We start from the raw sequence: 57671 nt of genomic DNA, 5'->3' as shown, positions 1-57671 counted from the left end.
CACCTATCCATAAATTAGTAAATTTATGGAAAATAGATGAGTTAGCCACTTGTACTACCCAACTTACCTCATCAGTATTACCCGTATGGATAGGTTGTGCCACAAAAGAGGTAATTTTATTGTTATCAATCAAATAAGTAATTGTTTGTGTAGGAACAGGTATGTTATCATTGTTGTTATAAACCAATCGTGGACTATGAACGGACTGCCCAGTACCCTCCAAGAATAAACTCATTTTTAATTCTTCGGAATCTCCTGCGTGGCAAGTTGGTTTTAGCACAGGATTGATGAAAAAACGATATCCTTCATCCAAATTTAAAGTAGGTGTACCTAACTTATTACTTAAATATTCTTTCAGATCAAATTCAAAGTTAGGATTATTTGTTATGGGAGTAGGAAGTACATATCGACCATTAACTCCTCCAAAACTTGATGTGCCTTGCCCTTCTAAAGTAAAGTAAATTTCTGTTAAAAGAAGTCCTTTTGGCACATTGAAAACCGCTTTTTTAGGTGTTAAAAACGTTCGATGTTCGTTAGGAAACAAGGTATTCGATATACGTTGTTCATTGACAAGTGCATCATAATAAAAATATACATTACCCGTAGTTTGGCATTCTGTAATACGACGATAGGACTCCACCGAATTTCCGCCAATATAGATAGCAAATCTTGTTAGAGCATAATAACTGTTAGCAAGCCCAGAAGGTCCGCAAACTCTATCATTTCCACCATATGTCAATTTAAAATTTGGTCTAAATATCTTCTGCCCTTTCACAATTACTTTACCTCCTGAATTGGTAACACCATAATTATTAGGGGTCATCTCAAAGGAAATGGTCAGTTTATCAGAGTTCTGAAAATCGGTAATTGTATTAGGAAATCCCTTTGTATGTAAGGTATTCATATCAAAATGGACAGTTATGGTAGCCGTAGCGGCATTATCCCCTCCCGTATAGCTCAGCCCCGTGGCGGTGTAGGTATTACCACCTCTTTCAAGTACCAATTTCAAGGTTTCATTATGAATAATGCTTTTCGGAGCAGTTCCCAAAGCATAAATATCAGGAATTTCCACCGAAAATTGCCCTTCCGTCCAAACTTCGGTAGCAATAGTTTTTTGCACTACACCACTTTGTTCAAAACGAATACGATCTCCTGCGTGATATGATGAAGTAGCTATATTAGAAAAATCATCTATCGGTGTTAAAGGATACAAAGGCTTCCCTGCATTGTCAGGATTAGTTGGTTTATTTCCATAAGTAAGTCTTTGTATTTTAGGAGTTTGACGAACTAAACCATCAGTACAACCAGAGGTGCATCCCAGAGGCTGTAGATCTACTTGAGTACAACGTGTTGACATTATATCGGAAGTACTACAAGAGATTTCTCGCTTCAACTCCATATTAACTTTATACCACGCAGGTGCTCCGCTCGTACCCGAACCACATTGATACCTAGCTTTAAATTCAAGTAGTGCTGAGAATGCTTGGAAAGTAGAAGTCCACTTAGCTGTACCAATAAAAATTTCATTAAATTTGAAACGAAAACGCCATTTATTGCCATCTTGAATAGGTGTAACGGTATATGGATTCCCCTCCGAATTTTTAATTTTTAGTGTATTTTCATCTTCAACTGTTAATGACGGCGAAAGTTCTAAAACTACATCAAAATAATCTCCTGCTTTCAATCCTGCTGGTGAAGCTAAAAGCCTGTGCAACGTAAAAATTCCGTCATATATCTCTCCGTTGGATACCGTGAGAGCTCCCATTACGTTTGATCCACTTGCCTCAATTTGCATCCCCTCACTAATAACGTGATTAGAAGTATATCTATCTGGATCAGGATTACAAACACTTGAATCGCTGTACTTTACTTTATCTACAATATAACCAAAAGCAATTTCGGTATCAGGGCGATTAGTACAATCCCCTACTGGAGCGTTATTACGCGATTTAAAACGTAGATACAAAGACTGCCCCGCAGGAATGTCACTCAAATTAAGTTCAACTAATTCCGTTTTTCCTGCTGTACCAAAACGTGCTCCATAAGTCGAATTTATGGGAGTAGAATGCTTTACTGTTGGTATCTGAACTGTGATAAAATTAGGATCAAAAGACATTTCATATTGTCCGTCCAATAAATGAGTAGAACCAAAGCGTTCACCACGAGAAGTTTCTAAAGTAATAATAGGATTTTTAGCCAACGCTCCTCCTTTATTATGTATTCTTATATGATGGGTAATATCCGTGTTCAAACACAACTCACCAGGAGTTACAATTGCGTCAAAAGTTCCGTCAGCCTTTACGTTTGTAACCTCCAAATTAGGTTTTTTCGTAGGGTCAAAATTAGCAGTAGGATTAGCAGTTGCTTCTTCTTTCTTTGGATAGTCACACGAGAGGGCACCTCCACATCCGTAACTTGCCGTATATGAACTCGTAAAATCAGAACATCCTTGTAAACTTACAGTTTGTTTGATTGTGACCGATTGTCCAGGATCCAGCGTAGAACCCGAAAATTCGTATTCTCCAGCCCCGTTATGATTCACAGTCCAACCTGTAGCTAGTGAAGTGTCGGAATTTACTATTTGCAAACCAGCTCCCATTGTGGTAGTTAGCTTGAAACTTTTTATAGCTCCATTACCTCCATTAGTAATAGTAATATTACGTACAACCTGTTCTCCTGATGCCATCGTTGAAGTGGGAGGTGTAACACTTGTTTTTAGTGCTGCATACAATACGTTAATATCCTTACCTTCTTTGAGTTGCTCAGCTCCTGCGCCAGTGAGCTTGTAACGCATTCGAGGTTTTGTTGCTCCCACTGCTGTTGTTGCAATACTACCACAAAGGGCTTTAGCCTTAAATGTTACGTGCATCTGTGGCTGAGTTGCTGTATGGGCAGGTATGTTCAAGTTGAGGGTTACTTTATTACCCGTTTGGGAAACAAAGTTTACGGCACCTACATTGGTCTGCTCTCCATTAACATACTCAAAATCATTAGGAATAGTAATTTCCAACTGTGCATTAGGATAAGCTGTAGTTCCCAAATTCAAAGTCACTGTAAAAGTGGCCGCATCACCACATGCACCAAGCTGTGGTGGATTGGATTGAGCGTCCAACACAGGAGTAGAATCTTGCGAAAAACCTAACATTGTAGTAAAAAACATTACTACAGCCATAAATATGCGAACCCTATGTCGCACTACAACACCATAATTCTTCATAATTGAATTCTTTATTTGCTCTATTGATATTTGGGAACAAAGGTACAAAGAAATTGAGAAAAATAAAGGATTTTGTTACATTTTTTCACGCAACTTAGATTCAACCCCAAGTACAATTTTACTACTTACGAAATTCTTATACCAATTCAACAAAAATTAAATTGAACGCATGAAATTTTTCAGGATTTAATTCGTTTATTTCAACCATTTTAAACTTAAAAGTAAGTGAAAGTATAAAGTTTCAGTAAATTAGAGTTTAAGCCATATTGAAACATAAAACATATCCTATATTTATGTATGGTTGGTAAAAATAACTTTTTTTTCGTAATTCATTAAAAATAAACTATATATCCACAAAGTCCCTATGTATTACAATAGCTCTAGAAATATGATTTCGTACGTCTAACCTCATAGAAAATGAACCTCTATTGAAAAAAACTTAACCTTAAAGCGTACTCCTAAAAATTAAAAAGTAGAAATTATAATTATTTATGTCGTTGTACTTTTCTACAAATTCATACCACCAAAACACGCCGCTTTGCTAACCAATTCGATTGACTCTGAAAAAACAAAATCATAATTTGCTTTTCGCTTTTGATTTTATATCTTTGCACGAAAACGCTTTCCATGCAAGATGTTATGATAAAATACCTCAGTTTTGTAAAAACACTTTGCCCAAAACTTACTGAGGAGGATTTATGTTATTTTGCAAAAGGGCTTTCAATAGAAACACTTCCTTTGAAAGATTTTTATATTAAAGCGGATGAAGAGCAAACCCAAATTGGTTTTGTAGCAGAAGGTTTGCTACGAGGTTTCTACATAGACGAACAAGGCAATGACATTACCGTAAGTTTCCATCAAGAGGAAATTTTCGTAGCCGATTACACCACCTTGGACTCTCCTCGAAGAAGTCGATTTTACTTCCAATGTCTCGAAAAAACGACTATTATCAACCATTCATACGAACATTTACGCAAATGCTCTGACAAAATTCCTTTTTTTGAACGCTATATGCGTCTGGTTGCTGAAAATGCTTTCAAAAGAGTGTACAGGCGCGTAGAAAGCTTTCTGTTTAATGATGCTGAAACACGCTACTTGGATTTGATGAAAGAGAATCCCGAATTGGTAAATCGCGTATCTGTTTCCCACCTGTGTTCATATTTAGGTATCAGTAGGCAGGCTTTAACACGAATCCGAAAAAACATCCTCAACAAGGAATGATTATGACACATTTGTGTCACATTAGCATTAAAAAAAAACTTACTTTTGCACCGAATTTTATTAGCCATTAAATCATATTTGATAATGAATGCAAAAAAATCATTTTTAATAATCGGAGCTACTCTTTTATCCATATGCTCAAAAGCACAGGTCATTGTTTCTCAATCTCTTGACCAAGCCATACGTTCAGGATTGAAAAAAAATGAAACTTTAAAACAAAAGGAAATTGAACAGGAAAAGTTAGCGTTAGAACGTAAGGATGTATTACAGAAATACATCCCCAGAGTGGAAGCTTCGGGAGCCTATCTGTATACCGATAGCAATACAAAGATGGAATTGGAAACTCAACATCTACCCTTATTGAAGCTACCTCTTTTTAATACGATTTTTAATACAACAAAACATTCCGAGTCATACGGAAATGTTATGATGGGGGGCGTTACAGCTAAAATGGTTCTTTTCAGTGGTTTGCAAATCCCATATGGAGCTAAAGCTTTGGAAAGCAAACGAATAGGAACTGAATATTTAGGAAAAATTGTAGCCGACGAATTAATACAAGAAATAGTAACGAGTTTTGACCAAATCAAAGTATTGGAAGCGATTCAAAAGCTCATTGACGACAGTACAAAACGATTAGAAAACGAAGCCAAACGAGTTGAAAAAGGTATTGAACAAGGATTAGCTATTCCTTTTGATAGAGATAAGATAAAATTGGCTCAGTTAGAATTAGCCTCGAAACAAGCTGAACTTGACGGAAACAAAAGCCTTATCTACAAAAAAATCAATTACTTAACAGGACTTGATTCGGCACAAATCGAATCTGTTGTAAATGATTTTGAGCCTTTTATTATGATTGACAATACAAATTTATCTATTGAAAACAAACACGAAATAAAAGCTTTACAATCTTTCATAGAAGCTCAAGAATGGTTGCTTAAAAAAGAAAAAGGTTCTTTCTTACCACAAATGATGGCTATGGGAGGAGTTCGTTATACATCTTTATTCGATGCTAATCTTGACTTAGGAATGTCACCCTTAACAAAAAAACACATACACATCGGCGTAAACGAAATCACTTTCTCACCAACATGGTTTGTTGGAGTTGGCGTGAAGTGGGAGTTATTCGGTGGAATGAGCCGAATTAATAAAATCAAGCAAACCAAGTTAGACATTGCAACCACAAAAAGTAAATTGACTGATGCTCATGACAAACTTTCGCTATTACTTGATAAAAACATGGTTAATTATCGTATCGCAAATGAAAAAATGCACATTAATCAACAGAAAGTAGTCGTTGCTAAGAACAGTTTGGACACTGCTATAAGGCAATATACGGAAGGTTTGATTGATATTTCAGACCGATTGGAAGTTGAAAATGAATATTACAAGGTAGTAATTGAACAAATACAAGGTATTCAGCAACAACGTCAAGCAGCCATGGAAATGTTAAAAACCACAGGTACTTTAAGCAACTATTCCGTACAATAAAACTCGTAAGGATAAATAGTCAAATATCCCATACAACCTAAAAAAATAGAGATTAAGAATTATAAAAAAAATAATTAAAATGAAAGGAAAAAGAATTTTTAAATTAATACCAATCATAGTCATTATCGTCATTGCTATTATTGCCATAAGTTCATTATTCCGAGCAGAAGAGCATTATTGGCAAGGTCAAGCAGAAGCAAAACAAATCAATGTAGCTCCAAAAATTCCAGGACGTGTTGATAAGATTGTAGTTCAAGAAGGACAATCCGTTAAAAAAGGAGATTTGCTTTTAAGCATTGAAACTCCTGAAATTAATGCAAAATTAGAACAAGCTAATGCTGCTCACAACGCTGCTCAAGCTCAACTTAACAAAGCTAACGCAGGAGCTAGAAGTCAGCAAATACAAGGTGCGTACAGTCTTTGGCAACAAGCCAAAGTTGCTGCTGATTTTGCAGAAACTTCATACAAAAGAGTTGAAAATATGTTCAAAGAACAATTGGTTTCTGCTCAAAAAAGAGATGAGGTCTACACCAAATACCAAGCAGCCATACAACAAGCCAATGCGGCAAAATCACAATACGACTTGGCTTTGGCAGGAGCTCAACAAGAAGATAAACAAGCAGCTAAAGCTTTGGTTGACAAAGCTCAAGGAGCCATAAACGAAGTTACTTCCTACAAAAACGAATCGAATCTGTACGCCCCTTTATCTGCTGAAATTCAAAAGATTATACCCAACGAAGGAGAATTGGTCAATACAGGCTATCCCATTATTACCTTGGTTGATTTATCAGATATTTGGGTAGTTTTGAACATTCGTGAAGATTTTATGGGTCGTTTCCAAAAAGGGACTAAATTCAACGCTTTTGTTCCTGCTTTGGACAATCGAGAAATCACCCTTGAGGTTAAACACATTGCCGTAATGGCTGATTTCGCTACATGGACAGCAACCAAATCACAAGGCGATTTCGACCGGAAAACCTTTGAAATCAAAGCATATCCAGTAGAAAAAGTAGAGGGATTGTTGCCTGGAATGTCTGTTTTAGTTAAACAATAACCAAAAGTAACAAAAAGTATCGGAATGAAGAGGTAACGACTTCTAAATTTTACAACAAAAGTTCATAGAGAGATGACAATGATGACTGTGGAAGAGTCGTAATGAAGAGGGAACGATAACTTTTTGTTTGCAAATATATTATACTATTTTATTTTCAAAAACTATTATGCAAAATAATGAAAATGTTTCAGTTGCATTCGTATTTTAATTACTTTTGAAACGTCTACGCATTTTCACAAAAACAATGAATCAAGAGGAAAAATTTGAAGAACTTGCCAAGCAATTGAAGAATCCTTTTGGAGAGAAAGGACTACAGGTGGCTCAAATGATGAGCGACACCAATACGGCAATGACACTCAATACAGTGGATTTGTTAAACCTTCGTCCTGATGATTTGCTTTTGGAATTAGGGCACGGCAATTGTCAGCATTTGAAAAATATTTTTGAAAGAGAAACGGATATAAAATACCATGGATTGGAGGTGTCTGATTTAATGCATATTGAAGCTAAAAGAATCAATCAGGAGTACATAAAATTAGGAAAAGCCTTTTTCCATAAGTATGGAGGGGGAGTTCTGCCTTTTGCTAAAGAATCTTTTGAAAAAATATTTAGTGTGAATACCATTTATTTTTGGAATGACACGCCACGGATGTTTGATGAACTTTTCCGAGTGTTATGTCGTTTTGGTATACTGAATGTCACTTTTGCCGAAAAAATATTTATGACAACGTTGCCCTTTTCAAGATTTGGTTTTACACTATATGACCAAGAAGAGGTCATTGAGTTTGCTCTAAAGTCAGGGTTTAAACACCTGAAAACTCAAATTCACACCGAAAGTATTCAAAGTAAATCAGGAGATATAGTGAACAGAAAGTATTTGATAACAAGTTTTTTAAAACCCGAGTGATATTTTCATAAAATCAACTTTTCTTCCGAAGGAATAAAATAAAAATCAATATGAGGAAGAAACTAAATGCTACAAAATGGGATTACGTACAATTTTTATAAAAGAAGCTAAACAATTATTGACATCGCCCAAACGGTTGATGATGGCTTTAGGGCTTCCGGTTTTGATTTTCGGCTTCTTTGGATACGCTTTTCAAGAAGACACGCCAAAAGATTTACCTATATTAGTAACTGATTATGACCAATCGGCAATGTCAAGGCAACTGATACGATGGCTTGACGCAACCAGTATTATGCAAATTTCAGAACAGGTAGAAAGTCCTAAAAACGCTGAAAATCAACTACGAAAAGGAGAGGTCTATGCCTACATAATAATTCCTTCAGGATTTGAAAAAGATATTTTGCAGAATAAAACCACTCAAGCTATTTGTTATACTAACGGAGCGTATTTACTTCCTTCGGGGTTCATACAGTCAGCTTTTATCAACACCGTATCGACGCTTTCTGCTGGGATTAATCTGAATAAACGAACTAAAAAAGGAACTTCCTACCAGCAAGCCTTTGCCGAAGTTCAATCCATAAAAAACGATGCCCACTCACTTTATAACCCTTACAAAAACTATAATTATTTTTTGAGCTTAGGGTTCATTCCCATGATGTTTCAAATGGTTGTAATGATTGTTTCCATTTTTGCTTTGGGGCAAATGTTTAAATATCGTACAGCTGAAATACATTTCGAAGAAGCAGGGCAAAATGCGTGGATTCTATTAATCGGCAAGTTACTCCCCTACACCATTGTTTTTATGGTTTTAGCGTTATGTATGGATATTTACCTATTTAAAGTAATTGGCATTCCTGCCAAGGCAAATTATGCAGGAGCTACGATTTTGCTTTCATTGCTTTTAGTTATTGTTAATCAGGTGTTAGCTGTATTTTTCGTATCCTTTTTTAAAGATTTACGAATGGCTCTAACCTTTGGTGGAGGCTTTACGGCGATTGCTTTTTCTTTTTCAGGATATACCTTCCCGTTAGAAGCGATGCCTGTTTTTATACAATATGTAGCTAAAATTTTTCCTTTCACACACTTTCTACAAAGTTACATAAATACCGCCATACGTGGTCTTTCGTTCTATTATTCTTGGGAAAACATTCTAGCCTTTTGCTTGTTTATCAGCACAATAACTATTTCTTTCCCTAAATTTGTAAAACTTATTAAACAAAACGGCTATGAGAAGAATTAGCAGAGTGACATATGCTTATATGCAGGAAATGAAGCGGATTATTTCAGATTCTGCCGTATGGGCGTCGTTTTTTATCATTTCAATAATCGTTGCTTGGGCATATACCTATGTGTACTCATACGAGGTGACCAATGACGTTCATATAGCTGTAGTAGACGAGTGTAGAACTAGCGAAAGCAGACAGCTAATACGAATGATAAATGCTACTGAGCAGGTTTCGGTAAGTGAAAGTCCATCGGATTTTGATGCAGCTCGAGAACTGTTCTACCAAGGGAAAGTTCACGGTATAGTTGTCATCCCACGTGATTTCTCTGAAAAGATTTATAAAAAAATGCGTCCCTCTGTTTCGGGGTATTACGATGTAGCCTATTTTATTTACTACAAACAAGTATATAAAGCTGTAGCTACCTCCATCGCTTATATGAATGCAGGTATTGAACTAAAGGGACTTACGGCACAAGGGATTTCAAACCACCAAGCGATGAATACAATTAAAGCAATCAATGCACAGACTGTAACGCTTTTTAACCCTAACGGAGGATATGCAACCTTTGCAATGCCGATGGTGTATCTACTTATTATTCAAACTCTTTTACTCACAGGAATTGGACTGCTCGGAGGAACACAACGCGAAAAGAAAGAGTTTTTGCAAAATCATTACACCGTCAGAACCATCCGTGGAGTCATTGCAACTTTACTCGGAAAAGCAGGAAGCTACTTAACTATAGCGTTACTGTACATTACCATCGTACTGGGAATTATTATGCCTTTTTTCGATATACCTCAACGAGCTAAGCTAATAGACGTATATTTGTTTATGCTACCGTTTTTCCTAAGTGTTGCCTTTATGGGCTTATTCTTAATTCGGTTTTTTAAACATCGTGAAGATGCCGTAATGACCATTTCGTTCACCTCTATCCCCTTTTTGATACTCAGCGGTATCTCTTGGCCTGTGGAATCATTGCCCAAATTATTACAATTTTTATCGCAATTTATCCCCAGCACAACCGCTATCAAAGGGTTTGTATCACTAACGCAAGGAGGCGTTGCGCTTACTGACATTCACGATATGTATTTAAAAATGTGGTTAATATGTCTTTTTTATTTCGTTTTATGCGTTTTTTTCTTTAATAGTTACCGCAAGAAAAATGAAAACGAACTTGTTTAAAAGTTAATTAAATTCGACGTGTTTAAAATAATAAAAGCGAAGCTACCCGAAAAATAAACTTCAAACAGAATCTTATAAAAAAACAGTGATTATCAATCATTTATTCTTTTTAGAATTTTATCAAAATTAAACTTTTCGGACAACTTCTAAAACTATCATCTTGAACATCGATTGTATTGATAACAAGTTGCTCCTCAGCAGAACTTGCTTCCTCTTCCAATCAACGCACTGAGTTTACAACTATTTAAGCAAATAAAAAAACACCATTTTTTAGCACATTGCCAAAAAAAGAAGCCGTCCTCTTCGGACAGCTTCTTTTCATTAACTGTTTTGTAGACAAGAAACTTCTTCTAATCAAGTCTCTGTGTTGGTAACCGATTGAAAAGTATGTTAAATCAACTTCAATTAGATTTACACACAGAGAAAAGTCTGGTTAGTCATCAATTCTAACAAATCTTCCTTTGCTATTGAACTCTAAATCCAAACCGTTTGAAAGCTCCACTTCGTACCCTCCAGACTTACGACGTTTGATTTCTCTAACAGTCGTATTTTGAAAATACTTGGTAATATGTTGGCTTATAGCTACAGGAATGATGTTTGCGGGAACATTTCCTGTTCTCGATTTCACCTCTTTCCAATCACCATTAGAACGGAATTCAATTTCTGAGCCATCGTTGAACGTCACATTGTATTCTTTTTGAGAAAAATATTCAGTTTCTTCCCAAATTACTGCGATGTCTAAACCTCCAAAATTTTCTTTAAGTAAAGTTTGTGCCTTAGCTGGTAGTTGCTCCAAAGTAAGGATTTTGTGCTGAGCTGTTGCTACAGAAGTCGCAAAAAGAACAACCATTAGTGTTCCAAGTTTTTTCAGTGTTTTCATGTTATATCTGTTTTAAATAAATTATGGGACAAATTTAGAAAATAATTTTGAAAAAACAAAAATGATTAAAAAAAAATAAGGAATTTTTTTTTGAAGATAAAAAAAAGACGTACTTTTGTAGGCAAATGAAAATGATTGGTTAGGTATGAAAATAGGCTTCGATGCTAAAAGAGCGTTTCACAACATGCGGGGATTAGGGAATTACAGTCGTGATTTGATTCGCATACTTCAAGAACAACAAATGTTTGAATTGGTTCTATTCAACCCGAAACCCAAAGTACACTCTGGTGTTAGGATTGATGGACACACGAAAGTTATCACTCCCAAATCGTTTTTTTGGAAAAAAATGAAAAGCCTTTGGCGTATGCTAAAAATAAGCCGATTGGCACAGACAGAGTCTTTAGATTTGTATCATGGACTTTCCGGAGAAATTCCGTTTGGAATCCAAAAACACACTCGAACAATCGTAACCATTCATGATTTGATTTTCGTTCGTTATCCGCAGTGGTATTCATTTTTTGACAGGAAGATGTATTTTTGGAAATTCCGTCAAGCAGCTCAAAAGTCGCATCACATCATCGCCATTAGTGAACAAACTAAACGCGATATCGTTGAGTTTCTTGGAGTACCCTCTGAAAAAATCTCTGTCGTATATCAGGGATGTCATGAAGCTTTTAAAAAAAAATACTCTCCTGAAATTAAAAAACATACGCGTAAAAAATTTGCTCTTCCCGAGCGTTTCGTACTTTATGTGGGAGCCATCGAACCTCGCAAAAATGCCTTAGAAATAGTCAAAGCCATCAAGGATTTAGACATCGCTTTGGTATTAGTTGGTAAAAAAACAAAATACTACGATCAGATTGAAGCTTATTGTCGTAAACACCAAATGAAAAATCGAGTGATAGCACTTAAAAATGTTTCTATGGAAGAATTAGCTGTAATTTATCAGCTATCCACCATCTTTTGCTATCCGTCTATTTTTGAAGGATTTGGAATACCAATTGTGGAGGCTTTGTTTTCAAAAGTGCCAGTGATTACTTCACAAGGAAGTTGCTTTTCAGAGGCTGGAGGAGAGGATAGTATTTACATCAATCTCAACAATGCTACTGAAGAAATCAAACGGGCGATTATTGCAATTACTTCAGATGATGAAAAACGCTTACAGATGATTGAAAAAGGATTTAAACACGCTCAGAAATTTACAGACAGCTCTGTTTATCAAGAACTTATAAGCGTATATAACAGAGTAAGAACAATTGATTAGGATATGTAGAACATTTCATCCGTAGTTGTTCTTTATTTCATATCTTTGCAAAACCAAAAATATAAAACGTATGTTCGTCCTTAATTTTTTAGAAGCCTACACCAATCAAATAATAGCTTCTGTTGTATCCATCGTGATTTTAGTGATCGTCCGAAGTATTTCTTTCTCAATTGTGGAACGCGTAGCTAGAAAAGCGAGTTTTCTTGAAAATCGTACCAATTTAGTTAAGCGATACATCAGCTATCTGATTTTCACATTTATCGTTATCTTATTGATTTCGGTTTGGGGAATTGAGCGTGATAAATTATTTTTATTTCTTTCCTCTGTATTGACAGTTATTGGAGTGGCTTTTTTCGCTCAGTGGTCTATTTTGAGTAATATCACTGCGGGAGTGATAATTTTCTTTTCGTTTCCGTTTAAAATAGGTGATAAGATTAAGTTTATTGACAAAGAATTTCCTATTGAAGGCGAAATCTTGGATATTAAATCTTTTTATACTTTATTGAGAACCTCTGAAGATGAGGAAATATGTTTACCTAACAATCTTTTGTTACAAAAAGGAATTTCCATCGTGTCGAATGTTAAGAGATAGTTTATACTATTTTTTTATCTCATATTTACTGTTTTAACTACATAGATACATAAATTTTATACATTAAAAACTTCTCAGAAGCTCAACTTGGGAGGCTTCTGAGAAGTTAATACAATTTTGCTTTAAAGTATTTGAACGATGTTTTTTCTGATTTCTCAAATTAGCGTTTAGGGTATAAATCGAATATCGCCACTGCCCATTACTTTTGAGTCTCTCTTTTTTGGATTTCCTTTTATGGCAATATCTCCCGAACCTGAAACCCGAGCTTCAACGTTTTCTGTCACAAAAGTTGTGATGTCGCCAGAGCCATTCACTGTAACTTTTGCGTTCGTAGCAGTAAGTTTTTCTGCATCCAAATCTCCCGAACCCGTCAATTCGGCTTGAAGTTCTGTAACAGAACCTTTGGCTTCAAGATCTCCTGAACCGACAACACTTAGGGATAATTGTTTTGCTTTAACGTTGATTTTTAAATCTCCCGAACCCGCCAATTCACAAGAGAGTTGTTCTACTTTCAAAAGGTCTTTTAGCTCTACATCTCCCGAACCTTTCTGTAATATTTTTTGTAGCGATTGATCAACGGGAACATACACTACAACTTTGTGTTTCAGGGTGTAATTATTTTTCGGATCAAGCCTGATGCTGAGTTCCCCATTTTCAACTTTAGTGAGGATATACTGCAGAATATTATCCGAAGCCTCCACACGAATGCTTCCAACCTTACCCTCTGTGAGTACTACGTACAGATTCCCGATATTGCTAACCTTGGTGTATGCCTCCGTGGTGCGATTTTCTACCTTAACGTTTCCGTTATCTTTGATAGTTTCTTTCAAAAAGAATTGACCATAGCTTGTCGCTGAAAAAGCGATAAACAAAAATGTAAAAATGTTTTTCATGATTTATCTGTTATTTATTTGATTATTAGAAATTTATATGTTTTTTTATTCTTCTGTAATGGAAACACCTCCATAGTCAGATTCAATCCGAAACAGATTGTTTGCCTTTCCTTTGCTTCCTTTGACGTATTTGCTCGTTTGCCGATGGTCTCTTTCAGTAAATGGAAGATTATCAGGGGTTCTCAAACTTGCGTACGAAGTTGAAAAATAATAATTGAACGACCAATTCCGATGATAGTTAACAGAAATACTAGCGTAGCTACTTTTCATGCTTACCGATTTTGTTGTAGGTAAAACCTCCTTAACAATAACCCTTCCGTAATCAGAATCGACCGAAAGTTGGTTGCTAATTTTTCCTATAGAAACGTTGGTGTAATCACTTTCCAAGCTCAGAAAATCAGCTTCATTAATGTCAAAATTTCCGTAAGAAACGTCAGCTTGGAGTTGTTTTATGCTACCCAGTTTTAAGTTCGTATAACTTGCTTCCAAGTCTACCTTATCAGCTTTTTCAACAAAAATGTTTGAATATGAGGCGTCCATATCAATATATTTTATTGATTCCATATTTGCTTTTGAGATATATTCCAAATCAAGTTTTGCATTAGCCAATACCTCTCCCAATTGTAGGTTGCCGTACTGAGCGTCAATTTTCACATCGTGCTCAATTCTGTTTAAGAAAATGTTTCCGTACTTATTTTCGAGTGTAAGATGTGTTTTCACAGGTAACGAAACTTTGTAATTTATCTTCATTTGCACCGATGATTTTCTGCCTCTTAATCCAAAAAAGCTGTTACTTTCAGCAATTTGTGTTTTAGCCCATACGTCCGAAGCATTTTGGCTAAAATTGACCGAAATTTCTTTGATTCTACTTTGAGCAACACTCGGATCATTAGCACTTACTTTGATTTCGACCTCTATTTTGATTTTATCTTTTAGATTTTTATCGGTCAGCAACGTAATATCCCCATATCTATTGGACACATACAAACTCGGCGAACTACTCACCTGAAACTCTTTGCTGATTTTTTGAATTTCGGTATGTTTTTGTTCTTTAAAATAAGGTTCGTTTGCCCAGATGGACAGCGAGAACAAAAGCAGAATCGCCACTCCCCAATTCCTATTCTCAAGTAAATTTAGGAACATATTGTTTTTTATTTTAACCATAATATCTTTCATAGTTTCTAAAATTTATTTTCTGTTTACTATTATTTAAGTTTCATTTTCTGCTCCCTGTAAAGGATTTATCATCGTTATCACGCGATTGGAGAACTGCAATTGTGTGTCAAAATTGGTGTGAATGGCAGTTATCAAGAACTCATTTTCTCCTTGAGCAATGATTTCATTTCGCAATCGTTCGTAGTCGGTTTTCATTTTATTTAGTTGATTGAGAGCGTCTTTTGCTAAGAGTTCGTTGTTTGAATTTTTGATAATTTCAATATTTTCCTCAATCATCGGTAGGTAATACTGCTCCGATTCGTAAGCAACTTGAGAGGCTATTTCAAGCCGATCACCAGCATTGTAATTCCATGTGAAAGCTACGAAGATCAGCACTGCTGCAGCTATGTTTGTATAGACAATTTTACGAATAAGCGATCTTCTCTTTGTTTTTTTAGTAATATTTCTTTCGGATAGCTTTTGCAAGAAACGCTCTTCGTGTCCGTCTAAAGGTTCGTATATGTCAAATTTATTTTCGATCATGTTTCATCTGTATTATGGTTTCTCGTAATAATTTTTTAGCTCTCGAAAGCATTGTTCGGCAATTTTGGTCAGTAATATTCAAAATTTCACAAATTTCCTCATTGTCATACCCTTCGATTAGAGATAAATTCAATATAACACGTTGTTTTTCGGGCAGATTACCTAAACATTTTAATAAAATTTGTACTTCTTCTTGTTGAAAATCCCAAATTTCTTGCGGATTATCATCTATCGCTTCGTAGGGAATCGTATCCAAAGAAATTGATACCTTTTCTTTTCGCAACAACATCAATGACTCGTTAACTACAATTCTCTTAAGCCAACTCCCGAAAGTACTTTCTGCTCGGTACGAATCCAACATTTCAAAGGCTTTTATAAACGACTCCTGCACAACATCTTCTGCTTTGTCGCTCTGTTGCAATATCCGAAAGGCAGTGTTGTACATCGCCTTTACGTACTGCCGATAGAGTGCAGTCTGTGCTTTAGGATCTCCCCGCTTACAACCTTTTAGTATGTCTGAAAATTCGGTGGTCAAATCTGTTTTTTGGTATAAAGATGCTAAAAAAAAGAGAATGTTACAAGTTTTAGAAAAAAAACATTTCGCTGTATTTTCTTTAAGGCAGATTTCAAAAGAAATTTGAAGGGTGTTTTTTTGAAATCTAACACCTGAATTTGAATATTAATTTACATACCCCTATTTTTTTGAGGGGTGTATGTTGTATTTTCATCTTCTTTTTGTAATTTTGCCCCATAAAAATCATACAACTATGCCAAATTTACGATTTCATGCCTTGAAAGAAGTGGGCAAAAGAAAGCCCGTTGTTATTACAGAAAAAGGAAAACGCTCCGAACTTTTTGGGGAAAATGTTTTCAATGAGGAAACCATGCGTCAGTATATGACTAAGGAAGCCTTTGAAAGCGTGATGAACGCCATTCAGTATGGAGCAAAGATAGACCGCAAAATTGCCGATCAAGTTGCTACAGCCATGCGTGATTGGGCAATTTCAAAAGGAGCTACTCATTACAGCCATTGGTTTCAGCCTTTAACAGGTTCAACGGCTGAAAAACACGATGCTTTTTTTGAACCGATAGGAAGAGGCAGGGCTATCGAAAAATTTGGTGGAGGTCAGTTAGTGCAACAAGAGTCAGATGCGTCGAGTTTTCCAAATGGAGGAATTCGCGACACTTTTGAAGCTCGTGGATATACGGCTTGGGATCCAACATCTCCTGTATTTATCTATGGAACAGCACTTTGTATCCCAACGATTTTTATTTCTTATACGGGTGAAGCTCTTGATAATAAAACTCCCCTATTGAAAGCCCTAACGGCGATTGACCAAGCGGCGACCGAAGTAGCTAAATATTTTGATAAAAACGTAACCAAAGTTATCTCAACCTTAGGATGGGAGCAAGAGTATTTTTTGATTGACAAAGATTTGGCAAGTACGCGTCCTGATTTGATGATTGCAGGACGTACTTTGTTGGGACATACCCCTGCCAAAGGGCAACAGTTGGATGACCATTATTTTGGGTCAATACCAGGTCGTGTTTTAAGCTATATGCGTGATTTAGAGCAAGAATGTCTATTGCTGGGTATTCCTGTCAAAACACGTCATAATGAGGTGGCTCCTAATCAGTTTGAGTTAGCTCCAATTTTTGAGGAAGCCAATTTAGCGGTAGATCAGAATTCCCTTTTGATGGATGTGATGAACAAAGTTGCTGAGCGACATGATTTTATAGTTTTATTTCACGAAAAGCCATTTGCAGGAATTAACGGTTCAGGGAAGCACAACAACTGGTCATTGGCAACGGACACAGGAGTAAACCTATTAGCTCCAGGAAAAACACCTATGAAAAATCTACAATTCTTGACCTTTTTCATCTGTACGATCAAAGCGGTATGTGAATATGAAGAATTATTACGAGCTTCGGTAGCCTCAGCAAGTAATGACCATCGTTTGGGAGCAAATGAAGCTCCTCCGGCTATCGTTTCGGTATTTATCGGGCAGCAGTTGACTAAAGTGCTGGACGAATTGGAAGATGTTTCCACAGGAAAGCTATCTCCCGAAGAAAAAACAGACCTAAAACTCAATGTTGTAGGAAAAATCCCGGATTTATTTTTAGACAATACGGACAGAAACCGAACCTCGTCATTTGCTTTCACTGGAAACAAATTCGAGTTTCGTGCCGTAGGCTCAAAAGCAAACTGCGGAAAACCTGTAACAATCATCAACACCATCGTAGCAAAACAATTGATTGACTTCAAAAAAGAAGTGGATGTTTTAATCGAGGAAAAAGGATTGAAAAAGGACGATGCAATCTTCAACGTGCTACGTGAGTATATCAAACAATCCAAAAAAATACGTTTCGAAGGAGACGGATACAGTCAAGAATGGGAAGAGGAGGCGATGCGACGTGGGCTAAGCAACAATAAAACTACGCCCGAAGCCTTGAAAGCTAATGTCTCAGAAAAAACAATACAACTTTTTGAATCCATGAACGTTATGACGAGAGTTGAATTGGAAGCTCGTTATGAGATTGAGTTGGAAGAATATGCTAAAAACATCCAAATTGAAGGACGTTTGATCGGGGATATTGCTCGAAATCACGTAGTTCCCACCGCAGTCAAATATCAGAACACACTTATCGAAAACGTCCGTGGGTTAAAAGAAATTTTTGGAGATGGTTATATGGACGTTGCTTCAGAGCAGGTAGAGCTTATTAAGCGAATTTCTGAACATATCAAAGTGATTCACAGTAAAGTAGATGATATGATAGAGGCTCGTAAAAAAGCTAACAAAGCCAAAAACGCAGAGGAAACCGCTAAAATTTACTGCAACGAGGTGAAACCGTTTTTCGATCAGATACGTTATCACTGTGACAAGCTTGAGATAATGGTTGATGATGAACTGTGGACATTGACAAAATATCGCGAGTTGCTATTTACGAATTAGGGAATAGTGAGTAGAGGCGTACTTACAGTACGCCTCTTATTATCTTACGAGATTTAAAAAGTTTTTTGTCACAAAATGTTACAGTAAAAACAAAAAGTTATTTTATTGAATAAATCACAGAAAATTCTTTTTCGTATTTCGATTTTATGTACTTTTGCAACGAAATCAAAACAAATAATTTTTTATGCAAATATTCAAATTCGGAGGAGCGTCTGTGAAAGATGCTGCTGGGGTTCGCAATGTAGCCTCAATTTTGGAACAAGTTGGATATTCTGACACCCTCATCGTGATTTCCGCAATGGGGAAGACTACCAATGCATTGGAAGATGTCATTTACGCTTATTTTAAGGATAAATACATCCTTAATGACACCATTAAAGTCATAAAAGATTTTCATTATAACATCATAAAAGAACTTTTTTCGAATGAAAATCATCCCGTTTATTGGAAAGTAGATGGGCTTTTTGCGGAATTAGAATCTTTTTTGGAAAGAAACAAGTCTCCAAAACACAGTTTTGTGTACGACCAAGTGGTAAGTTTTGGGGAATTACTTTCTACAACCATTATCAGTCAATATTTGAATGACACTGGCATAAAAAACACCTGGATTGATGTGAGAAATCTCATAAAAACCGATAGTAACTATCGTGATGGTAGTGTGAATTGGGAAGAAACCCAAGAGAACATTACCAACAGCGTCAACAAATCATTATTGAACATTACTCAAGGGTTTTTAGGGAGTGATGCTAACTTTTTTACCACCACGTTAGGACGCGAAGGATCGGACTATACAGCCGCTATTTTTGCCTATTGCCTGAACGCAAGCAGTGTGACCATCTGGAAGGACGTTCCAGGGGTGTTGAATGCTGACCCACGCTATTTCGAAAAAACACAATTGTTGCACAAAATCCCGTATAAAGAGGCTATCGAATTGGCGTTCTATGGAGCTTCGGTAATTCACCCGAAAACCTTACAGCCTTTGCAACAGAAGGAGATACCGCTATACGTTAAATCATTTATAAACCCAACGGCTACAGGAAGTGCTGTTTGCAATGTAGCGGAACTGGAACCAAAGGTGCCGTGTTTCATCTTGAAAAAAGGACAAGTGATGATTTCCCTTTCGTCACTGGATTTTTCGTTCATTATGGAAGATCACATAAGCTACATTTTCAAGCAACTGCATGATGCTAAAATGAAAGTGAGCGTTATCCAGAACTCAGCTATTAGCTTTTCCGTTTGCGTGGATAATAAATTCGACACGCTCACTCATCTGTTGGAAAAGTTAGAAGCCAAATTCAGAGTATCGGTAGCGGAAAACGTGGATCTTTACACCATCCGACACGCTACGGAAGAGGCTATCGGTGAGGTTGAAAACAACAAGAATGTATTGTTAAAGCAAGTGCTAAAAAACACGGTACAGATTATCGTTAGCAATAATTCGGAAAAATAATCAGTTTTGTTTCCTACAATACTAAAAATGAGGTTTTACCGTTAATTTACAGATTCTTTGGAGGTGTAAAACTCGAACAACAGATGTTAGATTTAGAGAATCATATTACCCGTTACTCGTTGCTAAGCAAACGAGTGTTGGTCGCCATTAGTGGAGGACTTGACAGCGTTGTGCTTACGCATTGTTTATATCGGTTGGGGATTGATATTATTTTGGCTCATTGCAATTTTCAGTTGCGAGGTGCGGAGAGCGATGCCGACCAACAGTTTGTTGTTGATTTTGGAGATAAACTCAACATTGAAACCTTGGTGAAGCGATTCGATACAAAAAAATATATATCTGAAAATCAAACAAATACACAATTAACTGCTCGAAAACTCCGCTATGAATGGTTTGAAACTGTTGCTACCGAAAAGCAGTGTGATTACATTGCCGTAGCACATCATGCGGATGATAATTTGGAAACTTTCATCATCCATCTTTCGCGAGGCACGGGCTTAGACGGATTGCTGGGAATACCTCCGAAAAACGGTAAAATTATCCGTCCGTTATTGGCTTTTTCTCGTGATGAATTGTATCGATATGCTGTTGAAAATCAGCTTTCTTGGCGAGAGGATAGCTCCAATGCTTCCGATGTGTATTTGAGAAACAATATCCGGCATCATATTTCGCCAAAATTGAAAGAACTACACCCTACATTTATTCAAAATTTTCAACAAACTCTCTTTCATTTGCAACAAACGGCGGATTTCGTTGATTTTCATATCTCTGAACTCAAAAAAAACATATTTACTGAGGAAAATAATCGTATCTTTGTGGATTTGGAAGTATTGAAACAACTCCAAAACATTGATTTTGTGTTGCATAAGTTGTTTTATCCGTATGGATTTTCAAATCTTCAGGATTTGAAACAATTGTTAGAATCCGAATCGGGGAAGCAATTATTCTCTTCGTCTCATCGTCTGCTAAAAAATCGGAATCAATGGATTTTAGAATCTAAAACCGAAATTTCTGAAGAAATTTATCAAATCAAAGAATTTTCCGAATCCATTGATTTTCCGATAAGGTTGCATTTTGATTTTGTTGAGGAAGTTGGTGAGTTTTCCGACAATCAAATTTTTGTAGATGCCGATTTGATAAACTATCCCTTGGTGATTCGCCACAAAAAAGATGGAGATTATTTCTACCCATTTGGGATGGTCGGAAAAAAGAAACTCAGCAAATTTTTTAAGGACGAAAAATATTCTTTGATAGAAAAGGAACAACAATGGCTACTTTGCTCGGGAGCGGACATCGTTTGGGTGGTTGGTAGACGTCTTGATAACCGATTCAAAGTAACCAAAAATACGCGAAAAATCCTAAAAATTCAATTTTTCGAAAAAAAAATACAATTTTATTTGGAAGAATAAAATGTTTTTTCGTACATTTGCACAAGTTATTTGAATCGAAGGAATGATTTATACATTTACATATAAAAATTGGTGGAACAATTACAATCTCAACAAGGGAAGGTAATTGGGTTTTTGTATTGTAATCATATCGCTCACATAATTAAAGTTAAGAACAAACAAAAGTCGTTAGGTCTTCCTAACGGCTTTTTTTGTTGTCAAAAATAAAGAAATTAACAATTAAAACGCATTTAAAATGGAAAATCAATTCAAAAAACAGCCACAAACAGAGGTGTCACCTGTGGCTAAAATGTTGGAAAACAACGGAACTTATGGCGTTTATGGCGGGGCGTTTGTGCCTCCTGTTTTGGAAACTCAACTGAAAAAACTCAGTGACTTTTTTGATCAGATCACCCAAACGGATGAATTCAGAACCGAATTTATCGATGTGTTAAAAGATTTTGTGGGTAGGCCATCGTCGCTTTACTATGCTAAAAACCTGAGTGAATATGTGGGGTCAAAAATCTATTTGAAGCGTGAAGACCTGAATCACACTGGCTCCCATAAAATTAACAATGCCGTTGGGCAAATTTTGTTAGCTAAAAAAATGGGTGCTAAAGAAATTATTGCCGAAACAGGTGCAGGACAACACGGCGTGGCAACCGCAACGGCTTGTGCTTTTTTGGGATTGCCTTGTAAAATATTCATGGGGGCTGTGGACATGGAACGCCAAGCTCTCAACGTTCGACGAATGCGACTATTGGGAGCTGAAATCGTAGCTGCAACCACAGGAAATCAAACACTTAAGGATGCTGTAGACTCCGCTTTGGACTATTACATCAATCATCCAGATAGTTTTTATTTGTTAGGCTCACAAGTGGGGCCTCATCCGTATCCTAAAATGGTGGGATATTTCCAAAGCGTGATTGGCAACGAGGCTCGGCAACAAATTCTAAACAAAGAGGGACGTTTGCCCGATAGCGTTATCGCCTGTCTTGGTGGAGGGTCAAATGCTATTGGTCTGTTTTCAGCTTTTATTGACGATCCTCAGGTCAAAATGTACGGAGCCGAAGGCGGAGGAAAAAACATAGCTAACAACACCGCCGCTACGCTCAATTATGGAACTCCAATCGTTTTCCAAGGAACGTACTCCTACTGCTTAACTGATACGGACAAAAATCCAATCGCTTCAAAATCAATAGCAGCAGGATTGGATTACCCCGGAATTAGTCCACAACATGCCTACCTAAAAGACAGCCAAAGAGCTTCCTATTTTTCCGTGACCGATGAGGAGGCAATCGAATCCTTCAAACTCCTTGCCCGATTGGAAGGTATCATTCCCGCCATTGAATCGTCTCATGCGGTGGCATTGGCAGTAAAACTATTGAAAAACAAAAACAGCCTTTCAATCGTAAATCTGTCAGGAAGAGGAGATAAAGACGTGGAGAGAGAAATGTAAAAGCATTCATTATCCGAAAACTACCGAAAATTTCAAATAAACCACATAGAAAAAACTATATATCTATGTGGTTTATTTTTAATATATTACATATGAAATCACAGCCGTCCGAAAGTTTTTTGAAAACTCATAAAATTCCTTGTCAACCCTTTATTTATAAGGGCAGACTTGTTTGTTGTGCGGAATTATCTCTGTCAAAGAGTGTGTTTTCAGGTGGTTTTTTTGCTTTTTTTACAATCGGTTTCAGCTCATTGCATACATAATTCAAGGTTAAATAATGCATAAGGCACACCCTTATTTTCTCGCAAAAATTACTAAATGCCGTCTTTTTATCGCTATAAAATCGCTTTATCAACTCCAACAGAAGATAGCAAATCAAAGATACATAAATCTGTGATTTCACCGCATTTTCACTCGTTCCAAGAAAAGTTTTTATCTGTAAATTTTGCTTCATCGCCTTGAAAAACAACTCAATATCCCATCGTTTTTTGTACAAATCCGCAATGGTTCTCGCCGTCCAATCCATATTATTGGTGATGATTTCTATGGTTTTGTTGCCATCTTGCTTATAAACCTTTACCAAACGCAATTTCTCTTGATCAATACCACTTTCTACCGCCTTTTTTGAGGTCAAAACGATGATTTCATCTTTGAGGATGTCGTGGTCTTTTTCATCAGGCAGGTCTCGTTCTTCGAGACTTTGGTAGAGCGTGTTGGACTTAATTCGCGTAACAAAAGTATTTTGGCAATGGATTCTGCCCAGCATCAAACTAAAATCAAAATAGCCTCTATCCTCAACAATGATGGTGTTTTTCGGATAGATATTTTGTTGTAATCCTTTGCTATCGTGTGTTTTAGCTTCGGTGATATTGACCATTTCAGGCAATCCAAGTTGATCGTCCCAAACGGTGTGAATTTTGAGTCCGCCTTTAGCTGTCCGATATTTTGCCCAGTTGAAAAGGCTTAAACACAGGCTAATGGTAGTACTGTCAATGATTTTTATTTTGTGGTTTTGGATTTCATCGATGATATGACTTTGATGTTTGGCTTTTAAAGAGTGTTTGTAATACTTTAAAAGACTAGAATACAAATCTTTAAATACTCCATAATGTCTTACTTTGTTTCCATCACTCATTGTTGATTTTGCGGGACTTTGTTTGAGTTGGAGATCGCTTAGGAAAGTGCTACTAACTGATAATCCGCAACTTATGTCGGATAGCGTATAGCATTTATTCAGCTGTCCGAAAGTTAGTGCCACCAATTGGTCGCGAGTTTTATAGGTAGACTTTCCCTTATCGGACTGATGTTTAGCGATTTCCGCTCTTAAAATATGCGCAGGAATGAGATCTAAAATTTGTCTGATTACGGGTTTATTTGTATTTTTGCTTCGCCTGAAGAGTGCCATAATTGAAAAAAAAATGGGAATTTTTCAAATATACGACATTCTCAGGCAACTTTTATTTTAAAAGTTTCGGATAGTTGTGATATGAAATATTGAAATACTTATGTTTTTCAAAAAAAAGAATAATCACAAAGCATTTTACTTCCCTAATCTTTTGACAGAGGCTACATTAGCACTAATAGTAGTAAAAAGAACAATGGTTATTGAACTTAAAGGCATCAAGATGGCTGCCACCAAGGGCGAAAGCAATCCCAGAACAGCAAAGGTTATTCCCACCATATTATAGAGGAACGATAGCACAAAACTACCTTTAATGATTTGCATTGATTTTTTCGTAAGTGCCATAAAAACATTCAATTGCTTGATTTTTGAAGCGTCCATAATGCCATCACAAGCAGGTGAGAATACATTTACATTTTCAGAGAGAGCGATGCCTACATCACTTTGTTTTAAAGCTCCTGCATCATTCAATCCATCGCCTACCATCATCACTTTTTTACCTTTTTCTTGCAAATGTTTGATGTAAAGCAACTTATCTTCAGGTTTTTGATTAAAAAGAAGAATAGAACCCTTAGGTAATATTTTTTCCAAGTTCATCTGTTCGCTTTCATTATCACCTGAGAGAATAACAATTTCATAATCAGATGATAATGATGTAAACAACTCCGAAATCCCATCGCGATAGGAATTGTGAAACACAAAACATCCTTTATAAACATTATCTAAGGACACGTGTACGCTGGTCTTCAAGTTGTTGTGTTCTACGTGTTTCCCTACAAAACTCGCTGATCCAATTTTCACAGCAATACCTTCAACCGTAGCTTGGATTCCTTTTCCTGTAATTTCTTCGAAATTATCAATAAGTTTGGAGTTGTCCGAAACCTCCAAAAAGTCATAGACCTGACGGCTCAACGGATGATTAGAATTTCGCAATGTATTCTTTACAACTCGCTGTTCATTAGGGGTTAAGCTAATACCTTCGTAGGTTAAATCAGATTTATTAGCTGTGGTGATAGTTCCTGTTTTGTCGAAAATAATGGTGTCAATTTTTGCCATTTTTTCGATTACTTTACTGTTTTTGAGGTATAATTTACGCTGACCAAAAATCCGAAGCATATTTCCCAAAGTAAACGGAGCTGAAATGGCTAATGCACACGGACAAGCAATGATGAGTACTGCTGTAAATACGTTTAGTGCCATCACAGGAGCTGAAATTCCCCAGTAAGCACGTAAAATCCAAACGAGTAATGAAATTAACGAAATGGACAAAATGATGATGGTAAAGTATTTACTAACTTTATCTGTTAAAGATTTAAAATCATCATCTTTGTCTTTGTTGAATACATCATTGCTCCAAAGTTGGGTCAAATAGCTTTGTGAAATTCCTTTAAGAGCTTCTATTTCAATGGCTCCTTGCGTTTGTTTTCCACCTGCAAAAAGTTTATCTCCACTGAGTTTCTGCATCGGATCAGCTTCACCGGTTACGAAACTGTAATCGATATGTCCTTCACCACGGATCAGAATTGCGTCCACTGGGATAAGTTCTTGATTGCGAATCAGTAGCCTATCGCCTTGTTGAATGTCGTAAACCTGAACGCTTTCTTCCTTTCCATCGGGATGAATTTTGGTTATACCGATAGGGAAATAGCTTTTGTAGTCACGTTCAAACGACAGAAAATCATACGTACGTTGTTGAAAAAACTTGCCTATTAACAATAGGAAAACCAAGCTGTTAAGGCTGTCGAAAAATCCTTGCCCCGAATCTGTTAATATGTCGTAGCAACTACGGACGAACATTGCTAAAATTCCTAAAGCTAAAGGGATGTCAATATTCAAAAAACCACTTCTGATACCCTTATACGCTGAAATAAAATAATCCGAAGCCGAGTAAAACATCACGGGTAATGAAAGAAAAAACATCAGCCAACGGAAAAAAGGCTTGTACTGCTCAATCCAAAATTCATCAGCCTCAAAATACTCGGGAAAGGACAGTAACATCACGTTTCCAAAAGCAAAAGCTGCCACCCCTAATTTGTAGTAAATATCGCGATTTGGATTGTTTTTTTTGGATTGATAATCATCCAAACTGATGTAAGGTGAATAACCAATATGAGCTAACAGAAGTACTAACTCTTTAAGGGTTAGCATGTCAGCGTTATAAGTGATGCGTACTGTTTTCTTAGGGAAATTTACCAAAGCTGTGGTTACTCCTTTGTGCAAACGATCCAAGTTCTCAAGAACCCAAATACATGAACTACAATGAATATGAGGAATATACAAACTGACAACTTGAACGTTGCCGTCATTAAATTCCAGTAGTTTATCTACAATTTTTTCATTGTCCAAGAAAGCATATTTTTCCGAAGAAGCCTCCGGACGAGCTCCTGGGGTTTTTTCAAGGTCGTAGTAGGAAGTTAAATTATTTTCTGATAACAGTTCATAGACCGTTTTACAGCCTAAGCAACAGAAAATCTTATCGTCAAGTTCCAACGGACGACTATCGCATTCATTGCCACAATGATAACAAGTATTCGACATAAATTACATTAGAGGTTAGGTAATAACATTTCCCGATTAGGATTGAGAAAAACCTTGTAATTCTCCTTTCGCTAATTTTCTTTCGGGTACATTACCTACTATATAAAGTGGCAAAGTTACAAAAAAATTATGACTTCTATTACTAATTTTATATCTTTGCGAAACTAAACAAAATCAAATCTGCTTATGCCGACTCGCTGTGAGAAATGTTCTGTTAGAAATCAGAATGCGTTAAAAACCTTAAACGAAAGGCAACTTTGCTGTATATCAGAACATAAGACATCCATAGTCATAAAAAAGGGAGAGGTTATTTTTGAGGAAGGTGATATGCTACCGGGGGTCTATTGCATCAGCGAAGGCTTTTGTAAACTTACTAAGTTGAGCTTTGGAGGAAAAAACCAAATAGTGCGATTTGTTACCAAAGGTGATATCTTAGGGCAAAAAAGTATTATTACCAAACGTCCCGTAAGTCTTACCGCAACAGCGTTAACCGACGTACAGGCGTGTTTGATTCCAAAAGAAGACTTTCAAAACTCTTTTGCTGAAAATCACTTTTTTTCATCGGAACTCTTTAAAAATATATGCGATGAACTCAAACAAGCCGACGATGCTATCCTCGACTTAGCACAAAAAACTGTTAAACAGAGACTTGCACAGACCCTTATGTTTTTGGAAGAAATCTTTGGAAAAGACCATGATGGATATATCAATATGCAACTTTCAAGAGAAGAAATCGGAACAATGATAGGCTCTGCCACTGAATCTCTCATCAGGATGCTATCTGAATTTACCAAAAACGGATGGATAGAAACCAAAGCAAAACGAATCAAAGTGTTGAATAGAAAGCAATTAGATAAAACTTCACAAGGAATGTAAAGGCTAATATATTGCATCTCTGAACTTGGTTGTCAAAACTTAATTTTAATATGACAAACAGACTTCTATACTTACACGGATTGGACAGCCTATTGCAGGACGACCGAAGAGCTGTTTTACAAACCTATGGAACGGTCGAAGGCCCTACCATTGACTATAAAAACACGCCTAATTTGTTTCAAAAACTCCAACAAAATTATGCTGACATCGAAGCTATCATAGGGTCGAGTGCGGGAGGATTGGTGGCGTATTACTTGGCTCAATATTTACAAAAACCATGTCTATTATTCAACCCAGCATTGACATTCAGAGCCGAAATGCCTATACCCACCGCGTTCAACAAGAACTATAAAGAGTATATGCAAATTGTAGTTGGAGGACAAGACAAAATTATCTCAGCGTGGGAATCTATCGAAATTATAAAAGAGGATATATCTGAAAATCAAAACATTAATATTCATTTCACTAATACAATGCAACATTCGTATGACATTGATATTTTCCGAAAGGAAGTGGAATTTTTCTTTACTCAAATCAGATAGAACAGATTGTTTTTTTTGAAAAACAGAGCGATTTTAGCAAGAAATGACTGTTTTGAAATGAAACACAAAAAATAAAACCAAAAACCATAAAATAAAATGAAAAAAGCGTATTTTGTAAGTTTATGCGTTCTTCTATCAGCTTGTAATCAAACGGTTACGAAAAATACGGAGGAAAAAACTATTGTTAAACCTGTGGTTATCAGTACTTGGAATCACGGATTACCTGCTAACGATGCTGCTTGGAAAATCCTCGCCTCGGGCGGAAGTGCCTTAGATGCGGTTGAAAAAGGCGTGATGACTGCCGAAGCCGATCCCGAAGAAACATCGGTAGGTTATGGCGGATATCCAGACCGAGAAGGAAACGTGACGCTCGACGCCTGTATTATGGACAGCCAAAACAATGCGGGTTCGGTAGCTTGTTTGAAAAACATCAAACACCCCATTTCGGTGGCTCGTTTGGTAATGGAAAAAACGCCTCACGTAATGCTCGTGGGTGACGGAGCTAAGCAATTTGCTCTTTCACAAGGATTTAAAGAAGAAGATTTACTGACTGAAAAGTCAAAGAAGGCTTATGAAGAATGGCTGAAAACCTCTCAATATAAGCCTATTATCAATATTGAAAACCACGACACGATTAGTATGTTGGCATTGGACGAAAACGGAAATCTTTCAGGGGCTTGTACTACCAGCGGAATGGCTTGGAAAATGGCGGGTAGAGTCGGCGATTCACCCATCATCGGTGGAGGGCTGTTCTTGGACAATGAAGTAGGAGCAGCCGCAGCAACAGGTTTGGGCGAAGCGGTTATCCGTACGGCGGGTAGTGCGATGGTGGTAGAGCTGATGCGACACGGAAAATCTCCGCAAGAGGCTTGTGAAATCGTAACCAAACGCATTTATGATTTGTATAAAAATACGCCAGAATTGGAGCATCTGCAAGTAGGATTTATCGCTTTGAGTAAAAGTGGTGAAATTGGGGCATTTTGCGTTCGAAAAGGATTTAACTATGCATTACAATCTAAAAATCAGCAAAATACACTCATTGATGCTACGTATATGATGGAGTAAAACGATTTTATAAATGTAAAAAACGCACCAAATAAATTGAACTATTTGGTGCGTTTTGTATTTTAAAAAATGGTAGAGTTACACAAGGTATGATACTCAAATCCATCCAAAATTGATGTAGAAAAACACAATTTCAAAAGCTTTTATATGGTTTTCAAACTTTTTTGAAAAACAACAAGTTTTCCTCACCGCTCGGCGTATCCGATGTCTCAAAAGTGTGTTGTTTCCTTCAATATCAGTAGTGTATTTTTTACCTACTTTATGTGTATATTCTTGAAAAACAGACGCAAAAGCTTCCCAATTATCTGTACAAATCTCATCAAAACTAACACCCAATTTCTTCAATTTCTCACGAAGTTTTTGGGCTGTTTTTATGTTTCGTTTGCCCCATACCCACGCTACAATTTCCTTTGTTTCAGCAGAATAAGCATAAATCAACCACTTTTTGTTTTTCTTTTTTCCTACAAAAGTCCAAAGTTCATCAACTTGTAACGATTTGTATTTGTTTTGTTTGGGTTTGATTTCTCGATTGAAATTTACCAAAACCGAAAGTACTTTTTTGATGCTAACTTTTTCAATTTCAGCAATATCACGAATACCTACATTTCTTGCCAAAAGCAAGAGAATTTTCGCAGCAATATGCGAAGCCCAACCTTTGTAGGTCAGATTATGATCGCCGATAAATTGGCGTTTACAGGTTTTGCAAAGATAGTTTTGTTTTTTGTTCTTTTTATTCCCATTTTTGACTATCTTTGTGCTTTGACAATTGGGGCAATGGAGTGTAATTGTTATTAGCATTCAACAAAAATACAACTTTATTCCCTGATTGTCAAATTTTTATACCATCATACTTTTTAAAACACGACCTAAAAAATTAAAGTGATTGAGCGTATTTTTTGTTATTTCGAATTGATTTTATGATGACTTTCATTGCTATACAAACAATACCAGTTAAGCTCCATAGAGTAATAATTACAGGAAAATCAAATTTATCAGAAAATCTTGCTAAGGAAGATAATATAGGTATGGAGAACATAATAATTAAAGTATCGTAATTTTGACTTACTTTATCATTTTCCAAAAGATTCTCAGAAATTAATCCTTCTTGAATATACATTAAATCACGAGTTTCGAAAGTAATTGACCTTTCTTTTATACGTTTTCCGTCTCGGTAAGTTATTATGAAATGAATATTTCCGAGTTTCGTGTTCTCTATTTTTGTTGCTACAATATGTTTACGTTCAATATAGGGAGCTGTCCCCGAAGAAAACCACATTATGAGGAAAGTCACTATCAGAAAAATGGTTGCAAAACCAGTTGCAAAAATAGCCAAATCAGTGTTGTCCAAAAAGAAAAGTACAACGGCTATTATAGAAAATAATAATGTTCCAATAAATACAACACCCAACGTTTTAAACAAATACGAAATAGATTTTTCGTAAGTTTTTGTGATATTTTCAGGAGTAACAGACCTATTGATTATCAGTTTATCGCTAAAAATATGCAGATACTCTTTTACACCTTGTAGGGTTCGCAAGGGCTTTTCGGTTATAGTCTCAGCAATAAGTGTTTCGTATGAAGTACCCAAAGTGGTTAGTATACGTTTTAAAGTTTCTCCTGAAGGTGTGTTTTCTGCTTTTTCCACACGCTGAATGGTTCGGAGAGAAACTCCCGCTTGGGTTGCTAATTCCTCTTGCGAAAGACATTTCATTTTTCGTAATTCCTTAATTTTTTGTGATAGTTTTTCAATATTCATAGCTTTCCTATTTTTCGCAAAGATATGAGGATTTCAGCTTTTTACTCTAATTTTTAATACGCCTTTTTTACGTCATTTTGCAAAGGTACTGATAAGAACAGAAGCGTCTCCCCTCACGAAAAAATAGCATTGGAGGCAAAGTCGGCGAAAGGTAATGTGGAAGCATTCATTTTCAGCATAATACATTTTCTTAAACACAAACCACATAGAAACATCGTTTTTTCTATGTCCCTATGTGGTTGCGAAAAACAACAACAGATTACACCTGTAATCCATTTAAAACAAACCACATAGAAACATAGTTTTTCTATGTCCCTATGTGGTTTTATCATAAATCTAAGATTGAAATCCGTTCTATTTTTCTAATATCGGGAATACAAAGTACTGTTTTTTATCCTCCGAAACCAAATAAACCACCAAAGGCAACCCTTGCTGACGATACAACTGCAACACAGAGGCTTTGATCGGGTTGGGTTGAGTAGCCGATGCATCTTTGTAAAGCACCGTAGTTGCCTCGCCCTCTTTCCACACCGTAGGAAGCTCTAATTTCAAGAAATGCGTCTTTCTGTCGGTTGCGGAAACTGCCGTGTGCAACGTTTTGGGGGTTTGATACCGATATTTGGTCTCTACTTTCATCGCTCCGCCGATGTTTTCCATAATTCCGAATTTGACAGGAACTACATTCACTTTGAGGCTTACCGAACGTTTGCTATTGGTAGCATCGGTTATTTTAAAGGTAACGCTTCCGGCTTTTGTTGCCCGTATGTTGAGTTGTCCTTTTTCGTAGGTTAGGGTGGCAACATCGGAAGTGTTGGGGGTGATGCTCACCTGCGAGGCATTGCTAAGCCCTACCTGCGTGTGTAGCCCTTGCATAAGTGACACTTCCGTAAGGGTCAATTGCATATCGGGGGGTGTGGGGGCAGGTGTGGGAGTATCTTCTTCTTTACTACAAGCCGTTAAAGCTACTACAAAAAGCAATAATAACGATTTTATGATATGTTGATGTCTCATTTCTTTATAATTTTTTAGGGTTACTATTTAACTACAATACCGTCATAACTTACTGTGTAAGAAACGCCTAACACTTCAAAGTGAATCATAAGGGTAAAAGTACCTGCTTTGGCAAACTCAAGTTGCGCTTGTGTGGCGTCAATTGTGCTTACAAGGGCTGTGACTGCCGAAGCATTGCTCATATCGATAAGCGTAGCTTTGAAGTTGGTCGCATTTTGAGGCATATCTTCCCACACAAAGGTTTGAGGCGTTCCTGTTTTCAGTACAGCCGTGTCTAAGCCTGTCAGATGCGGAAGTACCGCATTAGGGTCAAGTAAAATCACTTCTTCAAAAACAGCCGTAAGCGATATTTCTTCGTTTACGGTAAAGCTATACTCCGCTTGGGTAGAAACCACCGCTTGAGTAGCTGTGTTTATCCAATGTTTGAATTTATGTGGTGCTACGGGCGTAGCTGTTACTTTTGCTGTTTGACCCGCATTAAGGGTTTGATTTTCAGGAGATACACTACCCCAAGCCGTGTTGTTGCTCTTAGCCGTTACCTTGTAAGTAGAAACGCCCTCCTCAAAAACAGCGGTAAGACTGCTATTTTCGTTTACGGTAAAGCTATACTCCGCTTGGGTAGAAACCACCGCTTGAGTAGCTGTGTTTATCCAATGTTTGAATTTATGCGGTGCTACGGACGTGGCTGTTACTTTTGCGGTTTGACCTGCATTAAGGGTTTGATTTTCAGGAGATACGCCACCCCAAGCCGTGTTGTTGCTCTTAGCCGTTACCTTGTAAGTAGAAACGCCCTCCTCAAAAACAGCGGTAAGACTGCTATTTTCGTTTACGGTAAAGCTATACTCCGCTTGGGTAGAAACCACCGCTTGAGTAGCCGTGTTTACCCAATGTTTGAATTTATGCGGTGCTACGGACGTGGCTGTTACTTTTGCCGTTTGACCTGCATTAAGGATTTGATTTTCAGGAGATACACTACCCCACGCCGTGTTGTTGCTCTTAGCCGTTACCTTGTAAGTAGAAACGCCCTCTTCGAAAACAGCGGTAAGACTGCTATTTTCGTTTACAGTAAAGCTATACTCCGCTTGGGTAGAAACCACCGCTTGAGTAGCTGTGTTTACCCAATGTTTGAATTTATGTGGTGCTACGGGCGTGGCTGTTACTTTTGCCGTTTGACCTGCATTAAGGGTTTGATTTTCAGGAGATACGCCACCCCACGCCGTGTTGTTGCTCTTAGCCGTTACGTTATACGTAAATACGCCCTCCTCGAAAACAGCGGTAAGACTGCTATTTTCGTTTACGGTAAAGCTATACTCCGCTTGGGTAGAAACCACCGCTTGAGTAGCCGTGTTTATCCAATGTTTGAATTTGTGCGGTGCTACGGGCGTGGCTGTTACTTTTGCCGTTTGACCTGCATTAAGGGTTTGACTTTCAGGAGATACACTACCCCAAGCCGTGTTGTTGCTCTTAGCTGTTACTTTGTAGGTAGAAACGCCCTCCTCGAAAACAGCGGTAAGACTGCTATTTTCGTTTACGGTAAAGCTATACTCCGCTTGGGTAGAAACCACCGCTTGAGTAGCTGTGTTTATCCAATGTTTGAATTTATGTGGTGCTACGGGCGTGGCTGTTACTTTTGCGGTTTGACCTGCATTAAGGGTTTGATTTTCAGGAGATACGCTACCCCAAGCCGTGTTGTTGCTGTTGGCAGTAATTTGTAAAGGCAAAGGCTCAAAAACAGCAATAAAACGCACGTTTTCATTGATGGCAGGTTGGTACGGATTGTCATTGGCTACGATAAAAGAAGGCGTACCCACAGCCCAACCCACAAAGCGATAGCCCGTTTTTGGGGTAGCCTGTAAGGTAACCTCTGTACCTGCATTTACGGTTTGGGTGGCGGGTTGTGCCGTACCCCACGTAGGGTGATGGCTTTCGGTGGTAAGTGTATATTGAACGGTACGCTCATCTTTGAGAGTGAGATATCGAAATGTATTACCTCCATAAGTTCCGTTGTTTAAGAGATTGCTTGTATTGTCATCAAAAGATAATCGTAATATAAAATTACTTTCTCCAGGAAACTTATCCTTAGCATCCGATAAAATTTTGTGTATTTTTTCATTACTTTTGTCTTCATACAAATATACAAAATTTGTTGAACCTTCTGGAGCAATATCCCACCATACAGCAGAACTTTTATTAGTTGAAACATTAATTGTCTGATTATCAGAAACTTGAGAAGCTGATCTTGAGTGTGTATTTGTACTGTTTTTGATGCGTAAAATAGCATTATCATCTAGGTCTTGTCCATTAAGTTGCCAAATCCAATAATAATTGACATCTCCAGCGATTCTTCGGACTTTGGTCACTCCTCCCACAATGGTCTCATAGCTACAGCTAAAGCCTCCAGCTCCAGTAAATCTGAGGCGCGTTTTCCCATTTGTTCCAGTAATAATAGTAAATTTTCCATAGTTCCTGTATACATTGGTATAGTGAGATGGAAATTCTACCTCAAAACTCATGCCATTTTTGACAAGCACTCGTGTAAAAATGGATTCTGTTGTAGAGAAGTCTTCCTCAGCAAATTCAGTGATTGACTTTACTGTGTTTGGCTGATCAATTGTGATCGTCTTGGCGTAGCTCGTCTGAGCATAGCCGAGTTGTCCTGCGCTGAATGCCACCACAAGGGTAAGCACCAACAAAAAGATATGTTTTTTCATATTGCTTAAAGTTAATATATCAAAAAAAAGTAATAAATCCTGCGAAAGTAAACAAAAAAGCAGGAAACTTCCAAAAAAATAAGTGGGTTTTGTGTTTTGAGCCTTACAAAAGGCTACCGTCAAACAAAAAAGGTAGTAAATCCTTAATGGAATCCGTTTGAATGATTTTTCCACAGGCTCCCATAAAATAAACGGGAATGGCTTTTTTTTGTCGTATTTCGTACTCCGAAAGTGATTGCCTACACGCACCACAAGGCGACACGGGTTGGTCGGTGGGTGCTTTCGCCGTACCGGAAATGGCAATGGCTTGAATCGTTTCGTTTGGAAACTGAGTCGACGCTTGATAAATTGCCACACGCTCGGCACACAAGCCCGACGGATAAGCCGCATTCTCTTGGTTGGAGCCTATGCAAATGGCACCATTCTCCAACCGAACAGCCGCACCAACCTTAAAGTTGGAGTAAACCGCATACGCATTTTCCCTTGCCTTTACAGCCTCAGCCATAAGGGTTTGCACCTCTTCCGGAAGTTCAGAAATATGTTCGTAAGTTGTGTAGCGAATGGTCAATTGTTGTTTCTCCATAACAAAAAAACCGTTACTCAAAACCAACACTCTTGCCACAAACAGAATTCAGCAAGGCTTGTAAATTGGTTTAAAATACGTTTGACTAAATGATTACTTTCGCAAAGTTACGTATTATTTTTGAAAACAGGAATATTTTATGTGATTTCTTTAGGTGAAACGCAGGAAAATTATCAACCTCTGATTCGTTTATTTGAACCGTTTTTCGACCTTTTCGAGGTCGAAAAAGAAACATATCATTTCCATAAATTGGATTTAAAAACCCCGTAGGCTTTCTATTCAAAGCACTTTGCCAAAGTTTTAAGACTTTGGCAAAGTACCAAAAACATAGAAGAAAAACAAAATCCGTGTTACCTGTGGAAAGTTATTTCTATTTGGTTTTTACTTTAATTACAGCAGTTTTCAATCCTTTGCTTTTAGCTTCGAAAGTGATTTCTCCAGCTTTTTCGCTTGATTGTACGATGGCTACCAATTTTCCGTTGAAAAGATGCATTTTTGGCAAATGGAATTGGTCGGTTGAGGTGGCATCGCCATTAGCTGCCGCACGATACGTTCCGGCTCCACTTACTTTGAAAGTAACCAAATCATTTACATTAGGGCACAGATTTCCGTCTTTGTCCACCGCCTCTATGGTAATGAATGAAAGGTCTTTTCCGTCGGCAGTAATTACATTTCTGTCGGCAGTAAGGCGAAGTGAATGTGGTTTCCCTGCTGTTTTTACAATTTTTTCAGCTACGGCTTTTCCGTTTTTGTCGTAAGCGACAACCTTTACTTCACCTGCTTCGTATTTGGTGTCGAGCCACATTAGGCGATAACGTTTCTGACGCTCAAACGATTGCTGCGCTTCTTTGGTGTAACTTCCATCAAGCGGAATGTTCAAATCTTTACTGCGTTTCCCTTGACTTTTTCCATTGATGAAAACCTCTGCCGAAGGATAATTTGTATAAACAAAAATCGGAGTTACTTGTCCTTCACGTCCTTCCCAATTCCAATGTGGTAGAACGTGTAGCGTTTCGGCTTCTTTGCTCCAATGGCTTCTGTAAAGGTAAAATCTATCTTTAGGAAGTCCTGCCAAATCCACCGCACCAAAGTATGAGCTATGAGCTGGCCATTCTACGTAATACGGAGTCGGTTCACCCAAATAATCAAATCCTGTCCAAATAAATTCGCCAATAGTGTAAGGTAAATCTTCGTGTTGAATCCAATCATCTTCTGGCAAATTTGACCAACCGCAATGTTCTACATCATAGGAAGAGGTTTGTTGGTCTTCATATTTTGGCATTGATTTTCTTTCCACAGGGAACTTGTAAACGCCTCGTGAACTGATAGTTGAAGCGGTTTCACTTCCCAAAATAATCTGTTGAGGTAACAATTTGTAGGCTTCTTGATAACGGAACGGACGATAGTTGAAACCTGCCACCTGCATAGTTGCCGCCATATTGTTTTTGAAAACGTGGTCGGGTCTGTCCATTCCGTTGGAAACAGGTCGTGTACCATCGTGTTTGTGGATAATATCCTGCAACCAACGTGCTACTTTGGCTCCTTCCTGAACGCTTTGTTCTTCTACTTCGTTACCGATGAACCACATCACCACACTTGGGTTGTTACGAAAATGACGTACCAAATTGGTCAAATCCTTTTCTGCCCAATCTTTAAAATAACGATTGTATCCATTTTCTACCTTCGGAATTGCCCATTCGTCGAAACTCTCCAAAGCCAACATCATTCCCATTTCATCGGCAATACGCACATATTCAGGAGCTGGCATATTATGAGCCGTACGAATGGCATTCACGCCCATATCTTGCATAATTCGTATCTGACGACGGATAGCCGCCTCATTGACTGCTGCCCCAATCGCTCCCAAATCGTGGTGCATACACACGCCTTGAAACTTGATTTTTCTTCCGTTGAGATACAATCCGTCATTGGGTTTGATTTCGATTTTTCGGATACCAAAAGTGGTTGTTTCGGTGTCTTTCAGCGTTCCGTTTTCATATATTTTTGTAATTGCTTTATACAAATTAGGTTGCTGAATATCCCACAAAAGTGGATTTTTCACATAAATATCTTGCTGAATTTTGTTATTGATAACAAATTCATTGTATTTTTTTCTGTCGGAAGCGATTTTTTCTCCTTTCGGATTAAAAATTTCGGTTTCTACTTCAATGTTAGACAGATTTTGACTTTCTATCTCGGTTTTTAGCTGAATTTTAGCGAAATTCTTCTCAATTTCAGGAGTTGTGAGTTGAATGCCCCAAATAGGAATGTGAGTTTTGTTTTTGGTAATGACGTGTACATTTCGGTAGAGCCCTGCACCTGGGTACCAACGCGATTGCTGCGTCAAATTCTCCAAACGAACTGCCAAGGTATTGTTTTTGGCTTTCACAAAAGGAGTAACATCGAGGAAAAAAGTGTTGTATCCGTGGTGCCATTCTCCTGCTTTTTGCCCATTTACGAATACTTCGGCGTTGGACATTGCTCCGTCAAACTTGATGAAAACTTTTTTGTCGGCGTTGAAATCCGCCACATCAAACGAGGTTCGGTACCAACCCACACCTACGAACGGAAGTCCGCCCGTACGCCCCGAATGCTCGATGGGAGCTACCTGTCCGTCTTGCTTGATGGCGGTGCGTTGTACGTCATTTTCAATATCGAAGGGGCCATAAATAGCCCAATCGTGAGGCACAACTACATTTTGCCATTTTTTGTCATTTACAGAAATTTGCGAGAAGTTTTTGTTGTCCTCACGCGTGAATTTCCAATTCTTTTCGAGGGTTTGCGAGGTCTGTGCGATACTCAGGGAACTCATTCCCACTAAAATGGTTGATAAAAATATATTTTTCATAAGAAAATGAATGATTTTTATGGTAAATTCTTTGATTTTATTTCTATAAGTTCGTAAGAAACGGAAAAAGGAGTGGCTTTTGTAAGTTTATTTACCTTTAAAAGATAATGATAGCCCGTTTCAAACTCAAAATTTTTGATTTCTTGGAGTATGACGGGCTTTTTCGTTTGGTTGTCCAGACAGAAAAGAGCGTCATATAATACAGGTTTTCCGTTGGCGTCTAACTCAATAGGATACGATTTATAAAATTTCACTTTCTGCGGGTTTACCACCAACTCTATTTCTTCGGAAGTGTCTTGGGTGATTATTTTTTCTTTTTTTAGAAGTTCTAAAAGTTCATATTTGATGGGAATAACATCTTGCGGAGGATTTTTTTTCATCCAAGTTTTCTTGGCTTTGAATGTATATTGAAATCCTCGTTCGTATGATAATTTATCTTTTCCTTCAATGATGGTATGGAAAGCATCTTGTTTTCTATTATCCTCATTATCAGAATAAACGATGGCTTCTGTCCAAATATCAGAAAGCACGTGTTTGCCGCTTTGTGTCTGCGGATAGATTGTCAATTCAACTATCGTCTCAACATCTTCTGCTTCATTTTTCAAGCAACCCACCCAAACAAAGTTCAGAAGAAAAACCAAAATAAATATACCTCGCTTTTTCATATCATTTTTTGGTCGTGTTGTAAAAAGTATGATGGAAGTTCTGATTGTCAGGCTGAGCGAAGTCGAAGCCTTATCATTACAGGGCTTCGACTTCGCTCAGCCTGACAGAAATGTCCTCTTTTTTTAAGGTATCATACTTTTTACATCACTTCCCATTTTTTATTTGGTTACAAAGATAATGCATTTTTTCAGAAGAAGCAATCTTAAAAAAACAAAAGCCTATAAAATAGCTATTTGAGTGATAAAGTGTTGTTAATCAAATAGTTATTTTTGAAATATAGTGTTTACTAAATGCTTTAAGCATACGGACTATTTAAAAAAATCGCATTTTTTTCGTTAGGATATTTTCATGATGAAAAATAGCTTACAGATGTTAAAACTCAAAACCAGGTCCTTTTACGTATAGATACCCTGTTTTTTGTTTTCCGTCTTCAAAGGTAATTACAAAGAAATAAGTGCCATTAGGCAAATGAGTTTTGCCAAGGGTTCTTGAATGCTCTGAACGACCTCCAAATCGCTGGTTGTCAAGCATATAATTTTCTTTTTCATATACTTTTACGCCCCATCGGTTGAAGATACGCACCACGTTTTTCTGTTTGCAACTTTCGTAATATTTTTTAAGGTCTTCCACCTCCCAAGTGTCGTTAGCACCATCTTGATTAGGCGAAATAGCATTGGGGATAAACATCTTATCAAATAAATCATCGCAAGGCGGTTTTGCTACCACCTCTAATAGTAGGCTTACCACATCGCTTTGGCAACCCGTATCGGTTTTACAAACCACATAATAAGTCGTATTTCGGGTAGGATGGATTTCCGAAGCCGTAATTTCCTGCGTAAGAGCCGAATCGGTAAACCATTGTACTTTATCGTTACCGCAAGACACACTTGCCAAACTTACCGATTGCCCCAAATAAATTCGGGCTGGGAAATTGGACGCATTGGGCAGATTAGGCGGCGTATTTCGTCCAATAGCCACCGAAGTAGGTTCGCTTTGTACTCCGTTAAGCGTCTGACGCACCCAATAAGTAACCGATTGCCCTTGTGGAATATCTTTGGTATTAACGCTAATAGACGAGGTGGTCTCGCCCGTACTCCAAACCAAAGCCCCAGTATATCCAGAGGCGTTTAGTTGGGCAGTACCCTTATGGCAATCGTACGTAATTTGTATTTTAGGAGGAGTAACCTCACCCATTATGGTGATAACCCCTATTTTGGTGTTGTTACTACACCCATCATTGACGTTTACTTTGTAGTAATACGTCCCCGCTTCAAGCCATTGTACTTGCACTTGCGGACTGCTATTGCCACCCACAAACACGGCTTTTGACGGCGGGCAGTTTCCTGCCGTTTTAGTAAAATCAAGGTTCGGCGTAGGCACATAGAGTTCCCACGTGTATGTACCATTAGGTACATCACTTATTGACAATGTGGTGGTTTGCCCTACCAAGCCTGTGTTTTGAGCCGAAACACCGCCCCAAAAACAAAGCCATAAGCAAAACCACAACAGCAACGAAACGCTATGTCTGTTATGCCGATACATATTGTTTATACAAAGGATATAATTTCCCGAACGTTTTCAGCACTTAACTACATATCTTTTTTACAAATTAAGTGTTGATTTTCAATATTTTCTATCGGCATTGGAGACGAAGCGTTAAGAAAATCAATGAATGTAGCGTAGAAAATATCCATTGTCCGAAGCGACCGCAGGGAGCAAGTTTGGAGATTTTCAGCGGAATTCATCTGATTTTTAGCAAAGTATCCAAAGCCTTGATTTTTGGTTCTTTTCATCTAAGGAAAAGAACAAAATATGAAAATAAATAATGAACTCAATTTCCGAACGTTTTCAGCTTTCGGGAAATTATACCTTGTATAGAGAAAGTTTTTTAAGTTTTTATTGAATTTGGATGATAAACCCTCCTGATTGAGCTTGAATTTCAGGTCTTGCTAAAATGACTTGTGTTCCTTTTCTATTGTCGCTGTCATTTGTTATATCAGAACAATCGTCCTTAACGTCTCTCGCTCCTAAACTATTGTTTGCAAGAATCATATTACCTTTGGTTGACAAGGATATATTCTCATCTGCAAGCCCCTCGTATGTCCCGTTATTTACCACTATTTTTAATATAAACGAACTTTGCGTGGTAGCCGTTTTTGCCAATAGATTTGTTACAGAAGCTCCTGCTACAAAATCATCGCTAAAAGTTTCAAAAGTACTTCCTCCTGCTTTCCACTCTACGGATTCGTACTTTCTTCCTACAAACTCAGCGTCTGTTCCTGTTTTTCCTTGAAGTTCGGGAAGTGAAATCGTAGGTTTCCAATTACCTACATATCCACTCATTTCTACCTTGTAGTAGAGTGTTGTTTTTCCGTACTCGTATTTCACTTTTCCGTTAGCAAGAACCTGAGCAGAAGAGATACCTGCCGCACATACTTTTTCTTCTCCTGCATTAAACGCAGCCCCGTCAGCGTCTTTAACAGGTGTTACCTTTAACTTGAAATTATTTAACGGCTTTATTCTCATAGCTTTCATATTGTTGGACTCACAATTATTTTTGGTTTCTGTATATTTAATAACCAAATAAAAGGGATTCCCACTGGTTAAGGCATCGGGTTTCCAAGTTAATTTTAATCGTTTGTTAGCGTTGTCTGCATCGTCATAAGTTGCGTCACCAGCAACAACATCAAAAAAATTGTTTGTAGCACTCTCTTTTGTTCCGTTAAGTAAGTCTGCTTGTTGGGTAATATACCAGTGATATTTACCATTTCCTGTAAACCCATTGTTTGTGGTATTTACCTCATACGTGTAAGTAGTTCCGATAGCAGGTTTGTTTTGGTCAGCGGTACAAGGTGTCGTTTGTGCATAAGCACCTGCCGATACGATGGCAAAAGCCATACTTAATACTAACTTTCTCATAATAATAAAAATTTAAAAAATGAATATTTATATTTAATTGTTTACGTTAAAAAAATCATTCAAATTGCAAAACGGGTCGTGGTGTAATCCGTACTTCTCGGGTTACATAGTTGTATTTTTGTCCGTTACATTCCAGCCAATAGGTAATATTATACGTTTTATCGGTGGAAGTATCGTTTTCAAAAGAAATACCCGTATGGGTAGAGGGTTGCCCTGTTCGTACGTTGCCCAAATTGTTATTGATAGTCCATTTCAAAACGGGCGTCGGGCAACAAGGCACGGGGTTTATGGTTACGTCAAGTGCTGTATCCCCTGTGGGCAATACGTAACTATTTTCTGCTACGTTCGTATTTCCGCTACCCTCATCATAAACCGCCGTTACCACATCGGGCAAACATAACGTAATGTTTTCAGGCGTTGTAAGGGTTATAGAGGGTTTTACCACATTAACCACTAACTTTTGGTTGTTAAAAAATGTTTTACATCCGTTTTTATCACTAACCCATAAGAGTTCGTAAATAAACTCCCCCTCATCGTTGGGGTTATGTCCCATAGTTAAGCTATTTTCATTTTCAGCCAATGGTACTTCAATTTCTATGGGAGTTTCTCCTGTTTTGCCAGCTCTTATCTTTACGGTAAAAGGAAGTTCCCCCGTAAAGGTAACCCACGGGATTTGTGCTTGCGAGGTGTTTAAACATACAGTGGTGTTTTGTCCTGAAAATACGGCGATGGGTAGCGGTTTTATGGTGATATTATCCGCTTGATGAATTTGGGTCGTGCAACCATAACCATCAGTAACGGAAACGTATTGATATTTAAGTGGTGGTGTTCCCGCTTGGTTCGTGTTAATGGGAATATTAAAATTCCTAACATTTGAGGTGTGTTGATACTCAACGCCGTTAATTTCGTAAGTAAAAATAAAAGGAGGTTGTGCAGGGTTTGTTATCTTCACTTGAATTTCTGCACCACTTTCCCCTTGGCAAAATGATTTTTTATTAGGGCTTACGCTGATATTTAGTTTCTTTATAACATCTATTCGTATGGGGTCGGACATAATGCTCTCTGGTTTAGAGGGTACGCCTATGTTATTGATAGTGATTTTCGCTTCTCGGAAAAAGTAATAACTTCCTTCTGCGGGATTATTAAAAGGAGGCACGTTGGTATTGACCACATAGTGCCTTGTATTCCCCCCGATGATGGGGTGTTTCGTCCCTGTGGGGCTTGTGGCGTAGTGCCATTGAAAAGTAGGGTTGGTAAAGGTATTGGGCAAAGCCGCCGCAAAGTCATCACCATCAAGGGTGGTGGAGCTACCCATACAAATCTTTGTTCCGTTGGAAGATGTTAGGTTCGTATTTTCGATGATTTTATCGGCGGTAGGGTCTATCTGAAAAATATATCGCAAAGGAATATTATCGTTGAAATATTCGTATTTCAGTCGGTCGTTGTTGCCAGTGAGTTTAATAACCTGTGTTTTCACGGAATAGTCCCCCGCAGGGTTCCATCGGTCATATACCTCTTCGTTGTTTATAGAAAGTCGTGTTCCGTCATCAGAGCCTAATTTTACGTAATAAAACCCCTTCAAAGATGTGTTTTTCATCAAGGAACGTGCCGTAAAATAACGAAGAATCCCCGCTCTTACAACTCCTTCCGAACGAACCTCTATGGGGGAGCTGTTGCCACTTGGGTCTCTTTGTTCGTCAAATGAATGGCTGTTATAGTCTTTATATCCTAAATAATTGGTAAAATTGTTCATCTCTCTGTAAAAATGGGTTCGCCATTTATTGTTCGAATTATATGAATTTTGATTGTCGATATTGTTTGCCCCACCGATTATTTTTATTCGCATATCACTTCCTGAACCCCAAAAACGGGTGTAATATACACGAACTTGACCTGAAATAGGAGCTATAAAATTTTTTTTCGGATTTGAAAAAGTACTACCATCACTATCGGATAAAGGAATTTCTTGTGTTCCATTACAAACCATTATGAATCGGGCATTTATCTCATACTGCACTCCTCTTATGACATTGATTAAGGCATATCGATTTCTACTTGTACCATCGGGAATAGGCACTCCTTCGGCTTCTCCGTTTTGCTCTCTCCAATAAGGCGTAACAACGCCACCCACCTGTGTGCCTGTGCCACATTGTTGTGCAGACAGGGGGTGTATCGCCAAAAAGGAAAGGACGAAAATAAAAATGATATTAAACGCTCTTAAAAAGTTCACACTTGGGTACAAAGTTAGTGAAATAGCATAAAATTTTCAATTGCTCAAGCACACGAAATTTTGGGTCAGCACAAAGATAGTAAAAAAACAAGGGGAAAACGTATGGAAAACAAAAAATATCTTTATGAAGTATGAAGTTTTTGTTTGTAGGCGAATATAAAAATAATTTGTTTATTTTTTGAGATTGCAACTATTTGAAAACCAGTAAAATGTCTATTTAGAGAATTTTGATAAAAGGAAGAGCATTACAGTATATCCTTTTGGGTGTATACTGTAATGCTCTTATATGGATATGTAATTTATATTATAAAAAATCCAATTCTGCAATGGTTAAAATGTCTCCGTTTTCTGCAATTTCTGTGGCTTCGATACGTACGTAACGACTGGTAACACTCTCTGGAAAATAGAAAGTTCTGGGGGTTGGGTCGTTGATTAGGTTTCCAAATTCAAAATTGGCTACGGTTTGCCAAGTTTTACCATCGTTACTTACTTGAATTAACCCCTTGGCTAACATACCTTTACTATGGAAAGTTTGTGGTGTATAGACCAAAGCCTTTAAGGTATGTATTTTGCCTAAATCAATGGCTATGAATGGTTTTTCAGAGCTTTTTTGTGATTGCCAATAGGTATTGGGTCGGGCATCAAAAGCCATAGTGGTTTTTCTATCATTTTGTTCAGAACTGAAATTGAGTGTTTTCCATTGTTTTTTTAGAATTCCTAAATCTTCTGAGCGTACTGCACCTTTCATTCCTTTATTGAAAGAAACGGCTTTGAGCTGTTGGTTCTCTACGAAAAAAGGTTCGGTGTATTTGGTGCTGTTTTCATTGGGTTCTGAACCGTCTAAGGTATAGAAAATTTCATAGCCTGTATTTAAGTTTTCCGAGGCATTTTGTCCGTGGGGTTTCCAATTGAATTGGGTTTGCATTGGTGCAATGGTTACCATTCCGTCCAAGTTTCTGAAAAAAGAAAGCTGAGGCGGACGAGTTTTGTAATAATGCGCCGAAATGTGACTGATTGCAGGGGTATTACGTGATTCCAACACTCGAAAACGAATTTTAGAGGTGGTTACTTCCGGAAAACGTAAAATACGTTTATAACCGATGTTGGTTGCCGAGGCAATTTCTTGCCACTGATTGTTAATCCAAGCCTCTACGCTGTGTTTTTCTACGCGTTCTCCGTGAGTGCGAATGGCTTCTTGTAAAACAATTCGGTTGAAGGTTATCGGCTTTTTGGAAGAAATAATAATCTCCTGATTTTTTTTATTCAAAGTCAGGTAAGTGTCGGGGTTATTATCCAATACTTTTTTGCATCCTTTGGCTCTGTAAAGCAAATTGTTATCATAAGTTTCTCGTATGCGTTGTCCCACTTCTTTAAGTACATCAACATCGGTTTGTGGAAATTTTCCTTCCCGATTGGGTGGAATATTCAATAAGAAGGTGGTATTTCCGCCAACGGTTCGTTCGTAAATATCAAAAACATCATCAGCACTACGTACTTTTTGGAAGGTATCATCTCGGTAGAACCAACCTTCACGAATGGAGGTATTGATTTCGGCTTGTTGATAGTGTAGGTATTTGGCATTATAGAGCTTTTCGCGTGACCCCAAATCTTTTCCGGTCATATCGGGGAAGCGTTGAGCCGTTGCAGGATTCATCGGCATAGGAATTACATTCCATTCGGTTTCTCGGGTGGCTCCGGATTCGTTTCCTCCCCAACGGATATCTTCTCTTCCGAAGATAACCGCTTTGGGAGCCAACGTGCGGATAAGTTGCTTCCAAGCAGTGTAGTTGTACTGTTGACCGCCCTTGGTTTTAGGATGCGCCCCATCAAACCATACTTCGTGTACAGGGCCGTATTCGGTGAGTATTTCAAAAAGTTGGTTGAGGAAATACTCGTTATAATCGTCAACCTCAAATTCAAAAGTGGTTTTGTTTGCAAAAGGTCTGCCTGGCACCTCTCGCGGAATGGTTCTTTTAGTGTATTTGCTTAAATTACCATATAATCCTTCAGGGTGTTCTATTTGATAGAGGTCAGCAGGAGATAAGTATACGCCTAATTTCAGACCGTATTTTTGACAAGATTCCGAAAGGTCTTTCAAAATATCGCCTTTTCCACCTCGAAAATCTGTAGACATAACTCCGTGATTGGTATATCGGCTTTGCCAAAGCACGAATCCATCGTGATGTTTTACCGTCAGAATAACCATTTTCATTCCTGAATCGTGCATTGCTTTACACCATTGGTCGGTATCTAAGGTTTTTAAATCGAATATTTTAGGGTCTTCCTTTCCGTTACCCCATTCCATACGGGTAAACGTATTCGGCCCAAAATGCACAAAGGCGATGTATTCATTACTTAGGGCTTCCCATTGGTTTTGGTTAGGCACCACTCTTGAGGCTTTTTCGATAATGACCTCTTTTGAGTCGTTTTCTTCGATTTTTATGGTATTGTGCACTTTTTTTTGCTGAGCATATCCTAACGCTCCCGCGAAAAGCGACAAAAACAGAATTTTTTTTGATTGTTTTGTAAAAAGTTTCATCATTTTATAATGTGTTTGATTGTTTTAAAGGTTCTTTTTTATGGGTTCGGCAACCAATTTAGCGATAAAGGCAGGTTTGGTTTGTTCGGATTTTTTACCGCAGAAAAAAACAGTGATTTTTTCGTCCGATTCCAATATGGGGGTACTCGAATATCCCTGAATTTCATCGTTATAAAAGGTTTCCGACAAGAAATTGATGTCATATTCTTTGATGACATAATTCTTATGATTTTTCAAAGAAAGCATATCAAGTACCCATTGCGAATATTTTATGTTGTTCACGTGGAGATTGACATCCAAATCCGAAATGCGTACGTTGATTTTTTTTATCAGTTCCAAATCTGAGGGTAGGTCAATACGTTCGGTTTTGAAGTCCAACGCTCCATCGGTACGCGCATAGAAAAGTTCTTGCCTATCCGATAGGTCAATGGGTTTGCGTGATGCGATATCCAAAGTAATCCAAGTACTGGAACAACTCCCAATGACTTCTCCTTTTTCCGAAAGGATTTCAAACTCACGGAAAGCATAAACCCCCATTACGGGGAGCGACCACGTTTTTACTGTAATTCTTTCATTCCATTTGGGCCAACGTTTCATTTTTAGTTTTTGCTGAGTAAGCACCCAAAAGAAGCCTTCTTTGACTAATTGTTCGTAGCCAAAGCCTAAATTTTCAGCGTGTTCGGCAGCGATATCTTGCAATATGCCCAACACTCCGTAAAGCCCTAACTGATTGTTTACATTCAGTTGTGTACTTCGTACTTTGTAGGTTTCTGTAAAAATGGTTTGTTTCATTGGTTTACATTGAATGAAAGGCAAAGATACTAATTTATAAAATATTAAAAAAGTAACGTTCAAATAGTTTTCAAAAAATCGTGAATACAAGTGTGTGAATTACCAAACTCATCTTGATTCTTTACTTTGTAAGGATAGTTTCTATAAATAAAAACCATATAAAAACATAGCATTTTTCTATGTTTCTATATGGTTTTAAATTTATTTATCTTTAAAAGGAGTGTTGTTCGTTGAAAACCAATTGCATCACTTTTAAGGCTTGATGAATAGTATTGATACTATTGAAGTGAAGCAACAACCGTAGTCCGTTGCGGGTTTCTTTTTCTTGCATTTTGCATCGGTCGGGGTGGCGTTGTACGAATTGCAATACTTTTTGAAAACGAGAACTTTGATAAAATGGACTTTCTTGGTCGGAAATAAAATATCCTGTCATTTTTCCGTTTTTCATTACTAATTTTTCGATTCCCATTTTGGTTGCAAACCATTTCAGACGTACGCTATTGAGTAAATCTACAGCCTGAGAGGGCAACTGACCAAAGCGGTCAATCAGATTCTTTTCGTAGGTTAGTAAATCGGCTTCCGAACTGATGTTACTTAGCTCATTGTAAAGATTTAATCGTTCCGCAACTCGGTTTACGTAAGTATCCGGAAATAAAAGCTCAAAATCACTATCAATTTGTGTGTCATTCAGATATGATTTGTCTTCTTCCTTCGTTTGATACAATTCCGAAAACTCGTTTTCTTTCAGCTCTACGATGGCTTCTTGCAAAATCTTCTGATAGGTTTCAAATCCGATTTCGTTAATGAAACCGCTTTGTTCTCCACCGAGCAAATCACCCGCTCCTCGTATTTCCAAATCCTTCATCGCGATATTGAATCCGCTTCCCAAGTCCGAAAACTGAGCAATGGCTTGTATTCGTTTACGAGCATCATCGCTCATTGCCACAAACGGAGGTGTGATAAAATAACAAAACGCTTTTTTGTTGCTTCGTCCTACACGTCCACGCATTTGATGTAGGTCGGACAAGCCAAAATTATGAGCGTTATTGATGAAAATCGTGTTGGCATTAGGCACATCTAAACCACTCTCGATGATGGTCGTTGCTACCAAAACGTCATAAGCTCCGTCCATAAAGGCAAGCATTGTTTCCTCGAGTCTTTTGCCGTCCATTTGCCCGTGACCTACGGCTATTTTGGCATCAGGAACAAGCCGTTGTAGCATTCCTGCCACTTCACGGATATTTTCCACACGATTATTAATGAAAAATACTTGTCCGCCTCGCTGAATTTCGTAAGCAACGGCATCACGGATAATTTCTTCATTGAAATGGATGACTTGACTATCAATAGGATATCGATTTGGTGGAGGCGTATTGATTACTGATAAATCCCTTGCTGCCATCAAACTGAATTGCAATGTTCTTGGAATTGGAGTTGCCGTAAGTGTCAGTACGTCAAGGTTTTCTTTCAGTGTTTTGAGTTTGTCTTTCACACCCACACCAAATTTTTGCTCCTCATCAACGATTAGAAGTCCTAAATCTTTGTACTTAACACTTTCATTTACAATTTGATGTGTTCCTATGATGATGTCCAGCGAACCCTTGGCGAGTTCTTCCAGAATGTTTTTTTTCTCTTTTGCCGTTCGGAATCGATTTAAGTAATCAATCCTCACCGGAAAATTTTTCATTCTGCTACTAAATGTCTGATAATGTTGAAATGCCAAAATGGTCGTAGGCACCAAAACGGCTACTTGTTTTCCGTTATCAACCGCTTTAAAGGCTGCCCGAATGGCAACTTCCGTTTTTCCAAAGCCAACATCGCCACAAACGAGCCTGTCCATTGGTTTCGGACTTTCCATATCGGCTTTGACTTCGGCAGTAGCTTTGCTTTGGTCGGGTGTATCTTCATAAAGAAATGAGGCTTCCAATTCGTTTTGCAGATAACTATCGTGAGCAAAGGCAAAACCGCTAGATTCTTTCCGTTTGGCATACAATTGAATAAGGTTGAAGGCGATTTCTTTAACCCGAGCTTTTGTCTTCTGTTTCAGGGCTTTCCACGCTCCCGAACCCAGTTTGTAAATCTTCGGGGGCTTGCCGTCTTTGCCGTTGTATTTCGTAATTTTATGTAAGGAATGAATGCTGACAAAAAGTACATCGCGGTCACCATAGATAAGTTTGATGGCTTCCTGCATTTTGCCTTCTACTTCAATTTTTTGTAATCCTGCAAACTTTCCGATGCCGTGGTCGATATGCGTAACATAATCACCAACAGTAAGTTGAGTGAGTTCTTTAAGCGTAATGGCTTGTTTTTTAGCATATCCATTTTTTAGGTGGAACTTATGATAGCGTTCAAAAATCTGATGGTCGGTAAAGATGTTGATTTTATTGTCCGAATCCACAAATCCGCTGTGTAGCGATAAAATGGCGGTTTGATAATGCACTTTCTGTTCCATTTCTTTGAAAATATCATCAAAACGCTTTGCTTGTTGCTCGGTGGAACAAATAATGTAATTGGTGAAACCTTCTTCGTGTTTCTCATTTAAATAGCTGATTAATAGTTCAAATTGCTTATTGAATGCAGGTTGCGGATTAGTTCTAAAAACGATTTTTTCTGAAGAAAATAATGAGTTCGCCCCTGTGAAAATCGATTGAAAAGAGCTGATACATTCCAGAAGTTCATTACTTTGACAGAAAAGCACTTCGGGAGCGATATGTTTGACTTCGTTCGATAGTTTTTCGTAAATTTCGACGGATTTATTAAATAATTTATCGATTTTTTGAGGAAAACTATCAATATCCTTGGCGATAAAAAGCGTTTCTTCCGAGATATATTCCAAAATGGACTGCCTTACTTCTTCATTTTCCTTATTTTCGATGTTTGGAATAATCGTGATTTTTGATAATTGTTGTGTAGAAAGCTGTGTTTCAACATCAAAAGTTCGGATACTTTCGATTTCATTGCCGAAAAACTCAATGCGATAAGGTTCGTTGTTCGAGAAAGAAAAAACATCGACAATACCACCACGAACTGAAAATTCCCCAGGTTCGGTGACGAAATCTATTCGGTTGAAATTGTAAGTGAAAAGCATTTCATTGAGGAAATCCAAAGATAAAGAGTCTCCTTTTTTGATTTTTAAGGTGTTCTTTTCGAGTTGTTTGCGAGTAATTACCTTTTCAAAAAGAGCCTCAGGATAACTCACCACAATCAAAGGCGTTTGATGTGAGCCCAATCGGTTTAACACTTCGGCACGAAGCAGAACATTGGCGTTATCCGTGTCTTCAATCTGATACGGACGGCGGTAGCTATCGGGGAAAAATATTACGTGCTCATCGCCCAACAGGCTTTCCAAATCATTCAGAAAATAGGCTGCTGCTTCTTTGTCCGAAAGCATCACAAACAAATTTCGTTTCGTGTTTCGGAAAAGATTGGCAATGACAAATGATAATGAAGCTCCTGATAAATGATTGATTTGCAGAGAGGATATTCCTGCTTTAATTTTTGAGTTTAGCTCAATAAATATCGGATTTTCACTTATTTTGAGAAGAATATCGTTTAGTTTCACTTATTTTTTCTTGCAAAAATACGATTTCTAATAAACTTTGCAAAATATGTATTAGCTGTTTTAAAAGCAGAATTTCAAATATCGAATAGCTTTTCAGAGCCTTTAAGAATAAATGGTTTTAGATAAACTATAAAAAATAGTTGCGTAACTAAATTTTTTAGTTTAAATTTGCACTGTGAATTAATAAAGCTATCTTCTGGTAAGAAAGAGGCGAAATGAAAGTTTATAGAAACAATCAGATAAATAGGTAAAATCAATAAATAAAACACAAAAAAATGAAAGAATTGACAGCAAAAGAAGAAGAGATAATGACATTTTTTTGGAAACATAATAAGCTCTTTGTTAAGCAAATCGTAGAGCAGTATCCTGATCCAAAACCACATTTCAATACCATATCTACATATGTACGTATGCTTGAAGAGAAGGGGTTTCTGGCACATGAGCCGTTTGGCACCTCTTACCAATATCATCCACTGATTTCCAAAGAGGAATACAACAACCGAACGTTAAAAAATGTTGTAGCAAAATATTTTCAGAATTCGTACTTGAATGTAGTCAATACGTTCATAAAATCCGAAAAATTATCCATTGAAGAAATTCGACAATTGTTGGATGATATTGAAAAAAAACAATAAAGTATGGAAAATTTAGTATTGTACCTGCTCAAACATTTTGTTTTTATGGGGATATTATGGGGAGGCTATCGTTTGTTTGTCAGCGGTAACACTTTTCATAGAACTAATAGAATCACCCTATTGCTGATTTTTGCAATAGGAATGATGTGTCCTTTAGTAAATATTCCACTTCCTTATGATAGTATATTCGCTGAAAAACAAATAGTTGCATTTGAGCTATCCTCTTCAGAGACTCAAACAGAGTCAATCGTAGCAACAGGAAGTGGTAATAGCTATAGCTTTACAACTCTCCTATGGATTGTTTATGTGGTAGGTATTTTGCTCTTTTTACTTCGATATCTTATCGGAATTATATTCATTGGTCGAATTGTTAGCAGAGCCACACTTGAAAAAACAACAAATAACAAGAATATATATGTGACCAAGAAAAAGGTATCTCCATTTAGTTGGTTTGGTTATGTAGTTATTTCTGAAGAAGATATGACGAAAGGAGCTGATAATATTATCAAACACGAGTTGGCTCATGTTGAATTTAGGCATTCGTGGGACTTACTTTTTGCACAGCTTTATTGCTTAGCCTTTTGGTGGAATCCTTTTGTGTGGTTGCTTAAAAATCAACTAATTACTGTACACGAATTTCAAGCTGATCAGCGAGTAATTGAACAAACCACCCATCCTAACGAGTACCGAAAGCAACTCATTCACCTATGTGTAGGAGCTGAACGAATAGCTATGGCACATAATTTTGAAACAAGTAACCTAAAAAAACGTATTTATATGACAATGAAAAACAAATCAACCGCAAAAGCCAAATGGGGCTATGTAGCTCTGGCGTTGGCTACCACTTTAACCATGTCGTTAACTTCAACAGAAACGATACAAGCACAAGAAAAAGAGCCTCAGATAGTAGTTTTAGGCTATGTGACTGATGATAAAAATCCGCAACCGTTGTTTTTCATTGACGGGAAAGAGGCAACAAAGGAAGCAATTTCAGGAATACCTGCGGACAACATTGGATGGATAAACGTGCTCAAAGATGAAAAAGCGACAAAAATGTATGGCGAAAAAGGTAAAAATGGCGTTGTTGAAATCTACACCCAAGGAAATGTTCCAGAGGAATTTGCAAAAAAAGCAAAAGACAAAAAGACGTTTAAACTTTCAAAGTCCTCCAGAAAAGCCCCAGTTACAAGTGGTAATATGACCGTTCTAAAACTAAAACAAGAGTCCGATACCCTCATGTCTGATTCAAAAGTTGTTGACGTTAAGGAAGTTCAAGTAACACAAAAAGTAACAGCCTTTAAAATGAATGGAAAAAAGGCAAATGACCCTTTGTTATTAGTTGACGGAAAAGAAATGGAATATACAAAATTAGCCGATCTTGGCGCTGAAAATATTCAATCCATAGTAGTGTTGAAAGACAAAAAAGCTCTTGAAGCATATGGTGAAAAAGGAAAAAATGGAGTTATTTTAATAACTTTAATAAAATAATCAAAAAATATTTAAGAGTTAACATCTTGATATTTAGTTAATTAAATAGGATAATCAGATAATAAAAATATTTTTATCGTTATTTTATTTGGAAGTTTAAAAAACTTACGTATCTTTGCACCGCAAAAATAACGATTGGCTCATGGTGTAATGGTAACACAGCAGATTTTGGTTCTGTTATTCAAGGTTCGAGTCCTTGTGAGCCAACAAAAGCTACCCTACAATGGGTAGCTTTTTTATTTTAATCCTATTTAAATAAACAAAATCGATACGGATATAGTTAAAATTTATATAACAGACTGTGTATATTGAATTTGATTTATTATCTTTGCCTCCATTAACACTTAAAACAATTTAAAAATGGCTTTAGAAATAACAGATGCTACTTTCGAAGAAGTGGTTTTGAAGAGTGATAAACCCGTATTGGTAGATTTTTGGGCAGTTTGGTGCGGACCTTGTCGTATGTTAGCTCCTGTGGTTGAGGAAATCTCAAAGGAATATGAAGGAAGAGTAGTTGTAGGAAAAGTGGACGTAGACAACAACCAAGAATTTGCTTCTAAGTATGGAGTGCGAAACATTCCAACAGTATTAGTATTCCAAAATGGAGAGGTGGTAGGTAGACAAGTGGGTGTTGCCCCTAAAAAAACATACACAGAAGCTCTTGACGGAATCTTAGGTTAGTTTTTTTATTTTTAAATACTTTTCATTGTGTTTGTGGTGTAATCCAAAGTCTATGTGGGACACTTTTTTGCAATTTTACTTAATGCAGAAATTAGAATATACCACAAACACAATTTGTTTTTTTGAGTTCACTACTTAATTGCATGTATTTTTTAACGGTTAAATGCTGATTTTTCAGCATTTTGACCGCTTTTAATCGGATTGGAGATTTGGCGTTAAGAAAATCAACGAATAAAGCGTGAAAATTTTCCATTGTTCGAAGCGACCATAGGAAGCAAGTTTGGAAAATTTTAGCGACATGAGTCTGATTTTTAGGCAAATATCCAAAGCCTTGATTTTTGCTTCTTTTCATCTAAGGAAAAGAACGATGTATGAAAATAAATAATGAATTCAATTGTTTTTTTTTAACAGCTTCAATCTCTTCTGATAATTAATACATCTTCCTTTAGATATTTTTACTGGTGCATAATCCGAATTAAACTCTAATGCCTTTTGTGTTTTAATTCAATGTTTTAAAGCTACATAGTACAATTGAGTTTTATCCATTATAGCTTGCCAAAAATTCAATTCGATGTGGTATTATGGAAGATTTTGTTGTATGCTTTTGCCTTTATGAGAACTGACTGTTAGTATAGCGTCGTATTTTTGCTTATAAATGAAAAAGGAGTATATTTGCCGAAATTTTTAATCATATGGAAAGGATAGCCAGTTTTTGTATAGATCATTTGAAATTGCAACGTGGTATTTTTGTTTCGCGTAAGGATTTTGTTGGCAATGAAGTAATTACTTCGTTTGACATTCGCATGAAATTGCCTTATCGTGAGCCTGTGTTGGGAGGTGCTGAAATTCATACTATTGAACACTTAGCAGCTACTTGGTTGCGAAATAGCGATTGGAAAGATAAAATCATTTACTGGGGGCCGATGGGCTGTATGACAGGGAATTATCTTATTTTAGCAGGGGATTACACTTCAGAGGATATTCTGCCACTTATCACGCGATTGTTTGAATACATGACTCATTTTGAAGGAGAAATCCCAGGAGCATCAGCCTTAGAATGTGGTAACTTTTACAACAACAATTTACCAATGGCAAAGTTTGAGGCAAAGAAATATCTTGAAGAAGTGCTTTACAATATGAAGGAAGAAAATCTGAATTATCCGTTATAGAATTGAAAATTAGACTATTGAATGATTCGTTAAATAATCTATAATTGGTAATAAAACAAAAAAATATTTGTATCTTTGCACCGAATCCTCAAACCAATGAGGATTTTTCGTTTTTTTTAAATTTACATAAACTATGAATAACATATCGTATTATACAGCTGAGGGATTAAAAAAATTAAGAGATGAATTAAACCAACTCAAAGACGTTGAACGTCCGAAAGCATCACAGGCAATTGCTGAAGCGAGAGATAAAGGAGATTTGTCGGAAAACGCTGAATATGACGCAGCGAAGGAAGCACAAGGGCTTTTAGAGATGAAAATCGCTAAATTGGAGCAATTGTTAGCGAATGCACGTTTGATTGATGAGTCTCAATTAGACACCTCAAAAGTGTTGGTGCTTTCAACAGTGAAAATCAAGAACTTAAGCAACAATATGCAAATGACATATACGTTAGTAGCTGAAAGTGAAGCGGATTTGAAAACAGGTAAAATCTCGGTAAGTTCTCCTATTGGGAAAGGCTTGTTGGGCAAAGCTGTTGGTGAAATTGCTGAAATTCAAGTGCCTAATGGCATATTGAAAATGGAAATTTTAGAAATTAGTCGATAAATCATCTAAAAAACAACTGACCAATGGCGAGTATTTTCACAAAAATCATTCAAGGAGAAATTCCTGCGTATAAAATCGCTGAAAATGAGTGTTTTATCGCGTTTTTAGATATCAATCCCAATGCGATAGGGCATACCCTTTGTGTTCCCAAAAAGGAGGCAGATAAATTGTTTGACCTGGATGAAACCACCTACAACGAACTAATGACATTTTCGCGAAAAGTTGCTCAAGCCTTGGAACGAGCTATTCCTTGTAATCGTGTAGGGGTGGCTGTCATAGGGTTGGAAGTACCTCACGTACACGTACATCTTATTCCTATCAATGAGATGAAAGAAATGACTTTTGGGCACAAGGTCTCGCTCACTGATGCTCAGTTCAAGGAGGTAGTTGAAAAAGTACAAAGAGAACTAAAATAACATGAAAATGAAAAAAATATCCGTAATAATATGTTTAGTTTCAATACTTTTTTCTTGTACCTCAAGAAAGAATGTTGCGTACTTTTCGGATATTGAAAACAATAAAACAGAGATTTTAAAATCCTATGAAATTAGGCTCCAACCTGATGATTTATTAAAAATAATTATTAATTCACAAACGGAGGAACTACTTTCGGATTTTAATAAAACTCAAAATACAGGCGTAGCTGCGGAAGGATCTTCACCACTACAAACCTACTTGATTGATAAGGATGGATATATCACTTATCCAGTTATTGGAAATATTAAATTAGGAGGTCTGACTCGTAATGAAGCGATTGATGTATTGACCAAAGCGGTTCGCACTTTTATCAAGGATGCAACTGTGAATCTTCGAATCGCTAATTTCAAGGTAACTGTGCAAGGAGAGGTACGAAAGCCTGGTACGTTTACTATTGAATCGGAGCGTATTACATTATTACAAGCGTTGAGTATGGCGGAAGATATGACCATCTATGGTAAGCGTAGTCATGTTATTATCATTCGTGAACAGGATGGGCAAAGAACTTTTAATGTGGTGGATATGTCTTCCTCTGAATTTATGAACTCCGATTTCTACTACTTAGCTCAGAACGATGTGGTGTATGTTGAACCTAATAAAACACGAATAAATTCTTCCGTATTAGGTTTAGATACAAGTACTATCTTATCTGCTATTTCGGTAACAATTACTGTAATTGCCTTATTACTAAAATTTTAGGTTATGGAAAATCAGTTATCCTTTAATGAAAAAGACGAGAAGATAGATTTTTCAAAAATAATTCAGCCCTACCTTTCTCGTTGGCTGTGGTTTGCTATTAGTGTGGTCGTAGCTTTCATTTTTGCTTATGCCTACTTGCGATATGCTCCCTCTATTTACAGAGCAACAACTACTGTAATGCTTAAAGACGACAAAAAAGGAGGAGTAGTGAATGAACTTTCTGCTTTGTCGGATTTGGACATACTCAAAGATATTAAGGATAATATTGAAAATCAGATAGAAGTACTGAAATCACGGACTTTATCTGAAAAGGTCGTACAGAAACTAAATCTTCATATATCTTACATTTCTGAGGGAAAAGTAAAGACATTTGATGTTTATAACAATACACCTGCTTTTATATCCATCGAAACTTTGGTTCGGTCATCCGTCAAATTGAAGGTCGTCGGCGAGGAAAATGAATTTACACTATTTGAAGATGAACAACCGTTAGGAACGTTTCGCTATGGAGAGATAATCCAAAATCACATTGGGCAGTTCTCTATACATAAATCAGCAGAAAATACAAAATTTCCATACTCAATAGGGATTGATATTGAAGATCCTATTAGAGTGGCTTCAGGCTACAGAAGTAGTTTAAATATTAAATTAGTTGGGAAAAACACATCTGTGTTAGAATTGTCCGTGAGCCATCAAAATAAAAAGAAAGCGGAAGATTATCTGAATACTCTCGTCGAAATATACAATACAGAAACCATTACTGACCAGCGATTTATATCACAGAATACTTCTGATTTTCTTACAAAGCGTTTGGAAGTCCTCACCAAAGAGTTACATGAGGTTGAAAAACATGCCGAAATATTCAAAAAAGAAAACAGAGTTACTAATATTCAGACAGATGCTCAGTTCAATTTAGAAAATGCAAACTTATTTGACAGAAAATACGTAGAAGCAACCACTCAAATTGAACTTATAGAAAACACCATAAAAGGGTTTATTGAT

The 57671-nt window shown here is 37.3% G+C and carries 45 protein-coding genes and 1 tRNA gene (2 of these 46 only partly in view); 24 read left to right on the top strand and 22 right to left on the bottom strand.

The features are described from left to right. Positions 1-3217 carry the beginning of an Ig-like domain-containing protein gene (locus CGC52_RS06585; protein WP_157909113.1) on the bottom strand. The gene continues 7211 nt to the left of window position 1, outside the view, so 3217 of the gene's 10428 nt are visible here — the first part of the coding sequence; it begins with the start codon at positions 3215-3217; its stop codon lies beyond the left edge, outside the window. A 639-nt stretch (positions 3218-3856) separates the two neighbouring features. Between CGC52_RS06585 and CGC52_RS06580 the strand changes: the two genes are divergently transcribed. From CGC52_RS06580 to CGC52_RS06555, 6 genes are all read left to right on the top strand, one after another. Continuing rightward, on the top strand, positions 3857-4438 hold the full coding sequence (locus CGC52_RS06580) for a Crp/Fnr family transcriptional regulator (RefSeq protein WP_232751798.1): 582 nt from the start codon (positions 3857-3859) through the stop codon (positions 4436-4438). Positions 4439-4522: 84 nt separating this feature from the next. Next, positions 4523-5926, top strand: a complete 1404-nt coding sequence (locus CGC52_RS06575; RefSeq protein WP_042006738.1) for a TolC family protein — start codon at positions 4523-4525, stop codon at positions 5924-5926. Between the two features lie 79 nt (positions 5927-6005). Further along, entirely contained in the window at positions 6006-6980 is a 975-nt protein-coding gene (locus CGC52_RS06570) for an HlyD family secretion protein (RefSeq protein WP_095893816.1), read from the top strand. A 244-nt stretch (positions 6981-7224) separates the two neighbouring features. Beyond that, complete coding sequence (locus CGC52_RS06565; RefSeq protein WP_095893815.1) at positions 7225-7887, top strand: class I SAM-dependent methyltransferase; 663 nt, start codon at positions 7225-7227, stop codon at positions 7885-7887. A 76-nt stretch (positions 7888-7963) separates the two neighbouring features. Next, positions 7964-9127 carry an ABC transporter permease gene (locus CGC52_RS06560; RefSeq protein ID WP_095893814.1) on the top strand — a complete coding sequence of 388 codons (1164 nt, stop codon included), beginning with the start codon at positions 7964-7966 and terminating at the stop codon, positions 9125-9127. Next, positions 9114-10295, top strand: coding sequence for an ABC transporter permease (locus CGC52_RS06555; protein WP_095893813.1), 1182 nt, complete (start codon positions 9114-9116; stop codon positions 10293-10295). The genes CGC52_RS06560 and CGC52_RS06555 overlap by 14 nt, the downstream gene beginning before the upstream one ends. A 433-nt stretch (positions 10296-10728) precedes the next feature. Here the strand turns inward: CGC52_RS06555 and CGC52_RS06550 are convergent, their stop codons facing one another. Then, positions 10729-11175 (bottom strand): PepSY-like domain-containing protein, encoded by a 447-nt coding sequence (locus CGC52_RS06550; protein ID WP_095893812.1) that lies wholly within the window; start codon positions 11173-11175, stop codon positions 10729-10731. A 145-nt stretch (positions 11176-11320) separates the two neighbouring features. Here CGC52_RS06550 and CGC52_RS06545 point away from each other — a divergent pair, with 145 nt between their 5' ends. Together CGC52_RS06545 and CGC52_RS06540 are read left to right on the top strand one after the other, a co-directional pair. After that, positions 11321-12439, top strand: coding sequence for a glycosyltransferase family 1 protein (locus tag CGC52_RS06545; RefSeq protein ID WP_095893811.1), 1119 nt, complete (start codon positions 11321-11323; stop codon positions 12437-12439). 70 nt (positions 12440-12509) lie between these two features. Then, entirely contained in the window at positions 12510-13031 is a 522-nt protein-coding gene (locus tag CGC52_RS06540) for a mechanosensitive ion channel domain-containing protein (RefSeq protein ID WP_042006727.1), read from the top strand. Between the two features lie 167 nt (positions 13032-13198). On the opposite strand, the gene CGC52_RS06535 is transcribed toward CGC52_RS06540, so the two are convergent. Genes CGC52_RS06535 through CGC52_RS06520 form a run of 4 tightly spaced genes read right to left on the bottom strand, consistent with a single transcriptional unit; the run spans position 13199 to position 16157 of the window. Beyond that, positions 13199-13924 (bottom strand): head GIN domain-containing protein, encoded by a 726-nt coding sequence (locus tag CGC52_RS06535; RefSeq protein ID WP_042006726.1) that lies wholly within the window; start codon positions 13922-13924, stop codon positions 13199-13201. Positions 13925-13969: 45 nt separating this feature from the next. After that, the gene (locus CGC52_RS06530; protein ID WP_052461525.1) at positions 13970-15100 is read right to left on the bottom strand and encodes a hypothetical protein; all 1131 of its coding nucleotides are present in this window, start codon (positions 15098-15100) and stop codon (positions 13970-13972) included. A gap of 33 nt (positions 15101-15133) precedes the next feature. Beyond that, the gene (locus CGC52_RS06525; RefSeq protein ID WP_042006724.1) at positions 15134-15622 is read right to left on the bottom strand and encodes a hypothetical protein; all 489 of its coding nucleotides are present in this window, start codon (positions 15620-15622) and stop codon (positions 15134-15136) included. Continuing rightward, positions 15609-16157, bottom strand: a complete 549-nt coding sequence (locus CGC52_RS06520; RefSeq protein ID WP_042344319.1) for an RNA polymerase sigma factor — start codon at positions 16155-16157, stop codon at positions 15609-15611. Before CGC52_RS06520 ends, CGC52_RS06525 begins: the two co-directional genes overlap by 14 nt. Positions 16158-16389: 232 nt before the next feature. On the opposite strand from CGC52_RS06520, the gene CGC52_RS06515 reads away from it, so the two are divergent. The 4 genes from CGC52_RS06515 (at position 16390) to trpB (ending at position 22873) form a co-directional block, all read left to right on the top strand. Further along, positions 16390-18576 (top strand): glutamine synthetase III, encoded by a 2187-nt coding sequence (locus tag CGC52_RS06515; RefSeq protein ID WP_042006720.1) that lies wholly within the window; start codon positions 16390-16392, stop codon positions 18574-18576. A gap of 184 nt (positions 18577-18760) precedes the next feature. Continuing rightward, on the top strand, positions 18761-20026 hold the full coding sequence (locus CGC52_RS06510) for an aspartate kinase (RefSeq protein ID WP_095893810.1): 1266 nt from the start codon (positions 18761-18763) through the stop codon (positions 20024-20026). 83 nt (positions 20027-20109) lie between these two features. Beyond that, positions 20110-21435, top strand: coding sequence for a tRNA lysidine(34) synthetase TilS (gene tilS / locus CGC52_RS06505; RefSeq protein ID WP_095893809.1), 1326 nt, complete (start codon positions 20110-20112; stop codon positions 21433-21435). A gap of 235 nt (positions 21436-21670) precedes the next feature. Next, entirely contained in the window at positions 21671-22873 is a 1203-nt protein-coding gene (trpB, locus tag CGC52_RS06500) for a tryptophan synthase subunit beta (RefSeq protein ID WP_095893808.1), read from the top strand. Between the two features lie 154 nt (positions 22874-23027). On the opposite strand, the gene CGC52_RS06495 is transcribed toward trpB, so the two are convergent. Beyond that, positions 23028-24278: an IS4 family transposase gene (locus CGC52_RS06495; RefSeq protein WP_095893404.1), complete on the bottom strand. Its 1251-nt coding sequence runs from the start codon at positions 24276-24278 to the stop codon at positions 23028-23030. Between the two features lie 135 nt (positions 24279-24413). Continuing rightward, entirely contained in the window at positions 24414-26813 is a 2400-nt protein-coding gene (locus CGC52_RS06490; RefSeq protein WP_095893807.1) for a heavy metal translocating P-type ATPase metal-binding domain-containing protein, read from the bottom strand. Positions 26814-26999: 186 nt separating this feature from the next. On the opposite strand from CGC52_RS06490, the gene CGC52_RS06485 reads away from it, so the two are divergent. The 3 genes from CGC52_RS06485 to CGC52_RS06475 all read left to right on the top strand — a co-directional run bounded on the left by CGC52_RS06485 (position 27000) and on the right by CGC52_RS06475 (position 29296). Then, positions 27000-27689, top strand: a complete 690-nt coding sequence (locus CGC52_RS06485; protein WP_095893806.1) for a Crp/Fnr family transcriptional regulator — start codon at positions 27000-27002, stop codon at positions 27687-27689. 50 nt (positions 27690-27739) lie between these two features. Beyond that, positions 27740-28231 carry a YqiA/YcfP family alpha/beta fold hydrolase gene (locus tag CGC52_RS06480; RefSeq protein WP_095893805.1) on the top strand — a complete coding sequence of 164 codons (492 nt, stop codon included), beginning with the start codon at positions 27740-27742 and terminating at the stop codon, positions 28229-28231. Positions 28232-28327: 96 nt separating this feature from the next. Further along, the gene (locus tag CGC52_RS06475) at positions 28328-29296 is read left to right on the top strand and encodes a N(4)-(beta-N-acetylglucosaminyl)-L-asparaginase (protein ID WP_095893804.1); all 969 of its coding nucleotides are present in this window, start codon (positions 28328-28330) and stop codon (positions 29294-29296) included. 96 nt (positions 29297-29392) lie between these two features. Here CGC52_RS06475 and CGC52_RS06470 read toward each other — a convergent pair whose 3' ends face one another. The 14 genes from CGC52_RS06470 to mfd all read right to left on the bottom strand — a co-directional run bounded on the left by CGC52_RS06470 (position 29393) and on the right by mfd (position 50871). Beyond that, positions 29393-30094, bottom strand: coding sequence for an IS1 family transposase (locus CGC52_RS06470; protein WP_095893401.1), 702 nt, complete (start codon positions 30092-30094; stop codon positions 29393-29395). 76 nt (positions 30095-30170) lie between these two features. Then, positions 30171-31052 carry a helix-turn-helix domain-containing protein gene (locus CGC52_RS06465; protein WP_095893803.1) on the bottom strand — a complete coding sequence of 294 codons (882 nt, stop codon included), beginning with the start codon at positions 31050-31052 and terminating at the stop codon, positions 30171-30173. A gap of 354 nt (positions 31053-31406) precedes the next feature. Next, complete coding sequence (locus CGC52_RS06460) at positions 31407-32063, bottom strand: hypothetical protein (RefSeq protein ID WP_095893802.1); 657 nt, start codon at positions 32061-32063, stop codon at positions 31407-31409. A gap of 23 nt (positions 32064-32086) precedes the next feature. Beyond that, the gene (locus CGC52_RS06455; RefSeq protein ID WP_157909112.1) at positions 32087-34774 is read right to left on the bottom strand and encodes a hypothetical protein; all 2688 of its coding nucleotides are present in this window, start codon (positions 34772-34774) and stop codon (positions 32087-32089) included. Positions 34775-34877: 103 nt separating this feature from the next. Next, a complete protein-coding gene (gene cdd / locus CGC52_RS06450) occupies positions 34878-35357 on the bottom strand; it encodes a cytidine deaminase (RefSeq protein ID WP_042009606.1) in 480 nt (159 codons plus the stop codon). Between the two features lie 370 nt (positions 35358-35727). Then, positions 35728-38205, bottom strand: a complete 2478-nt coding sequence (locus CGC52_RS06445; protein WP_095893800.1) for a DUF4982 domain-containing protein — start codon at positions 38203-38205, stop codon at positions 35728-35730. Positions 38206-38222: 17 nt separating this feature from the next. After that, on the bottom strand, positions 38223-38870 hold the full coding sequence (locus CGC52_RS06440) for a hypothetical protein (protein ID WP_095893799.1): 648 nt from the start codon (positions 38868-38870) through the stop codon (positions 38223-38225). Positions 38871-39243: 373 nt separating this feature from the next. Beyond that, on the bottom strand, positions 39244-40413 hold the full coding sequence (locus tag CGC52_RS06435) for a gliding motility-associated C-terminal domain-containing protein (RefSeq protein ID WP_095893798.1): 1170 nt from the start codon (positions 40411-40413) through the stop codon (positions 39244-39246). A gap of 47 nt (positions 40414-40460) precedes the next feature. Further along, the gene (locus tag CGC52_RS06430) at positions 40461-40664 is read right to left on the bottom strand and encodes a hypothetical protein (RefSeq protein WP_095893797.1); all 204 of its coding nucleotides are present in this window, start codon (positions 40662-40664) and stop codon (positions 40461-40463) included. 103 nt (positions 40665-40767) lie between these two features. Beyond that, positions 40768-41790 carry a hypothetical protein gene (locus CGC52_RS06425; protein WP_157909111.1) on the bottom strand — a complete coding sequence of 341 codons (1023 nt, stop codon included), beginning with the start codon at positions 41788-41790 and terminating at the stop codon, positions 40768-40770. Positions 41791-41845: 55 nt separating this feature from the next. Then, positions 41846-44020 (bottom strand): hypothetical protein, encoded by a 2175-nt coding sequence (locus CGC52_RS06420; protein WP_095893795.1) that lies wholly within the window; start codon positions 44018-44020, stop codon positions 41846-41848. Positions 44021-44324: 304 nt separating this feature from the next. Next, positions 44325-46562: an alpha-L-fucosidase gene (locus tag CGC52_RS06415; protein ID WP_198540556.1), complete on the bottom strand. Its 2238-nt coding sequence runs from the start codon at positions 46560-46562 to the stop codon at positions 44325-44327. 21 nt (positions 46563-46583) lie between these two features. Next, the gene (locus CGC52_RS06410) at positions 46584-47351 is read right to left on the bottom strand and encodes an acyl-[acyl-carrier-protein] thioesterase (RefSeq protein ID WP_095893794.1); all 768 of its coding nucleotides are present in this window, start codon (positions 47349-47351) and stop codon (positions 46584-46586) included. Positions 47352-47562: 211 nt separating this feature from the next. Then, entirely contained in the window at positions 47563-50871 is a 3309-nt protein-coding gene (gene mfd, locus CGC52_RS06405; protein WP_369800756.1) for a transcription-repair coupling factor, read from the bottom strand. Positions 50872-51188: 317 nt separating this feature from the next. Between mfd and CGC52_RS06400 the strand changes: the two genes are divergently transcribed. The 9 genes from CGC52_RS06400 to CGC52_RS06355 form a co-directional block, all read left to right on the top strand. Next, positions 51189-51548 (top strand): BlaI/MecI/CopY family transcriptional regulator, encoded by a 360-nt coding sequence (locus CGC52_RS06400; RefSeq protein WP_095893792.1) that lies wholly within the window; start codon positions 51189-51191, stop codon positions 51546-51548. Between the two features lie 3 nt (positions 51549-51551). Continuing rightward, complete coding sequence (locus CGC52_RS06395; protein WP_095893791.1) at positions 51552-53036, top strand: M56 family metallopeptidase; 1485 nt, start codon at positions 51552-51554, stop codon at positions 53034-53036. 136 nt (positions 53037-53172) lie between these two features. Next, positions 53173-53243: transfer RNA gene (locus CGC52_RS06390), tRNA-Gln, on the top strand. A gap of 153 nt (positions 53244-53396) precedes the next feature. Then, positions 53397-53717, top strand: a complete 321-nt coding sequence (trxA, locus tag CGC52_RS06385) for a thioredoxin (protein ID WP_042009583.1) — start codon at positions 53397-53399, stop codon at positions 53715-53717. A gap of 692 nt (positions 53718-54409) precedes the next feature. Further along, on the top strand, positions 54410-54886 hold the full coding sequence (locus CGC52_RS06375; protein WP_042009588.1) for an S-ribosylhomocysteine lyase: 477 nt from the start codon (positions 54410-54412) through the stop codon (positions 54884-54886). A 133-nt stretch (positions 54887-55019) separates the two neighbouring features. Further along, positions 55020-55493: a transcription elongation factor GreA gene (greA, locus tag CGC52_RS06370; protein WP_042009591.1), complete on the top strand. Its 474-nt coding sequence runs from the start codon at positions 55020-55022 to the stop codon at positions 55491-55493. Between the two features lie 23 nt (positions 55494-55516). After that, on the top strand, positions 55517-55909 hold the full coding sequence (locus CGC52_RS06365; RefSeq protein ID WP_095893789.1) for an HIT family protein: 393 nt from the start codon (positions 55517-55519) through the stop codon (positions 55907-55909). Positions 55910-55916: 7 nt separating this feature from the next. Continuing rightward, entirely contained in the window at positions 55917-56669 is a 753-nt protein-coding gene (locus tag CGC52_RS06360) for a polysaccharide biosynthesis/export family protein (RefSeq protein WP_188111475.1), read from the top strand. A gap of 3 nt (positions 56670-56672) precedes the next feature. Continuing rightward, positions 56673-57671: the 5' end (the start) of a polysaccharide biosynthesis tyrosine autokinase gene (locus tag CGC52_RS06355; RefSeq protein ID WP_095893788.1), read on the top strand. It continues 1353 nt past the right edge of the window; only the first 999 of its 2352 coding nucleotides appear in the window; it begins with the start codon at positions 56673-56675; its stop codon lies beyond the right edge, outside the window.

This window comes from Capnocytophaga sp. H2931 (assembly GCF_002302535.1).
Taxonomy (GTDB): domain Bacteria; phylum Bacteroidota; class Bacteroidia; order Flavobacteriales; family Flavobacteriaceae; genus Capnocytophaga; species Capnocytophaga canis.
This window is presented reverse-complemented; position numbering and strand designations above follow the sequence as displayed.

Coding starts and splice junctions, on each gene's coding strand:
- CGC52_RS06550 (WP_095893812.1), bottom strand. CDS start 11,175: ATGAAAACACTGAAAAAACTTGGAACACTAATGGTTGTTCTTTTTGCG.
- CGC52_RS06480 (WP_095893805.1), top strand. CDS start 27,740: ATGACAAACAGACTTCTATACTTACACGGATTGGACAGCCTATTGCAG.
- CGC52_RS06570 (WP_095893816.1), top strand. CDS start 6,006: ATGAAAGGAAAAAGAATTTTTAAATTAATACCAATCATAGTCATTATC.
- CGC52_RS06365 (WP_095893789.1), top strand. CDS start 55,517: ATGGCGAGTATTTTCACAAAAATCATTCAAGGAGAAATTCCTGCGTAT.
- CGC52_RS06400 (WP_095893792.1), top strand. CDS start 51,189: ATGAAAGAATTGACAGCAAAAGAAGAAGAGATAATGACATTTTTTTGG.
- CGC52_RS06565 (WP_095893815.1), top strand. CDS start 7,225: ATGAATCAAGAGGAAAAATTTGAAGAACTTGCCAAGCAATTGAAGAAT.
- CGC52_RS06375 (WP_042009588.1), top strand. CDS start 54,410: ATGGAAAGGATAGCCAGTTTTTGTATAGATCATTTGAAATTGCAACGT.
- tilS (WP_095893809.1), top strand. CDS start 20,110: ATGTTAGATTTAGAGAATCATATTACCCGTTACTCGTTGCTAAGCAAA.
- CGC52_RS06485 (WP_095893806.1), top strand. CDS start 27,000: ATGCCGACTCGCTGTGAGAAATGTTCTGTTAGAAATCAGAATGCGTTA.
- CGC52_RS06555 (WP_095893813.1), top strand. CDS start 9,114: ATGAGAAGAATTAGCAGAGTGACATATGCTTATATGCAGGAAATGAAG.
- CGC52_RS06525 (WP_042006724.1), bottom strand. CDS start 15,622: ATGATCGAAAATAAATTTGACATATACGAACCTTTAGACGGACACGAA.
- CGC52_RS06495 (WP_095893404.1), bottom strand. CDS start 24,278: ATGGCACTCTTCAGGCGAAGCAAAAATACAAATAAACCCGTAATCAGA.
- CGC52_RS06540 (WP_042006727.1), top strand. CDS start 12,510: ATGTTCGTCCTTAATTTTTTAGAAGCCTACACCAATCAAATAATAGCT.
- CGC52_RS06465 (WP_095893803.1), bottom strand. CDS start 31,052: ATGAATATTGAAAAACTATCACAAAAAATTAAGGAATTACGAAAAATG.
- CGC52_RS06515 (WP_042006720.1), top strand. CDS start 16,390: ATGCCAAATTTACGATTTCATGCCTTGAAAGAAGTGGGCAAAAGAAAG.
- CGC52_RS06530 (WP_052461525.1), bottom strand. CDS start 15,100: ATGAAAGATATTATGGTTAAAATAAAAAACAATATGTTCCTAAATTTA.
- CGC52_RS06490 (WP_095893807.1), bottom strand. CDS start 26,813: ATGTCGAATACTTGTTATCATTGTGGCAATGAATGCGATAGTCGTCCG.
- CGC52_RS06560 (WP_095893814.1), top strand. CDS start 7,964: ATGGGATTACGTACAATTTTTATAAAAGAAGCTAAACAATTATTGACA.
- CGC52_RS06475 (WP_095893804.1), top strand. CDS start 28,328: ATGAAAAAAGCGTATTTTGTAAGTTTATGCGTTCTTCTATCAGCTTGT.
- CGC52_RS06410 (WP_095893794.1), bottom strand. CDS start 47,351: ATGAAACAAACCATTTTTACAGAAACCTACAAAGTACGAAGTACACAA.
- CGC52_RS06430 (WP_095893797.1), bottom strand. CDS start 40,664: ATGAAAAGAACCAAAAATCAAGGCTTTGGATACTTTGCTAAAAATCAG.
- CGC52_RS06440 (WP_095893799.1), bottom strand. CDS start 38,870: ATGAAAAAGCGAGGTATATTTATTTTGGTTTTTCTTCTGAACTTTGTT.
- trxA (WP_042009583.1), top strand. CDS start 53,397: ATGGCTTTAGAAATAACAGATGCTACTTTCGAAGAAGTGGTTTTGAAG.
- CGC52_RS06580 (WP_232751798.1), top strand. CDS start 3,857: ATGATAAAATACCTCAGTTTTGTAAAAACACTTTGCCCAAAACTTACT.
- CGC52_RS06395 (WP_095893791.1), top strand. CDS start 51,552: ATGGAAAATTTAGTATTGTACCTGCTCAAACATTTTGTTTTTATGGGG.
- CGC52_RS06460 (WP_095893802.1), bottom strand. CDS start 32,063: ATGAGACATCAACATATCATAAAATCGTTATTATTGCTTTTTGTAGTA.
- cdd (WP_042009606.1), bottom strand. CDS start 35,357: ATGGAGAAACAACAATTGACCATTCGCTACACAACTTACGAACATATT.
- greA (WP_042009591.1), top strand. CDS start 55,020: ATGAATAACATATCGTATTATACAGCTGAGGGATTAAAAAAATTAAGA.
- CGC52_RS06360 (WP_188111475.1), top strand. CDS start 55,917: ATGAAAAAAATATCCGTAATAATATGTTTAGTTTCAATACTTTTTTCT.
- CGC52_RS06445 (WP_095893800.1), bottom strand. CDS start 38,205: ATGAAAAATATATTTTTATCAACCATTTTAGTGGGAATGAGTTCCCTG.
- CGC52_RS06575 (WP_042006738.1), top strand. CDS start 4,523: ATGAATGCAAAAAAATCATTTTTAATAATCGGAGCTACTCTTTTATCC.
- trpB (WP_095893808.1), top strand. CDS start 21,671: ATGGAAAATCAATTCAAAAAACAGCCACAAACAGAGGTGTCACCTGTG.
- CGC52_RS06510 (WP_095893810.1), top strand. CDS start 18,761: ATGCAAATATTCAAATTCGGAGGAGCGTCTGTGAAAGATGCTGCTGGG.
- CGC52_RS06425 (WP_157909111.1), bottom strand. CDS start 41,790: ATGAGAAAGTTAGTATTAAGTATGGCTTTTGCCATCGTATCGGCAGGT.
- CGC52_RS06435 (WP_095893798.1), bottom strand. CDS start 40,413: ATGTATCGGCATAACAGACATAGCGTTTCGTTGCTGTTGTGGTTTTGC.
- CGC52_RS06415 (WP_198540556.1), bottom strand. CDS start 46,562: ATGATGAAACTTTTTACAAAACAATCAAAAAAAATTCTGTTTTTGTCG.
- CGC52_RS06470 (WP_095893401.1), bottom strand. CDS start 30,094: ATGCTAATAACAATTACACTCCATTGCCCCAATTGTCAAAGCACAAAG.
- CGC52_RS06535 (WP_042006726.1), bottom strand. CDS start 13,924: ATGAAAAACATTTTTACATTTTTGTTTATCGCTTTTTCAGCGACAAGC.
- CGC52_RS06455 (WP_157909112.1), bottom strand. CDS start 34,774: ATGAAAAAACATATCTTTTTGTTGGTGCTTACCCTTGTGGTGGCATTC.
- CGC52_RS06545 (WP_095893811.1), top strand. CDS start 11,321: ATGAAAATAGGCTTCGATGCTAAAAGAGCGTTTCACAACATGCGGGGA.